41 protein-coding genes (1 of these 41 cut by a window edge) are annotated in these 57,671 nt (G+C 54.2%); 12 read left to right on the forward strand and 29 right to left on the reverse strand.

Annotated features, from left to right (window positions below; translation table 11 throughout):
• Positions 1 to 128 precede the first annotated feature (128 nt).
• The 4 genes from MKY86_RS20665 to MKY86_RS20680 all read right to left on the reverse strand — a co-directional run bounded on the left by MKY86_RS20665 (position 129) and on the right by MKY86_RS20680 (position 5,195).
• A complete protein-coding gene (locus MKY86_RS20665) occupies positions 129 to 557 on the reverse strand; it encodes a GreA/GreB family elongation factor (protein WP_036731739.1) in 429 nt (142 codons plus the stop codon).
• A gap of 173 nt (positions 558 to 730) precedes the next feature.
• Complete coding sequence (locus tag MKY86_RS20670; RefSeq protein ID WP_076081160.1) at positions 731 to 1,663, reverse strand: class I SAM-dependent methyltransferase; 933 nt, start codon at positions 1,661 to 1,663, stop codon at positions 731 to 733.
• Between the two features lie 183 nt (positions 1,664 to 1,846).
• Positions 1,847 to 2,248: an Rrf2 family transcriptional regulator gene (locus MKY86_RS20675; protein WP_076081162.1), complete on the reverse strand. Its 402-nt coding sequence runs from the start codon at positions 2,246 to 2,248 to the stop codon at positions 1,847 to 1,849.
• 274 nt (positions 2,249 to 2,522) lie between these two features.
• Entirely contained in the window at positions 2,523 to 5,195 is a 2,673-nt protein-coding gene (locus tag MKY86_RS20680) for a glycoside hydrolase family 78 protein (RefSeq protein WP_076081164.1), read from the reverse strand.
• Positions 5,196 to 5,352: 157 nt separating this feature from the next.
• On the opposite strand from MKY86_RS20680, the gene MKY86_RS20685 reads away from it, so the two are divergent.
• The gene (locus MKY86_RS20685; RefSeq protein WP_076081166.1) at positions 5,353 to 6,261 is read left to right on the forward strand and encodes a helix-turn-helix transcriptional regulator; all 909 of its coding nucleotides are present in this window, start codon (positions 5,353 to 5,355) and stop codon (positions 6,259 to 6,261) included.
• 82 nt (positions 6,262 to 6,343) lie between these two features.
• Positions 6,344 to 8,089: an ABC-F family ATP-binding cassette domain-containing protein gene (locus tag MKY86_RS20690; protein ID WP_076081168.1), complete on the forward strand. Its 1,746-nt coding sequence runs from the start codon at positions 6,344 to 6,346 to the stop codon at positions 8,087 to 8,089.
• A gap of 131 nt (positions 8,090 to 8,220) precedes the next feature.
• Here MKY86_RS20690 and MKY86_RS20695 read toward each other — a convergent pair whose 3' ends face one another.
• From MKY86_RS20695 to MKY86_RS20735, 9 genes are all read right to left on the reverse strand, one after another.
• Positions 8,221 to 11,505 (reverse strand): alpha-mannosidase, encoded by a 3,285-nt coding sequence (locus MKY86_RS20695; RefSeq protein WP_076081296.1) that lies wholly within the window; start codon positions 11,503 to 11,505, stop codon positions 8,221 to 8,223.
• Positions 11,506 to 11,757: 252 nt separating this feature from the next.
• Positions 11,758 to 12,798, reverse strand: coding sequence for a LacI family DNA-binding transcriptional regulator (locus MKY86_RS20700; protein WP_076081170.1), 1,041 nt, complete (start codon positions 12,796 to 12,798; stop codon positions 11,758 to 11,760).
• A 517-nt stretch (positions 12,799 to 13,315) separates the two neighbouring features.
• Positions 13,316 to 15,091 carry a glycoside hydrolase family 5 protein gene (locus MKY86_RS20705; protein WP_076081172.1) on the reverse strand — a complete coding sequence of 592 codons (1,776 nt, stop codon included), beginning with the start codon at positions 15,089 to 15,091 and terminating at the stop codon, positions 13,316 to 13,318.
• 16 nt (positions 15,092 to 15,107) lie between these two features.
• Positions 15,108 to 15,980, reverse strand: a complete 873-nt coding sequence (locus tag MKY86_RS20710) for a carbohydrate ABC transporter permease (protein ID WP_076081174.1) — start codon at positions 15,978 to 15,980, stop codon at positions 15,108 to 15,110.
• The gene (locus MKY86_RS20715) at positions 15,977 to 16,864 is read right to left on the reverse strand and encodes a carbohydrate ABC transporter permease (RefSeq protein ID WP_076081176.1); all 888 of its coding nucleotides are present in this window, start codon (positions 16,862 to 16,864) and stop codon (positions 15,977 to 15,979) included. The genes MKY86_RS20710 and MKY86_RS20715 overlap by 4 nt, the downstream gene beginning before the upstream one ends.
• Before the next feature lie 33 nt (positions 16,865 to 16,897).
• Entirely contained in the window at positions 16,898 to 18,217 is a 1,320-nt protein-coding gene (locus MKY86_RS20720) for an ABC transporter substrate-binding protein (protein WP_076081178.1), read from the reverse strand.
• Between the two features lie 132 nt (positions 18,218 to 18,349).
• Positions 18,350 to 19,411 (reverse strand): response regulator transcription factor, encoded by a 1,062-nt coding sequence (locus tag MKY86_RS20725; RefSeq protein WP_076081180.1) that lies wholly within the window; start codon positions 19,409 to 19,411, stop codon positions 18,350 to 18,352.
• Entirely contained in the window at positions 19,389 to 21,188 is a 1,800-nt protein-coding gene (locus MKY86_RS20730) for a sensor histidine kinase (protein ID WP_076081182.1), read from the reverse strand. Before MKY86_RS20730 ends, MKY86_RS20725 begins: the two co-directional genes overlap by 23 nt.
• A 256-nt stretch (positions 21,189 to 21,444) precedes the next feature.
• Positions 21,445 to 21,960 (reverse strand): hypothetical protein, encoded by a 516-nt coding sequence (locus MKY86_RS20735; RefSeq protein ID WP_076081184.1) that lies wholly within the window; start codon positions 21,958 to 21,960, stop codon positions 21,445 to 21,447.
• 260 nt (positions 21,961 to 22,220) lie between these two features.
• Here MKY86_RS20735 and MKY86_RS20740 point away from each other — a divergent pair, with 260 nt between their 5' ends.
• Together MKY86_RS20740 and MKY86_RS20745 are read left to right on the forward strand one after the other, a co-directional pair.
• On the forward strand, positions 22,221 to 23,642 hold the full coding sequence (locus MKY86_RS20740) for an alpha/beta hydrolase family protein (protein WP_340827395.1): 1,422 nt from the start codon (positions 22,221 to 22,223) through the stop codon (positions 23,640 to 23,642).
• A 387-nt stretch (positions 23,643 to 24,029) separates the two neighbouring features.
• The gene (locus MKY86_RS20745) at positions 24,030 to 25,025 is read left to right on the forward strand and encodes an ABC transporter substrate-binding protein (RefSeq protein WP_076081188.1); all 996 of its coding nucleotides are present in this window, start codon (positions 24,030 to 24,032) and stop codon (positions 25,023 to 25,025) included.
• 352 nt (positions 25,026 to 25,377) lie between these two features.
• On the opposite strand, the gene MKY86_RS20750 is transcribed toward MKY86_RS20745, so the two are convergent.
• The 6 genes from MKY86_RS20750 to MKY86_RS20775 all read right to left on the reverse strand — a co-directional run bounded on the left by MKY86_RS20750 (position 25,378) and on the right by MKY86_RS20775 (position 32,551).
• Entirely contained in the window at positions 25,378 to 26,724 is a 1,347-nt protein-coding gene (locus MKY86_RS20750) for a glycoside hydrolase family 30 protein (RefSeq protein WP_076081190.1), read from the reverse strand.
• Between the two features lie 61 nt (positions 26,725 to 26,785).
• Positions 26,786 to 28,426 carry a sugar ABC transporter substrate-binding protein gene (locus tag MKY86_RS20755; RefSeq protein WP_076081192.1) on the reverse strand — a complete coding sequence of 547 codons (1,641 nt, stop codon included), beginning with the start codon at positions 28,424 to 28,426 and terminating at the stop codon, positions 26,786 to 26,788.
• A gap of 33 nt (positions 28,427 to 28,459) precedes the next feature.
• Positions 28,460 to 29,347, reverse strand: a complete 888-nt coding sequence (locus tag MKY86_RS20760) for a carbohydrate ABC transporter permease (RefSeq protein ID WP_076081195.1) — start codon at positions 29,345 to 29,347, stop codon at positions 28,460 to 28,462.
• A gap of 13 nt (positions 29,348 to 29,360) precedes the next feature.
• Positions 29,361 to 30,356, reverse strand: a complete 996-nt coding sequence (locus tag MKY86_RS20765; protein WP_076081197.1) for an ABC transporter permease — start codon at positions 30,354 to 30,356, stop codon at positions 29,361 to 29,363.
• A 125-nt stretch (positions 30,357 to 30,481) separates the two neighbouring features.
• Positions 30,482 to 31,501: a LacI family DNA-binding transcriptional regulator gene (locus MKY86_RS20770; RefSeq protein ID WP_076081199.1), complete on the reverse strand. Its 1,020-nt coding sequence runs from the start codon at positions 31,499 to 31,501 to the stop codon at positions 30,482 to 30,484.
• 294 nt (positions 31,502 to 31,795) lie between these two features.
• On the reverse strand, positions 31,796 to 32,551 hold the full coding sequence (locus MKY86_RS20775; RefSeq protein WP_076081201.1) for a YheC/YheD family protein: 756 nt from the start codon (positions 32,549 to 32,551) through the stop codon (positions 31,796 to 31,798).
• Positions 32,552 to 32,768: 217 nt separating this feature from the next.
• On the opposite strand from MKY86_RS20775, the gene MKY86_RS20780 reads away from it, so the two are divergent.
• A complete protein-coding gene (locus MKY86_RS20780) occupies positions 32,769 to 33,584 on the forward strand; it encodes a DUF6492 family protein (RefSeq protein ID WP_076081203.1) in 816 nt (271 codons plus the stop codon).
• A 16-nt stretch (positions 33,585 to 33,600) separates the two neighbouring features.
• Complete coding sequence (locus MKY86_RS20785) at positions 33,601 to 34,614, forward strand: sugar phosphate nucleotidyltransferase (RefSeq protein ID WP_076081205.1); 1,014 nt, start codon at positions 33,601 to 33,603, stop codon at positions 34,612 to 34,614.
• 533 nt (positions 34,615 to 35,147) lie between these two features.
• On the opposite strand, the gene MKY86_RS20790 is transcribed toward MKY86_RS20785, so the two are convergent.
• On the reverse strand, positions 35,148 to 35,942 hold the full coding sequence (locus tag MKY86_RS20790; RefSeq protein WP_076081207.1) for a Nif3-like dinuclear metal center hexameric protein: 795 nt from the start codon (positions 35,940 to 35,942) through the stop codon (positions 35,148 to 35,150).
• Between the two features lie 86 nt (positions 35,943 to 36,028).
• Positions 36,029 to 38,113, reverse strand: a complete 2,085-nt coding sequence (locus MKY86_RS20795) for an alpha-glucuronidase family glycosyl hydrolase (RefSeq protein WP_076081209.1) — start codon at positions 38,111 to 38,113, stop codon at positions 36,029 to 36,031.
• A 302-nt stretch (positions 38,114 to 38,415) separates the two neighbouring features.
• Between MKY86_RS20795 and MKY86_RS20800 the strand changes: the two genes are divergently transcribed.
• Entirely contained in the window at positions 38,416 to 39,321 is a 906-nt protein-coding gene (locus MKY86_RS20800) for an AraC family transcriptional regulator (RefSeq protein ID WP_076081211.1), read from the forward strand.
• A 207-nt stretch (positions 39,322 to 39,528) separates the two neighbouring features.
• Here the strand turns inward: MKY86_RS20800 and MKY86_RS20805 are convergent, their stop codons facing one another.
• Complete coding sequence (locus tag MKY86_RS20805; protein ID WP_076081213.1) at positions 39,529 to 40,182, reverse strand: GntR family transcriptional regulator; 654 nt, start codon at positions 40,180 to 40,182, stop codon at positions 39,529 to 39,531.
• A gap of 228 nt (positions 40,183 to 40,410) precedes the next feature.
• On the opposite strand from MKY86_RS20805, the gene uxuA reads away from it, so the two are divergent.
• Together uxuA and MKY86_RS20815 are read left to right on the forward strand one after the other, a co-directional pair.
• A complete protein-coding gene (uxuA, locus tag MKY86_RS20810) occupies positions 40,411 to 41,487 on the forward strand; it encodes a mannonate dehydratase (protein WP_076081214.1) in 1,077 nt (358 codons plus the stop codon).
• Entirely contained in the window at positions 41,488 to 43,104 is a 1,617-nt protein-coding gene (locus MKY86_RS20815; RefSeq protein ID WP_076081216.1) for a mannitol dehydrogenase family protein, read from the forward strand.
• 390 nt (positions 43,105 to 43,494) lie between these two features.
• Here the strand turns inward: MKY86_RS20815 and MKY86_RS20820 are convergent, their stop codons facing one another.
• The 3 genes from MKY86_RS20820 to MKY86_RS20830 are packed head-to-tail and all read right to left on the reverse strand — an operon-like array spanning position 43,495 to position 47,854.
• Positions 43,495 to 45,078 carry a glycoside hydrolase family 43 protein gene (locus tag MKY86_RS20820; RefSeq protein WP_076081218.1) on the reverse strand — a complete coding sequence of 528 codons (1,584 nt, stop codon included), beginning with the start codon at positions 45,076 to 45,078 and terminating at the stop codon, positions 43,495 to 43,497.
• Entirely contained in the window at positions 45,075 to 47,054 is a 1,980-nt protein-coding gene (locus MKY86_RS20825) for a YjhG/YagF family D-xylonate dehydratase (RefSeq protein ID WP_083685421.1), read from the reverse strand. The genes MKY86_RS20820 and MKY86_RS20825 overlap by 4 nt, the downstream gene beginning before the upstream one ends.
• 41 nt (positions 47,055 to 47,095) lie before the next feature.
• On the reverse strand, positions 47,096 to 47,854 hold the full coding sequence (locus MKY86_RS20830) for an IclR family transcriptional regulator (protein WP_076081220.1): 759 nt from the start codon (positions 47,852 to 47,854) through the stop codon (positions 47,096 to 47,098).
• 96 nt (positions 47,855 to 47,950) lie between these two features.
• Here MKY86_RS20830 and MKY86_RS20835 point away from each other — a divergent pair, with 96 nt between their 5' ends.
• Both MKY86_RS20835 and MKY86_RS20840 read left to right on the forward strand, forming a co-directional pair.
• Complete coding sequence (locus MKY86_RS20835) at positions 47,951 to 48,865, forward strand: dihydrodipicolinate synthase family protein (RefSeq protein ID WP_076081222.1); 915 nt, start codon at positions 47,951 to 47,953, stop codon at positions 48,863 to 48,865.
• Positions 48,866 to 49,161: 296 nt separating this feature from the next.
• Positions 49,162 to 50,190, forward strand: coding sequence for a CdaR family transcriptional regulator (locus MKY86_RS20840; protein ID WP_076081224.1), 1,029 nt, complete (start codon positions 49,162 to 49,164; stop codon positions 50,188 to 50,190).
• Between the two features lie 529 nt (positions 50,191 to 50,719).
• On the opposite strand, the gene MKY86_RS20845 is transcribed toward MKY86_RS20840, so the two are convergent.
• The 4 genes from MKY86_RS20845 to MKY86_RS20860 all read right to left on the reverse strand — a co-directional run bounded on the left by MKY86_RS20845 (position 50,720) and on the right by MKY86_RS20860 (position 56,115).
• On the reverse strand, positions 50,720 to 51,862 hold the full coding sequence (locus MKY86_RS20845) for a glycerate kinase (protein ID WP_076081227.1): 1,143 nt from the start codon (positions 51,860 to 51,862) through the stop codon (positions 50,720 to 50,722).
• Between the two features lie 27 nt (positions 51,863 to 51,889).
• On the reverse strand, positions 51,890 to 53,191 hold the full coding sequence (locus MKY86_RS20850; protein WP_076081229.1) for a GntP family permease: 1,302 nt from the start codon (positions 53,189 to 53,191) through the stop codon (positions 51,890 to 51,892).
• A gap of 540 nt (positions 53,192 to 53,731) precedes the next feature.
• Positions 53,732 to 54,064 (reverse strand): hypothetical protein, encoded by a 333-nt coding sequence (locus tag MKY86_RS20855; RefSeq protein ID WP_076081231.1) that lies wholly within the window; start codon positions 54,062 to 54,064, stop codon positions 53,732 to 53,734.
• Positions 54,064 to 56,115 carry a hypothetical protein gene (locus MKY86_RS20860; protein ID WP_340827405.1) on the reverse strand — a complete coding sequence of 684 codons (2,052 nt, stop codon included), beginning with the start codon at positions 56,113 to 56,115 and terminating at the stop codon, positions 54,064 to 54,066. Before MKY86_RS20860 ends, MKY86_RS20855 begins: the two co-directional genes overlap by 1 nt.
• Before the next feature lie 593 nt (positions 56,116 to 56,708).
• Between MKY86_RS20860 and MKY86_RS20865 the strand changes: the two genes are divergently transcribed.
• Positions 56,709 to 57,671 carry the 5' portion of a histidine kinase gene (locus MKY86_RS20865; protein ID WP_083685423.1) on the forward strand. The gene runs 828 nt beyond the window's last position, so the window shows 963 of its 1,791 coding nt (coding positions 1-963); the start codon lies at positions 56,709 to 56,711; the stop codon falls past the right edge of the window.

Below are 57,671 nucleotides of genomic sequence, written 5' to 3' on the forward strand. Positions count from 1 at the left end.
ACCCAAGTGCTCACGTTGATCCTACTACAAAACAAAGGGCTGTCCCAAGCAGCCATTTCATGGCTTTTGGGACAGCCCCTTATCTGCAACAACCTTCATATTTTACCTATCAGAAGAGCCAATCTGCTTCACTCGTACCGATTATCAAGAATCAAGACTTCATCGCTGCCGAACGGAGTCTGAATCGTTACCGTCTCTCCCGGGCACGCCAGAATCAGCCCTCTGCCCATGGGCGACCAGAGTGAGATGCAGAATTCATCCAGCTCGGCTTCACCGGGGATGACAATCCGGTACGGCTCATCAAGCGTCTCCTGGCCGATCCGCAGCGACACCCGGGACCCGACCAGCACCATAGAACGCTCTAGCGCATCGTTGTCACCGGACAGAATCCGCTCCACCGTCTCCTGATAACGCTTGATCATCGCCTGTACCTCTGCCCGCTCAGCCGGGGACTCCCATGTTCCCCTGTCCAGAATGGAGAATTTATGCTCATCGAGATAGACCAGCTGCTGCACCAGCTCCTCGCGTAAGGAAACTGTTCTGAGACTATGGCTCATAGTAGATTTCACCTACCTTCTTCATCAGGTCATGCTCGAAAATACGCTTGTTCCTGCTCATAGCCCTCAGTCCTCCCATATAAGAAAATAGATCCCGCGCAGGGACCTATTCTCTATGATAGCATCTTTCCCGGGAAAGACAATCTCATGTGCAGGGGATGGCGCGCTCCGGTTCAACGCTTCACAGAATCGGCAGATTTCCCGGACGTTCCGGCAACGGCCCGACTGTACATATTCAGGTCCTGCAGCTTGATCAGCACCTTGCCGAACCGTCCGCCTTGGCGGACAACGACTTGCTGCTGCGGGTATGCCGTGTGCAGATAATCCGTAACTGCCTCGCGGGTAGCCTCTCCCCCGTCCAGATGATGCAGCGGCAGCATCTCCATCACCTCTGCGGCTGCTGCCTCCAGTGATAGCTCCTTGCTTTTCGCTTCGCGGGTAATGATCGTCTCATAGGAATAGCCCTTCAAATATAATAATTGAGTCAGATAAGCCATATCCGAGGACTCTGCATGAACCTCCCGGCCCGTCAGCAGCGGCAATACTTCATTCATCAGGCTATGCTCCTGCACACCTGCCGAGGTGCTGATATAACAGTATTTCCGGGCACAGCTGATCACCTTCTCCGTGCTCTCCCAGTCGAAGACCGCAGGACACATGGACACGAAGACCAGATCGAAGGCATTCAGCCAGCCCTGCGCGGCAATGTCGATATTCTCGAATGCTTCATGCACCAGCTCCACCTGTCCCGTAGCCGCTCCGGCCGTGTTCTTCAGGAACAGCTCCGCCAAGGGAACATTAGGCTCTACTGCTGTAACCTTGGCCCCCCGCTCGATAAAAGGAACCGTGAACCCGCCCGAAGCCGCCCCCACATCGAGAACAGTCAACCCGTTAAAATCCACACCCTGGCCTTCCATCCAGCCGATAATCCGCTCACTCCGGTCCCGCCCGGCACTGCTGAATACCTCTTCATTGAACACCTGCGCTTTATGATCGAAGCTCGTGTGCGGGTTCATGCCCATCGCCTTGAACTTGTTGGCCATTGCCTTGGGATCTTCCTTCCAGGCCTTCTCCCATACGCTTGCATCGAATAATCCGTTATTCATTACTAATTCATCCTCTCCTGAGTATCTTGATTGTCTTAACTGCAATACAATTACACAGACTTAAAAGATTTTGAATATCTATAATACCCGCTAAGTTGCAACGGCTATACCGCCCCTGAAGGGACGGTATCCGTTGCAGCGGGAAATAGCAGCATACAGTTTGACGCAGCAAGATGCCATAGCTTAATGCATGGACAGCATCTTCCCGGCAAGCTCGGACATCATTTTGTTACGAAAATAGTCTTCCATCTGCCCTTCGGCCTTGACCATCTCCTGCTGAATCAGACACTCGCTGGGATGGTCCAGGGCGCAGTCGAACAGCGACGCTGTGCCTTCAATGGCATGGATGATATCCAGGAACGAGATTTCGTTCCCCTTGCGCCGCAGACGATACCCGCCATTCGCACCGGATGCAGACTCGATAAGCCCGGCCTTGACCAGCTTGGTCAGAATCTTGGATAAATACGTTGGCGATACATTCTGCCGCTCGGCCAGCTGCTGCACGCCCATCGGCTTATCGGGAGTGTGCGCCACCAGGAACAGCATCGTGTGCAGGGCGTAGTTCGTTGCTTTGGAGTACTTCATGTCTTATTCCACCTTACCTATGGACTATGTCCGCAATTACAGACTTCACTTGTCTATGATAACCCTTATGTGTAAGGAATGCAAGGGGCAGGAGAGGGGAGTGGGCGGAGAGATTGGGAGAAGAAACACAAGTGAACACAGCTGCAGCCAACCTACGTCCGCACCGGCACAATGTATTCGCACTTTCCAGCACAACAAAAAAACAGAGCCCCATACTCCCGAAGGCTCTGCATCGCAGATTATCTATGGCTGATATGCCCCGTCTACACTCTGCTTACTTCCGCAAAGGGTACTGGAATCTGTATTCCCCGGAGCCGAGTGTTACCTTCACCACCTGTGCCAGCTGCTCAGCGGAATGAATGCCGGGGACCTGCTGAAGCGGCTGCCCAGCCGCCATTCCTGTCTCCGACACTTCGGCCAGCAAGGCATCCGGCAACAGCACCGTAGCTGAGGTATTCGGCGGAATCACGGCGATCAGCTCGATTGTCCCGGAATCTATCGTCCATTCGGAGCGGATCGTCCCGTACATGGATTCCAGACTGGCGGCAGCCGAGGTCAGTCCGCCTCCCGGATACGGCTGGATCAGGAACTGCTTATAGCCCGGCCCCTCCTCTGTCTGCTCGATCCCGGCCACATAGCGGTACAGGAAATCCCCTACCGCCCCATAAGCATAGTGGTTGAAGGAATTCATCGACGCACTCCAGAAGCTTCCGTCCTCCTTCATTCCGTCCCAGTGCTCCCAGATCGTAGTTGCGCCGCGGGTAATCGGATACAGCCAGGATGGATAGTCCGTCTGGAGCAGCAGCTTGTAGGCAGCCTCGTAATGTCCCGCATCCGCCAGCACCAGATTCAGATAAGGCGTGCCGACGAAGCCGGTCGTAAGGTGGTACCCGCTCGCTTCCAGCAGCTGTATAAGTCTCGCTACCGTGCGGTCCTTCGCACTCCCCTCCACTAGTCCGAACATTAACGCCAGCACACAGGCTGTTTGGGTAGCCGGACCTTTCTCCCCCGCTGGCAGGATATACGCTTGGTTGAACGCATCTTTGACCTGGTGATGAAGCTGTGAGTATTTCTCTACATCTTCTGTCCTGCCCAGCACCTTCGCCGTCTTCTCCATCAGCTGGACCGAATAGGCATAGAAGGCCGTTGCGATATAATTCCGGTCCGTTGCACCCACATGACTGTCAGCCTTGGCATCCAGACCCAGCCAATCTCCGAAGTGGTCGCCGGTATTCCACAGGAACTCATCCGTACCCTGGCGGCGGATATACTCCACCCAGCCCTTCATGCTGCTGTACTGCTGCTCCAGAATCCGCTTATCCCCGTAACACTGGTAGACCGTCCACGGACAGATGACCGCCGCATCGCCCCAGGCTGCAGAGGAATGCGCCTCCTCCCCAAGCACATGCGGAATCACGTAGGGAACGCCGCCATCCTCCCGCTGATCCGCAGCCAGATCCCCCAGCCATTTGCTGAAAAAAGGTGCCACATTCATCAGATACGCCGCCGTGCGGATGAACATCTGTGCGTCGCCGGTCCACCCCAGCCGTTCATCCCGCTGCGGGCAGTCGGTCGGCACATCGACGAAATTGCCCTTTTGCCCCCAGAGGATGTTGTGCTGGAGCTGATTCAGCAGAGCATTGGAGCAAATGAAGGTGCCAGTCGGCTCCATATCGGAATGCAGCACCACGCCTGTGAAGTCCTGCAGGTCCAGCGGGTCCGGGAAGCCGATCAACTGGACATACCGGAAGCCCTGGAAGGTAAAATGCGGCTGGAAGCTCTCCCGGCCCCCGCCTCCGGCGATATAAGTAACGGTCTGCCGGGCTGTCCGCAGGTTCTCGGTATATACATTGCCCTGTTGATCCAGCACCTCGAAATGCCGCAGCTGATATTCCTGACCCGCCGCGCCATCTACGGTGAACCGCAGCCAGCCGACCATATTCTGGCCCATATCGAGCACCGTCTCCCCCGCCGGAGTGCGTATGAGAGCAACAGGTGCCAATTCCTGGACCGCCCGGACCGGATCATTCTCCTGTGCAAGCAGAATATTCTTGGCATACGGAAGAATCTCGGCCGGTGCCCACAGTGTGTCGTCATACCCCGGCGTGCTGAAGCCGTGCTGCGCCAGGCGGGCGTCATAGGTCTCCCCGTGATACAGCTCCGACATCAGCAGCGGGCCGGGCAACACCTTCCACTGCGGGCCGCTCCCTATGATCTGCTCCGTGCCGTCCTCATAGGTGAGATGAAGCTGCAACAGCAGCGCTGTGCGGCTGCCATAGATATGCTTCCTGTGCTCCCAGCCGAGATTCCCTTTGTACCAGCCGTTTCCGAGCCAAGCTCCGGCCACATTGTCCCCAACCACCAGTTGTTCCGTTACATCATACGTCTGATATTGCAGGCGGTGGCTGTAACTGGTCCACCCGGGATTGAGATAAGTATCTCCGACCCGCACGCCGTTCAGCTCCAGCTCGTACAGCCCGAGACTGGTCACATAGATCCGGGCCCGGGCGAGCGGACGGTCCACCTGGAAGCTTCCGCGCAGCAGCGGACTTTGCTCCGCCTCTTCCGCAAGGCAGGCCAAGGGAGCCGTAATCCATTCTGCGGTCCACTCCTCCGGCGAGAGCAGCCCCATCTCCCACCAGGCCGCCTGTGACCACTCCGTAGGGCGGTTGTGCTGATCCCATATTTTCACCCGGTAATAATAAATCTGCCTGGACTGCAGCTCCAGCCCCTTCAGCTCGATATGGAGAGATTCACCAGACTCCACTCTGCCCGAATCCCACCATACGCTCCCGAAATCCGCCGCACCTGACACCTGTAATTGATACGCCTGCTGTCTCACATCGCGCTCATCCGTATGCAGCTGCCAGCTGAATCTCGGTAAGCGGATATCCAGTCCCAGCGGATTCTCCTGGTACTCCACTCGCGGTTTTTGGATAGCTATCATTGAATACACCTCACCTTTTATAGGATTAATCCTGTATACCTGTATATATGATGCGCTTTCTATTACAATTATAGGATTCCGCATGGTCTGCATGACCTGCAATATGGACATTTCACCGGGGTAAAAAGGACTTTATACCATCTGGAGGAGGGAACTGATGGATTCGGCCAACCATACGCTAAAAGGGGAGTATTTCTTCCGGGGCAATCTCCTGTTATATGTGAACCGCGCTACCGAGACCTATGATCTTCCGCTTCACTCCCATGACTTCATGGAGCTGACCTTCGTGGCCGAGGGCAAAGGATTTCATTATATCGGCCAGAAGGCTCACCCGACCGGCAAGGGCCAGCTGCACTTTATTCCTGTCGGCGTGTCCCATGTCTTCCGTCCGTCTTCACCCAGCTCTCTGCACGAGCCGCTCGTCGTGTACAATTGTTTGTTTAAGCCGGAGCTGCTGGACCGTCTTTCCTGCGTGATTCAAGACCCGCCGATTGCCTCCTACCTGGAGCAGATCAGAGAACAACGGCTGCCTTCCTTCTCCCTGACGGATCTGATTGGTTCCATAGAGAACCTGTTTCTGGCGCTTCACCGTGAGCTTCACCTGCCGCAGAGCGGCTCGGACAGCTATTTGCTGACCCTGTTCATTCAGCTTCTGATCAGTATCTACAGGCTGGAGCATGATGAGATTCAGTTTCCGTTGGGCAAGCAGACGCAATTTTTGCAGATTCTGAATTATGTCCACCTGAACTATGTGCAGGAGATTACCCTGACGCATCTCTCACGCAGCTTCGACTGGAGTGAACGGCATCTTCAGCGGCTATTCAAGGCGCATACCGGGCAAACCTTCTACCGGTACCTGCAGAACGTCCGGATTCAGAAAAGCTGTCTGCTGCTGGTCCAGCAGCCCAATTCGCCCGTTCACCTCATTGCAGAGCAGGTAGGCTACCGCGATCCGTCAACGTTCAATCTGGTGTTCAAGCGGATTATCGGTACCACACCGGGGATCTACCGGCAAACACCGGGAAGGAAACAGATGGAAGCGGTGAACCCGGAGGAACAACTTTAACGCGGAATCATTGATGTTATCAGGAAATAGTGTTAGGCTATCAACGGTAAACTCCATTCCAGCTACACAGAAAGGTAGTCCTATGATTAAAGTTCAACACCTGTCCTTCTCCTTCCCGCAAAAAGAGCTCTACACTGACATTTCGTTTACGCTCGACGAGGCGCAGCATTGCGCTTTTATCGGAACCAGCGGCAGCGGAAAAAGCACCCTGATCGATATCCTCATCGACCGGAACAGATATTTGTTCGACGGTACAATAGAGATGGAGCCTGATTGCAGCATCGGGTATGTGAGCCAGTTCGCCAAGCCTGACCAGTCTCTAGACACCACCGTGTTTGAATATATAGCCGGACCTTTCATTAAGCTACAGGAGGAAATACAGCTCATCTGCACTGAGATGGAGACCTCGGCGGATATTGAGCCGCTGCTGGAGAAGTATCAACTGGCTCTGGACGCTTTTGAGGCTTTGGGCGGAGATGATTACGAGAGTCTTATTCATAAAAAGCTGAATCTGGCAGACCTCATGAAGCGCAGGGATCTCAAGGTATCCGAGCTGAGCGGCGGGGAATTCAAGCTTGTTCAGGTCATGAAGGAAATGCTGAACCGCCCCGACTTCCTGATTATGGATGAGCCGGATGTCTTCCTGGACTTCGAGAACCTGAATGCGCTCCGGCAGCTGATTAACTCTCATAAGGGAATTCTGCTGGTGGTTACGCACAACCGTTATTTGCTTAACCATTGTTTTAACAAAATCATTCACCTTGAGAATAAGGAGCTCCAAGAGTTTGACGGCCGCTACCTGGAATACAACCTCTCCCTCCTTCAGACCAAAATAGAGCTGCAGGAGCTGGCCCTCGCTGAACAGGAAGAGATTGAGCGCAACGATGTGATCATCGACAACCTCCGGGCGATCGCCACGTATAATTCAGAAGCCTCCAGAGGGAGGGCGCTGAAAGCGAGAGTGAAGTTCCAGGAAAGACTGGAGGCCCGCAGAATCAAAGCGCCGTTCGTGGACATTAAGCAGCCGCAGATTCATTTGGGGATGGTGCATGAGCCGCAGGACACTGACACTCCTGTAGTGACAGTCCAGGATTACCGGGCGGCCTTCGATGAGCTGCTGCTGGACAAGGTTAGCTTCGAGCTGAATGCTGGTGATAAAGTCGCCCTGATCGGTCCGAACGGTACCGGCAAAACAACCCTGCTGCGCGATATTGCGCGGGGCCAACACGACTCTATAACCCTCAGCCCGGAGGCTGCGGTAGCTTATCTGTCCCAGCTTCAAGGCGAAGTGCTGAACGATTCCAACACCCTGCTGGAAGAATTCATCGAGGCCGGGATGGCTACGTATGATGAGATCCGCTCCCATCTGGCAGGCTACGGCTTTGAAGGCGAGATCGTGAACCAGAGAATAGCAGCCCTGTCCGGCGGCGAAAAGAATTTGTTACAGCTGGCCAAGGTGTCTGCCCTGAAGGCCAACGTCCTGCTGCTAGACGAGCCGACTAGCCATCTGGACACCTACACGCAAATCGCTCTGGACCAAGCCATCCAGGAGTACAAGGGCGCGATTCTCATGATCTCCCATGACTTCTATTCCGTAGTCAACGGGATGGACTATGTGCTGATCATTGACGATAAGACGGTCCGCAAGATGACGATCAAGAAATTCAAGAAGATGATTTATGCCCGGCATTTCGATAAAGATTATCTGGAGCTGGAGCAGAAGAAGAAAGCAGCCGAAACCCGGGTAGAACTGGCGCTGAAGGATAATAATTTTGAGCTTGCCAAAAGTCTGGTTGCTGAGCTTGAAGAGCTGATTAAACAGATGTAAGCGGACAAGAACAGTTATATGTTCAAAAAAGGCCGCCAATTTCGGCAGGGTGTAGTGAAAACTCCCCTGCCGAAATGGCGGCCTTTTAAATGTATATTAACCTGCTTGGACGGGCAGCCCCGGCTTAAGTATTAGGCAAAAGCCACATGAACCGTATGGATTTCATAGGGCTTGAAATCAAGCCGTATCGCGGGTCCGTCCACTGTCTCAGTCTCCAGCGGCCGCTCCATCAGATCGCGCAGCTGCCAGGAGGAGACGGCATAATCGCTGCTGACATCCGCTGTGCAGCGCGTTCCGGTGAACTCATGCAGCCGGACGATACAGCCGCTGCCGTCTTCGGCCAGCTTCACGGCATCAATGGCAATGTTCGGGGCATCGCAGGTAATCAAGGATTTGCCGCTTCCGGTGGTGTAGGCTCCTTCCACGGCCAGGAGCGGCTGGTTCAGCGCCCATGCTTCCTGCACCGTGCCCGCAGCCACCCAATCCCCTTCATGCGGAAGCAGCGCATACGTAAAGTGATGCTCACCCTGATCCGCCAGCCGGTCTGGGCTGGTCGCCGATTTGATCAGCGATAGCCGCATCGTATGATCCTTGATGTCATAGCCATATTTGCAATCGTTCAGCAGACTGACCCCGTAGCCCCGCTCCGACAGATCCGCCCACTGATGGCCCACGCTCTCGAACCGCGCGTAATCCCAGCTTGTATTCCAGTGAGTCGGCCGTTTCACATTACCGAATTGGATATCGTATGTGGCTTCCGTAGCCCGCACGGCCACAGAGAAGGCCGCTTTGAGTAGCTGGTGCTGCTCATGCCAGTCTACGTAGGTCTCGAAATCAATCCGCGCGCTTCCGGCATAGACCTTGACCTTCTGGATGATGGTGGAATCCATATAACTCCAGACGAATTCCAGCACAGCCTGGAGCGGGCCGCATTCGGTCAGCTTGACGGAGCGCAGATCGCTGATGGTCCGCATCTTCTCCTGGTAGTACAGATCAATATCCCAGGCATCGAACATCTTTGGCTTATCCTCGAAGACCTGAAGCACATTGCCGCATTCGCCCGGTGCCAGTACCTCGCGTTCTGCGCTGCGGTCGAAGATCCGGCTAAGCTGTCCTGATGCATTCCACTCCAGAATATAATAAGGAGTGGTTAGTGTGGAATCCTGCCAGTGGAAAGGAACGGTAGGTTCCGGCTGAGCGGCTTCGGAACCGCCAGGCTCAGCGGCCACAATCACTGCGCTCCCCATTGCCGGGACCGCCGACGTCTCCACCAGCCACTGCCCGCCTGAGCGCTGTGCAGTCAGCCGGTTACCTTCAGCATCTGTCCAGACAGCATTCTCTGCATCATGAGGCACAGTTGCCAGCCGGGGAGCGGTGAAGAATGCGCTGTTAAACAGCGTATATTCTGTCTGCACCGGGGCTTCCGCCGGAGGGAGGTCAGTTTGCGCCGCAAGCGAACCCCTGGCAGACGCCGGAGAGAGAACAGCAGATGCTGCAGGCGAACCCTCGGCAGACGCCGTAGGAAGACCAACATGCGCTGCAGGCGAACCCGCAGACGTCAGGCCGACAAGCCCTGCTGCCGCAGCCTCCCGCGCTGCCAGGCCAAGCTGCTCCGCTTCGGCATATTCCACCCGGGAATCCTGGTACACCTCATGAATGGAGGAGCCGGGAATAATATCGTGGAACTGGTTGCGCAGAATGATCTGCCAGCCTTCCAGGAGCGCGTCCGCAGGATACTGGCCGAATCCGCCGCTCTCCGCCGCCCAGAGCATCTGCAGCCATTCCGCTTCGCGGTATAGCAGCTCCAGCTTGCGGTTCATTTTTTTATTATAGGCCTGGCTGGTATAAGTTCCCCGGTGGTACTCCAGGTATAGCTCCCCGTCCCAGGTATGCACATACTCCTCCGTAGCATCTATCGTCTCATGGAGACGCTCGAAGTACTCCGCTGCCCGGCCCGTCTTCACCTGCGGAAGACCCGGCATCGTATCCAGCCGCCGCCGCATCTCCAGCATCTCACGGTTCACACCGCCGCCCCCGTCCCCGTAACCATAGGACAACAGCAGCTCACGGTTCAGGTTCTTGTCCCGGTACTGCTCCCAGATGCCCTGCACAGAGAAAGGCTCGATCAGGCCGTTATAGGTGTAATACCAGGCCCCCGAATCCGGTCCCTCCGGTGTGGTGATGAAGTGGGTCAGCACCTCGCTGCCGTCAATCCCTCTCCATTGGAACGTATCATGCGGCATCCGGTTGTACTGGCTCCAGCTGATCTTGGTGGTCATGAAGGTATCAATACCCGACTTGCGCAGAATCTGCGGCAGCGCCCAGCTATAGCCGAACACATCCGGCAGCCATAGGTATTTGCAGTCCACCCCGAACTCCTCGCGGAAAAACTTTGTCCCGTACAGAATCTGCCGCACCAGCGACTCACCGCTCGTCAGATTGCAGTCCGCTTCCAGCCACATCGCCCCTCCGGCTTCCCAGCGTCCCTCTTCCACACGCTCCTTAATCTCCTGATAGATCTCCGGGTAATCCTGCTTGATATAAGCATAGAGCTGAGGTTGAGTCTGCAGAAAAATATACTCCGGGAACTCCTTCATCAGCCGCAGTACGGTGGAAAAGGAGCGGGCGGCTTTCTCGCGGGTGTGGGTCAGGCGCCATAACCAGGCCACATCGATGTGTGTATGGCCGATGGCGGTTACCGTTACGGGATGCTCCTGCTCCAGCCGGGACAGGTCTGCGAGCAGGCTTGACTCGGCCTCCTGAACTGAAGCATAGAACGCCGCGCTTCCGGGTCTGGACCAGTCCAGCTTGTTGAAGGCCTTATTCAAGGCCGCTAAGAGCTCATGCTTCTCGATCTGGCTGTCCGGAAGCTGCTTGATGGTTCCAAGCGCAGCCCGGCCGGTATAATAGAGATTGTCGGCAGACTCATCCAGATAGGCCAGCTCTGCCCGCTTGATCTTGTGCTCCTGCGGAATCAGCTGACCGTCTCCGTTCAGGCCCGACCATAAGCGAAAGGTGAAATCCAGCTCCCGGCCGGCCGCGTCGTCTTCCAGGAACACTTCCTGATGGTTAGAGTCCACGCCCTGATAAGGCTTCCCGTCCAGGTACAGCAGCGATTCGAACCCGCTGTTATTGCCCCCGCCGGTCCGGCCGAAGTCGAACAGCCCGACAACACGTTTACCCTGCCACTCGGCTGGAACGGTTACCTTGCGGTGCAGCCACAGATAAGCATCATAGCCGGTCCAATGCTCCCCGGTTCGCAGCTTCCTGTCACCATCAAGTACAGGCGGATAGGCACCATTAGCCCCCTCCAGATCCTCAGTAACCTGCCACTCCTCAAGCGTAATCCCCTCACGGTACCTGTAACTCTCCAGCTCTCTCAACCGCGCGCCAAGCTTCTCTTCTGTCCAGAACATCTTCATTTCCGTTCTCCTCCCTTATATAACACGTGTTATTAAACAAACATTATGGCGGCCGGCCACCAATTGACGGTGCCGCTCCCCGGCCTGCACCTGGTGAGTTGAGGTGCACTTTTGCTCCTCATTTCCTTCTGTGGTCCGCATCTGGCGGATTCAGAGGGATTTATCCCTCTGATCCCTCAGCTCCAAAGAACCCAATCCTAGTTTTCACACATCATTTCAACAGAGAAAGAACATCAAAACAAGCACTTACGCGCTTTCTCCCGCACGCAATATCGCAGGCAGCCAAATCTTGTCCGCCTGTTCCTTCTCCATGACCCCGTTCATCTGCTTCAGAAGGCAGCAGACTGCCTCCTCGCCCATGCTGACGTAGGGGATTTCCACGCAGCTTAGGGATGGCAAGCTAAGCCGGTGGCCCTGAATCGTATTGTCTGCCGCCATGATCCGTACCTCTTCGCCGATGCGCAGGCCAAGCTTGTGCGCTGCCCGGTACAGATCGGGTATGGCGCTCGACCAGTTGACCAGCAGCGGCGCATAGGGCCGGCCGTTATCCGCCGCCAGCTGCTGCAGGCACCCGGCCCAGTCTCCCTGCTGCTCATCCAGTTGAATTATCACGGGCTGCAGTCCATGTGCCTTGCACCAGCCGGTATAGGCATCGCGGCGGTTCCGCTCCGCCCAGTTATCCGCGCTATCCCCATGGTATATCTCAGCGTAGGCCGGACCAGGCTGCTGCGCTGAACCTTCCCGCAGCAAATAATTCAGCGCGGTCTCCACGCTGCCTGAATAATCGGCTAATACCGAATATACACCCGGCACCTCTGCGTACCCTTCCACTGAAACATACGGAATCCCGGCAGCTTCGATCTTGGCTGCCCATTCCAGATCACCATAACTCGTGTGATCAAGCGTCACAATCCCGTCAATCTTCCGCTGATGATAGAGCTCCAGCAGCTCGGCCCGACCATTGGCGTTTCCCTTATGACGCGGAGAGCAGAGCAATATATGATACCCGCTGAGCTCACACTCCCGCTGCATGCCCTCTAGCAGCCGGGTAAACAACGGATGGCGCGTATCTCCAAAGGCGGCAAGCGTCATGCTCTTTCCTGTCTTCATACTGCGTGCACCGGCATCCACATGGTAATTCAGCTCGCGGATGGCTTCCAGTACGGCTTCGCGCGTCTCCGCGCCAACCCCGATGCCGGGAGTATCATTCAGTACCGCAGAAACCACACTGCGGGACACGCCAGCCCGCTTGGCTACGTCAAAGCTGGTTACTCTTTTTTTACCCATATCAGCACCTCACCGAGAGTATAACACGTGTTATTAAAAGATGTATAGCGTTTTCTCAAATCCTTGTGCCAGTCAAATTAGTCCTCTGAATTCCAGTCTCCTGAATTTTAATATCCGGCTTCTTCCCTTGCTGCCCTGCTCCATACGTCAAACGCAGTTCGCACTAAGCTATTCATCAATCCACATCCTGTTTGCGTTATCGTGGAGACTTACATGAAGCACTGTAGACGTAAATGTTGAACATTTTGTATTATGGGCAGAATTTCATATTAATCATCTTCAACATAGATGAATATCTACTACAGGAAACAGGCCCGTAAACTGCAAAAACGCAATCTACGGGCCCGGTAACTATTACAATCATTGATGCTAGTAGAGCATCAGTCTTTAAATTGTGGATGGGCAAGATGAGGCCTCAAGGATTAAAAGAGTGAAGTCATCGGTGCTATATTAGCTTCTTCATTAGTCCGGTCCGGAAAGCTTGACCACTGCTCCAACACTCTGCTGCATATTCGCACTACCGCAAATCCAGCCACTCGATAGTCGCAGAGCCAGCCGCAGTGCTGACAGTCAGCTCATGGCTTCCTGCCTCCAGCCGTCCGCCGCTTATGATCCGCCTCGTCTGCCAATCCTGCCCGCAGCCGTTCACCCGGCCGATCTCCTGACCGTCCAGCTTCACCAGCAGCTCATTCTCCGGCCCGCCCATCAGCACCCGCAACTCCAGAGCCAGCGAGTCCTGCGAGCCCCGCGACTCTCGCCAGTCCTTCGATCCCTCCGGCTCCCGCCAATCCTGCGGTCCCACCGGCTCCCGCCAGTCCTTCGATCCCTCCGGCTCCAGTGACTCCCGCCAATCCTGCGGACTCAGCCGCTCCGAATCCCGAACAGTGAAGGTATACGCCACCCAGTCCCCCTCCGCCAGCTCCACGCACAGCCTCTCCTCAGGCTGCCAGGATTCGCCGCGTCCATGCTGGAAATTGGGGGCCGTACGATTTCCCTCCACAAAGCGGAAATCCATGCCGTCCCCTTCACGGTAGCTGATACCTGCCGCCGCCTGCCTGCCGGGAGCGCGCCCGAAGCTGACACCACTCCCCTTGTAACCATAAAAAATAGTGGGAATCCGCACCGGCAGCCGCCGGAACAGCGAGCGGACCACATCAGCATGGTATATGCAGTGCTCCAGGCTCAGATTGAGCAAATATTCGTCCAGTATCGCTTGAGCCTCCACGCGCTCCGGCTTCGCGCCTCCCTCCAGTAAGCTGACCAGCTTGTGCCAGCCTTGCGGAAGGACGATGGAGCAGGGGGAGTTATCCGTGTCGAGTTTTTTCCAGGTCCAGAAGTTCCAGGAGATCCCGTGATCCTCAAACAACCGGAATGCACCGGCGTACCAGTCCTTGTTGTTCTCTCCGCCCTCCCCCATGAACAGCGGAACATTCAGCTGCTCTCTGGCGTCCAGATACTTCTGAATGCTCTCGGTATCAGGGTTGTTCCAGTACTTATGAAACTGCAGCATCAGATTCTGGTCCGGCAGTTCATTGCCCGGCTTCTCTTCGAAGATCGACCAGTCCGTCGCCCAGTGCACACCTTCGAGAATAATCATATGCCGGGCATCCACTTCCCTGATGGCTGCAATAATCTCGCGGTACAGCGGCATCACCTGATCGTTATGCTCAGCGAACCACTCCGGCAGCGGCTCGTTCAGCAGGTCGTAGCCTGCGACGATCCATTCGTCCTTGTACCGCTCCGCAAGCATCCGCCAGATGGCGACGGTCAGCTGCTTGTTGCGCTCATCCGTGAACAGCTCCGGCAGATCCTGTGCAGAGTCGTCAATATTCGTTCCCGTCTGGCCGCCGGGTGCTCCGTGCAGATCCAGAATCGCATAGATTCTATAGCTCCTGCACCAGCTGATGACCCGGTCCAGCCGCGCGAGATGCTCCTCGTGCCAGCAGGCCCCGTCCTCTTCTCCCCCCAGGATATACCGCGCATTGATCGGAATCCGCACGGAGTTGAAGCCTTCTTCCGCAATCCGCGCGATATCCGCTTCGGTCACATAACGGTCATAGTAGGTCTCCCAGAATACCTCCGCGTCCTCCGGACCGATCAGCTCGGTAATCATCGCCTCGATCCGGCGCGGACGGTCTCCCCGCTCCGGGAAACGCCACATGTAGCCTTCCGGAAGCAGCCAGCTGCCAAGCCCTACACCGCGCAGCAGCAGCTCGCGTCCTTCCCCGTTTCGGATTCGGTGTCCGTCTGCGTACAGGAACCCGCTTACTTCATGGTCTTCCCGGTGAATCATCTGTATTTCCTCCTCTTTACCCTTTGACGGCGCCATCAGCGATGCCATTCAGAATATATTTTTGCAGCAGCAGATATAGCACAACAACGGGCAGCATGGTCAGCACCAGCGAGGACAGAATCGCTGACCAGTCATTATTGCCGTACTGCCCGAACAGCATATTGGTGGACAGCAGCAGTGTATATTGATCGGCATCCGTGAGCATCAAGAGCGGCAGCAGGAAGTCATTCCACATCCACAGGAGGTTGAGAATCGCCACAGTTGTCGTAATCGGCAGCAGAAGCGGAAAAATAATCGTAGTGAACAGCCTAAGCTCCCCGCACCCGTCGATCACCGCCGCTTCATCCAGATCCCGGGGGATCGATTTGACGAACCCGTGGTACAGGAAGATGGCCATCGACACCCCAAGCCCGATGTAGATCAGGCCGAGACCGACCGTTGAGCCCTGAACTGCCAGCTTCATGGAGATCCGGTTCAGCGAGATCATGATGGAATGAAACGGAATCAGCATCGACAGGACGAACAGATTGAACAGGAACGTGCTCAGTCTGCCGGGTGTTCTGGACAGCTTGTAGCCGGCCATAGACGAGAAGAGAATGATGCCGGTAAGGCCGATAACCGCTACCACCACGGTGTTGCCGAGACTGCGCAGGAAGTTGGTTTTCTCAAAAGCATCGCTATAGTTGCCGAATTCCAGCTGACGCGGAATGGCAAGAATATTGTTCATCATATCGCCTTCCGTCTTCAGAGAGTTCAGCACTCCCATATAGATCGGAAAGAGCGTAATTACTGCCCCGGCCAGCAGGACCAGAATAATGATTACCGAAGAGATTCTGCGCCGTGCCGCCGTACCCGGCTTGAGTGTGGAATTCACCCGGACCGTGCTCATGCCTCCACCTCTCTTCGTTTCATGAGGCTCAGCTGGATCAGCGTGATTACCAGAACTACCAGGAACAGGATCATTGCCTTGGCACTGGCGTAGCCGTAGCGGCTGCTCATCTTGAACGCTTCTTCAAAAATATTCAGGGCAATAACCTGTGTCGCCCGCCCCGGTCCGCCCCCCGTGAGCGCGAACACGGCATCAAATGCCTTGAAGGAGCTGTTCAGCGTCACGAATATTCCGATCGTTACCGCAGGATAGACCATGGGCAGCGTAATGCTGCGGAAGGTCTGCCAGCTGTTCGCACCGTCGATTGCTGCCGCCTCCTTAAGCGCGTCCGGCACCCCTTGCAGCGCTGCAATATAGATCACCATCAGATAGCCAACGCCGCCCCACAGGGAGACAATGACAATCGCCAGAAAAGAATATTTCGGATCGCCGATCCACGACTGGTCCAGAAAGGCGAGTCCTGCATGCTCAGCGATATAAGGCAAAGCTTTGGTGAAGATGAACAGCCACATGAAGCCGCCGATAATCATACTGATCATGTTGGGCATGAAGAAGATCGTCCGGAACCAGGCCTTGCTCCGGCTGCGCGATTCGATCAGGACCGCCAGCAGGACCGCCAGCACATTCTGCATTACAACCATTACCACTACAAATTTCAGGGTAAACCAGACTGAATCAATGAAAAAGGCATCATCCGTCAGCGCTTCGATATAATTGGAGAATCCCACCAGATGGTAGGCGGGATTCAGTCCGTTCCAGTCCGTGAAGCTGTACCATGCCCCGCCGAAGGCGGGAGCGAGCATGAATACGGCGTAGAACAGCAGCGCGGGAAACACGAAGGCCAGCAGGATGAAGGAACGTCTTCTTGCACGGCTTCCACTCATCTCTATCACTCCTATGCTGTTTCTGGGAATCCCTTAATTGCCTGCTTTTACCGCATTGGCCCAGGTCTTATCGAGTGTCTTGATGAATTCATCCTGGGTTACCCCCTGGGTGTAGTAGCTCTGCAGCAGCTTAGCTGTCTCATCGGTTACACCATTCGGGAGCGACAGATCCAGATAAGCCTTGCCTTCAGAGACATAGGAGCTGGCTTCGGTTACCCACGGGTAGGTATTGTAGGTATGCTGCTTCGCTACCGGATTAAATTTCAGTTCCTCGAACAGCGCCGAAGAATCCTTGTCATCAAGCACATAATTTAACAGATCCAGCGCCACTTCCTTATTCTTGCTGTTAGGGGATACGGCCAGTGAGGTGGAGGTCGCCAGATTAATCTGTGTAGCAGCAGGATCATTGCTTACAGGAAGCGGAGCTACACCAAATTCCATGTCAGGATTAGCCTTCAGGATGGATTCCGCCTGCCAGGGTCCCTGCACCCACATCGCTGCTTTGCCATTTGCAAAATCTGTAGAACCGGCCGCACTGCCCACCTCAAACGGTTTATCCGTGCCGTTAGCCATTATCAGATCAATTATGTTGAAGACATCCTTCACATCCGCGTAAGAGGCTTCGCCTTTGTTCATTTTCTCCACCCAGTCCGGATGCTCGGAGGAGACGATGCCGCCAAGAGACAGCGCCATCATCAGCTGCGGAATCCACGATTCCTGGAAGCTCAGCTCGAACGGCTTAATCCCGGCTGCATTCAGCTTGTCTATCGCCGCCTTCATCTCATCCAGCGTCTGCGGCGGCTGAATGCCGAGCTCGCTGAAGATCTGCTTATTGTACAGATAGCCCCAGGACAGGCTCTCCAGCGGCAGAGCTACGACTTTATCATCATAAGTAACGGTATCCCGGACACTGTCATACAGCTTCGGCACGAAGGCCTGATCCGACAGATCGCTCAGATAGCCGGCCTTGTAATACCGTGGCACATCCGCAATGGCATGGAGGGTGAATACATCCGGCGCATCATTCGAAGCCATGCGGGTCTCCAGAATCTGCTTGGCCTGATCCGGGTTCGGCATCTCCAGCTTCACGGTGACATCAATATTTTTCTCCGCCAGCTCCTTGGCCTTGAATTGCTCGAAGTACTTATCGAACTGATCCTTAAAGCGCGGGAAGCTCATAAATACCTTCAGCTCTACTTGCCGGGCCGGGCCTTCTGTCGCCGCAGCCGCACTCCCCGCCGGCGTGGAATCCGGGCTGTCACTTGCCGTATTTCCATTCGAACCGGAGCTGCACCCCGATACAATTCCCAGAACAAGCAGCAGTGTCATTGCCGTATTAAGCGCTTTCTTCATCTCTGTTACCCCCTTCTGTTATCTTTGCCTCTTTAGTGTAGGGGATATAAGGGGCAGCGTCTTTTGAGGATATTAACATCGGGAGTTGTATTATATTGATACGCTTTCATTTTTATTTATCATCCGCAAAATTCACTTCTCGCTCCGCAGCTCACCGGGAGTAATGCCGAAGTGCTTCTTGAAGACACGGTAAAAGTAAGCCAGATCCTCATAACCGCAGAGTGCGGCGGCATCCTTGATCGGCATATCGCGCGCAGCAATCAGCTCCCTTGCCTGTTCCATCCGCAAGGAGGTGATATGCTCGATTACAGTGTCTCCGGTTGCGGCCTTGAAGGCCCGGCTCAGATGCTCCTTCGTCACCAGGAAATGTGCCGCGATTCCTTCCAGAGACAGCGGCTCATGAAAGTGGCCGCGGATATAATCCTCAACCTCCGCCAAATCCAGCCTGATGCGGTTCCTGCGCTGCTCCAGAGCCGTGTTGACGAGCTCTGTGAAGTGAGCTCCCAGCCCCGTCACCATGGCCTGGACCGACGGCCACGGCTTATCTGTCGTTCCCGCATCGGCTCCCGGGTCCATCCCGCTGTTCTTCGCAGCTTCCCCGGCAAGCAGCAGCAGATCACGGGAGGTCCGCTCAAGCATCGCTTCGAGTTGATGCTGCGGCACCGAGTGTTCCAGCTCCCGTCCCAGCTTCTCCAGCTCCTCCCTCACTGCCGGCTTGTTCAGCGCCAGCAGCTGGTCATAGATCCGCTGGCGGTAGGCGAGATAATGCTCCATCAGCGCTTGCTCCATGAGCATTAAGGGCGACCCGGTTAAGCGCTGCCGTTCCCGTTCCTTCGCGCATTCTGAGAGAACATGATTCAGCTCCGTCCGGTCCACAGGCTTCAGCAAATATTCAGCCGCCTTCGAGCGGATGGCCTGCTTGAGATAGACGAAGTCATCATACCCGCTCATTACAATAATCTGTACCTCCGGGTACTGGCGGTTCAGCCTTTCCAGCAGCTCCACCCCGTCCAGTCCGGGCATCCGCATATCGGTGATGACAAGCCCGGGATGCAATGCCTCGATCAGCTCAAGCCCTTCAATTCCGTCCTCCGCCTCGCCGATCACCTGCATTCCGTGCTCCTCCCAGGCACCCAGCGATTTCACCACCTGTCTGGACCAGGGCTCATCGTCAATTATCAGCACCTTCAGCATTTCGTTCATCCCCCTCTGCGGCCGCAGGCCACCGGATCACAACCAGTGTTCCCGCTCCGGCCTTGCTGTATATGTTCATTCCATAGTTCTCTCCAAATTGAAGCACAAGCCGCGAATGGACATTGCTCAGTCCGATCCCCATTCTCCGCTTCGGAGGCTCCCCCGCCTGTGCAGCGGGATCGGCCGCCATCGTGACATTGCCCCTAAGCGCAGCACGGATCTCCCCGAGCCGCTCCGGCGCCATGCCGACCCCTTCGTCCTTCACCATGAACACGGTGCGGCTGCCGATGGTCCTGATCCGGATGATCAGCTTCCAGTGCCCCCGCTGCGGCTGCAGGCCATGCTCAAAGGCATTCTCGACCAGCGGCTGCAGCGTAAAGCGCGGCAGCAGGCTGGCCCGGGAGAACTCGTCCGCCTCCATCACTACGGTGCAGCGTCCGAGGAAACGGTTCTCCTGAATGAATACATAATTGCGCACATGCTTAAGCTCTTCCTCCAGCTTCACCAGCCCGCCTTCATGGCTGATGGAATACCGCAGCAGATCGCCAATCACCCGGGTAATGCTATAGATATCATCAGCATTCCTCGACAGCGCCATCCCCCCGATCAGCTGAAGCGTGTTATTCAGGAAATGCGGATTGATCTGCGCCTGAAGGGCAAGCAGCTGGGCATTCTTGACCTCAATTTCCTGGCGGTACTCTACCTCAATCAGCTCCCTGATCCGCTCCATCATCGAGTTGTAGCCGCGTTCCAGCAGCCCGATCTCATCGCGACTCTGCACAGAATGCTGTTCGAAGTTGCTGACATGCGCCTTGCGCATCGACATCGCCAGACCGACAATGGGGCGGGTAATCCGCAGCGAGAACAGGATGGACAGCAGAATAGAGGCGATGACGAATAACCCGCCGGTCAGGAAGCCGGCAGCAATCGTAGGCCTTGCGCTGCTGGCGACAGTAGTCAACGGTATGGCCTTCACAAGGGTGAGCTGGCCATCCGCCACTGTCTTCATGAAGAAGAAGTAACCGTCCTTCTGCCGGAATTCCAGTCCATGCTCAGAGATATTCAGCTCTTGCAGCCGCCTGCCGATATCACCGGAGCTCTCGGACATCGTCGAACCTGAGAGCAGCTCCCCTTCATCATTCAGCAGGAAGACCGAGCTCTCGGCCTCGGACTGGAGAATATGGCTGACCTCTTCCCATACCTCTGTATTAATCCGCACTCCTATGCCTCCGAGTAACCGGTGATCCTCAAACCTGTTGATTCCGTGATACGCGTAGATCCCGCTGCCGTTCTGTTTGAAATACATATTGACCGGCTCACGCGACAGCCGGCTCCAGGGACCCGTGTGAATATTTAGCGGGGAAACGCTTCCACTATTGACAAAGTCAACGGAAATGGCTTTCAGCTTCTCGTGCATGTATAGCGTCAGCTCATCTATCTTCCGTGAGTTTGTATAGAATTGCGAGGTTATGGCTTCACGGATATTGTTCAGCGAGCGGTACTGGTTACCCGCGTCCGTACTGTCTGTATCCGTAAGTCCGGCCATAAGCTGCGGATTAATCTGCAGGGTGTAGAACAGGGTATCCAGCTGTTCGATCAGCTCCTCCAGATACTGGTCGGCCCACTGCATCCGGGAATCATTCGCATTGATCATTTCCTTCTCAACGGATTGCCGCGTGTTGTAGCTGGCAATGGTGGTGACAGTGAGCACCGGCAATGTGGTCAGGCACATCATAATGACCAGGAGCCGGATTCGGAGACTGGTCCCCTTCATCATAGGCTGCTTCCTTTCCGCGAAGCTGGATTCCTTTTACCGTCAAAATATAGCATGCGGCATCCGGACAGACAATACGGTGCTGAGAATATTGCCGTCGGATCAGAATTTCCGTGAAGTATCCGGCTTCCTTCCGCTACGTGTACGGTCTGTTCTTAAGCCCATGGACGCCAAAAAGGGTACCCGCCGGCCATGATCAACTTCCTTCACGGCTGTTTGGCACCCTGTTCCTGCTTCTTTTCTTACACTCGGCTTCCGTTTATTTCTGCAGCTCCAGATCCTTCTGCTTCAGCAGGTCAGCGTATTCCGCTTTGTGTTGCTCAAGCTTCAGCTTCAGCTCGGCGCTGCCGGGATTTGATTTCAGCTCGCTGCTGGTCGTCAGAATATTGTTGACTGCAATATCAATTTTAGCGTCTATAACTTCCAGCTTGCTCTTGGTCAAGGTCAAAGCAGGATCCGGCGTTGCAACCGGCACAGGAGTCGCAGTGGGAAGTCTATCGCTGGATGAGAACAAATCCGTCCCCGTCTTCTCTACCAGGCTGATCGTTTTGCCCTCTACAGTAACTTTGAACCCGGCTAATTCTCCGATTGCGCGAACGGGAGCATAGCTTTTGCCGTCAATTACGATGGCCGGATCAGCCAGCTTCTTCCCGTACACCTTCACGCTATACTCCGCCTGAATAGCCTTTCCTACTAGTGTTGCAGAAGCGCCCAGCGCCTGCGCCCCCATCATCAATATCGCTCCGGCGATGACTCCGGCAGCAATCTTTTTCATAAGAAATTCACTCCCTGTATTTAAGACTATGACTATTATTCTATCATTTTATAGCCGTCCGTGCCTCTTTGCCGATGATTCTATTTGGCTATACCTGATCGGAAATCTACTGTATTAGAATCTGCCGGCTCCTCCATGTTAAACTAGAGAAGTAACCGTTAGAACGTAAGTTGGCGTACTACATTTTTATTATGCTTTTAGATAGGCTGAATGTAAGAAACGTACGGTCTTATTACGAGTGTAATGATAGGAGCTATATTATGAGAGTATTAGAGATTATATTAACCGTGTCAACCCTATTATTTATGCTAAGCTTTGTGTTTCGCAAATTACCTCTCAAGGTACAAATGGGATTAACTGCGGTTAGTATTACATTATGTGCTGCACAGCTCTGGTTCGAAGGGTACCGTTGGCAAATGGCGGGCGTGTATGTAATTGTACTTCTTGGCATGTTCATCCGCATTTCAGGAATCATTAGAGGCCGTTCGCAGGAACTGTTGTCTAGTGGAAAAACCTCCGGAACATCTATTTTCCGCTTGCTGAAACGCTGCTCTGTAGCTGCAGGTCTACTCATGGTGATCGGCTCGGCAGTGCTGTCTTCCATTCTCCCGGTTGTGGAGCTTCCCGCTCCGGAAGGGCCCTATGCCGTTGGTGTGCAGACTCTTCATCTCACCGACAGCAGCCGGCCAGAACCTCAGACGCCAGATCCGGGGGATTCAAGAGAGCTGATGGTTTATGTCTGGTATCCAGCCGCTGTGAAGCACGGGATGCATACTGCTCCCTGGCTCCCTGGTGACCGTCAAAGCAACCGGAAGCTGATGTCCGCTTTTGCCGGATCATTGAGAGTCCCCTCCTTCGCCCTGGATTATTGGCGTTACATTCATACGAATGCTTATCCTGATGCGGACTGGCTTCGCTCTGAAGGACCTTATCCGCTGATCCTAATCAATCATGGCCTCGGTTCCTCCAGCCTTCTGCATACCTCGCTTGCAGAGAATCTGGCATCAAACGGTTATATTGTAGCAGCTGTAGATCATACCTACAGTTCAACAGCGACCTTGTTTCCAGACGGCACAGTTACCGGGTTTAATGACTCTTTAAGCGCCGATAATTTCACAGGAACCGGCACCCAACTGGGCAACATATGGAACGGCGATAACCGCTTTGTCCTCGGCCAACTGAAGCAGCAATTCGCAGATTACATAAATGCTGAACAAATCGGGGTGATAGGGCACTCCTTCGGGGGAGCGGCTGCGTACGAGGCGATGTTCTCAGTTCCAGCAATGAAGGCCGGGATTGACATGGATGGATCCTTGTATACCCTTACCGGGCCGGAAATGAGCAAACCGTTTTTGTTCATAGAGTCAGAGGAATACTACAACGTTAAGAAGCAGAATACAGATCCTGACATCGATGCCGAGGAGAAAATAATGAATAATGCCTCGCTGAACGGGGGCGGCAGGCTCTATATCAAAGGCACAGCACACTACAACTTTACAGATCTGCAGCTCTATTCAAGCCTGCTGAAGTTCACCGGAATGACGGGCAGCATTGATAGTGCGCGAAGCAACGAAATTGTAAACCGGCTGGTACTGGATTTCTTCAACGAACATTTGAAGGGAATCCCTCAAAATGCAGGGGAACCTGGAACTGCCGGGTATGATGAGGTGGTTAGGCCTTAATCTTCTTGGAATACTTCCTACTAAGTTAGCCTTCCGAATGAATATAAGAAAGATCAGTATCCGCATCCGGTACTCTAGGTACACTTATATAAAAGGACGCCTTTACACCATATGGATAGTGTAGAGGCGTCTTTGTGCTGTAAGCCGATTGTGCGCGGTGGCTGTTGATGAGTCATATTGAGGATTGACAACTCTCTTATTCCTCACTATTATAATTAAATGATAATGATTATCATAATCATTATCAAGAATAGATTCTTTATTGCCTCTCCAGCAGGCATTTACCTGTTTAATCTCCGTACATAAGGTACATAAGTACACTGGTGTCCATTTGTCTGCGAAAACAGGTTGTTTTATGGAAAAATTCATCATAAAGGAGCATCACCTATGCTGAGCACAAAAAAGATATTTCTTCCGTTAACCCTTCTGATCCTCACCTTAATCCTCGCAGCCTGCGGCCAGTCAGACAACACGAATAACGCCGCCTCATCTACGGCTGCTGCAACTGAGTCCCCTGCGGCCAGTCCGGCGGCAACCGAAGCTGCGGCTACAACAAGATTGTACACGGATTACAAAAAAAGAGAGGTTGAAATCCCAACTGATCCGCAGCACATTGTATATGTCGGCAGTAATCCGGGTGACCTGCTGGCGCTGGGGATTAAGCCTGCGGGAGCTTCGCTAAGCGTCATCGGCACTCAGGTGGCTTACCCCGATCTGCTCGAAGGGATTGAAGATATCGGCTACCCTTTCTCCCCTGAGAAAATCCTTGCCTTGTCACCGGACCTGATTATCTTCGACGACTGGGATGAGACCGGGATTGAAGCGTTAAGCCAAATCGCACCAACCGTAGTAGTTGGCCTTGACGGCACCTTCCCGACCGAAGAACGTGTCCGGCAGCTGGCCGAATTGTTCGGACGGACTGAACAAGCCGATAAATGGTTCAACAATTATAAGACGAAGGTTGCCTCCGTGAAGAAGCAGCTCAATCTGACTGAAGGCGATACAGCTACCTCCCTACTGGTGCTTGGCTCCGAGCTGTACATTATGGGCGGCAAGGGTCTGAATGAAACGCTGTACGGACAGCTTGGCTTCAAACCGGCAGAAGGCGTACAGAAGCTGGTCGATGCCGGAGAACGGTTCGTAACCATCTCTGACGAGGTGCTGCCACAGTATATTGGAAAGCATATGTTCCTCCTTACCGACACCAGCAGCAAGACGGCTGCAAGACAGAGCGCGCTGATGGACAGCGGCTTATGGAAAGCGATCCCTGCCGTCAAGGAAGGCCGTGTATACACCTTCGACAGCAAGTATAACTTCGATGACCCGATTACCCTCGACCGGCTGCTGGATGAGATCGCGGGTGTTTTCAAAGGTAAACAGTAATTAGAAAAATCGCGTTGACCGCATGTATTCGGTTTTCCGAATACATTTGGACCACGTACCCCCTGTGCTCATTGTAATCGGTTTTTCGATTACATTCGGCCCATGTGCCTCGCGACAGCGCATTGTAATCGGTTTTCCGATTATATTTGGACCACGTCCTCCGTGTGTGCTCATTGTAATCGGTTTTTTGATTACATTCGGTCCATGTACCTCGCGACAGTGCATTGTAATCGGTTTTCCGATTACATTCCGCCAGGGCGATATTTCCCTGCTTCTCTCCAAAAAAGACTAAGGCTGCCTGGGAAAATCCCGGCAGCCTTAGTCTTCTTCTACACTAAACCGCTACTTCCTCTTACCTGCCCCCTCTAACAGAAACCGCACCCTTCGCAGCGATATCTAGGGTCAATAATTCTTCCCCCTCCAGCCGCACAGCCACGGTCTCCGGGGTCTCTCCGTCGTTGAACAGGACGACCGCTAGCGAGCCGTCCGCGTTGCGGAACGCAACGGAGCGCACCTGCTCATTGCTGGCCGCAGACTCCAGGCGCAATGCCCCGGGGCGGATCACTTTGCTGAAATGTGCCAGTGCATAATAGTCCAGGGTGTACGTCAGCTCCCGGGTCTGCTGGTTGACCGTAACTACCCCACGGCAGGTGCTCTCCCCGAAGCCCGGCACCGTAGGGCCGTTCTGTTCATCCAAGGCCATATTCCATAACACGAACGATTTGCTGTGATTCCGCAGAATCTCAATTCCCGTACGCATCACATTGGAGAAAGCCTGCTCGAACGGGGGAATCCATTCCCCGCCGGAGCCTTCGGTGAAATGGACCTCATGATCCGGGTAGGCCGCCTGCACCACCGACTGTGCAGATGCCGCTCCGCCGTACCAGTGCCAGGCTACGCCGTCCACCTCTGCCCCGGCTTCCTCCAGAACAGACAGCGGATAATCCGGCCGGTCCCAGTTATGGTCATAGCAGAAGATTTTGGCGGCCAGCCCGTGCTGCCTGAACGCAGGCTTCAGATAGTCCCGGATGAACTCCCGCTGCTCCTCCGGCAGCATCAGCATACTGGGGTAATGCTGCGGCTCATAGAGCGGCTCGTTCTGCACAGTGACAGCATAGATAGGTAAGCTATGAGCGGCATAGGCCTGAATATAGCGAACAAAATAATCCGCATACACCCGGTAATACTCCGGCTTCAGTTGCCCGGCGATCATCGAGCCGCTGGTCTTCATCCAGCCCGGCGCACTCCAGGGGGAGGCCATCAGCTTCAGCTCAGGATTAAGCCTGAGTGCCTCCTGCACCAAAGGAATGATGTCTGCTTCATCGTGGGCGACGGAGAATCCGGCCAACTCCGGATCGCTCCCGCCTTCAGGCAGGTCGTTATAGCTATAAACCGTTCTGGCATAATCCGAGGCTCCCATGGGATTACGCAGGAAGGACAAGCCGATCCCCGCCTGCGGATCGAACAGCTTCCGCATCACCTCCGTCCGCTGCTCTGCGCCTAGCACCTGATGGATCAGGTAGGCGGCCGAGTCGGTGAAGGAAGCCCCGAAGCCATCCATCTCCTGATAGGTCTTACTCGCATCAATGTCAACGGTGACCGTAACTCTACCAGCAGGAGTCTGCGGCAGCGCCGCAGCAGGCTGTTCCACGAACAGCCGGTCCTCTCCGCTGGACTGGTACATGATCATTTCCCGCATGTGTTATCCCTCCATCTTCTTATATAAAAGGGCCCAAAACGGGCCCTCCCTTGCGCCTTGCCTACTTAATGCCCAGCTTTTCCTTATTGGCCTTCATCTTCTCGCTGCGCACCTCTACGATTTTGCTCCAGTTGTTCTTGTCCAGGAAGGCCTTATGCTCCGCCAAAATGCTGTCAAAGGTTGCCTCGTCCTTGGCACGGATCATGCTGACCAGCGTGGTGTTCCAGTTCGTATTAATGGCCGTCTGGCCGCGGGCCTCCGCCGTCCCCTGATCGGGGTTAATATTCTCCAGGATGAAATGCGGCTTCAGCTTGCCTTTACCCCATTCCTGCATCTGCTTGATCGACTCGGGGAAGGCGTCCTTGCTCAGCGCTTTGTGGCGGTCATGTCCGAAGAACATGAATTCGCCCATCCGGTAGTCCTTCTTGAACTTATCCGCATTATTAAGCTGCAGGTCCTTCACTTCCGGCAGCAGCTCAACCGTACCGTCCGGATTGGATTTATAAGTTACGCCTTCAATCCCGTAGTTCATCAGCTTCTGTCCTTCTTCGCTCAGCAGATACGTGAAGATCTGAATCGCTTTGGCCGGGTCCTTGCAGTTCTTGGTGATGTAATTAATCATCCAGCCGGTAATCCCGGATTGATTGAGGGTTGGCTGATGTCCGACGGTGCTCTGCGGCCCGTCAACAGCCATATACTCCTTACCTGGATTGGCACTCATGAAAATCTGCAAATTGCCGCCCTGCTGTGGAGTACCGTCAAGCAACATCGTTGCGTATTTGCCGGACTTCACCTTTTCCTCAAAGCCGGTTCCGTCATCTGCGAAGCTGTCATCACTGATCGCCCCGTCCCGGTACACGGCATTCAGCGTCCGTAGCCAGGTCAGATAATCCTCATCCAGATTGCGGTTGTAGAACTTGCCGTCCTCCGTCTCCAGCGGAACGCCGATGAAATCCTGCAGCGCATCCCCGAGCGAGCCGCTCCCTTCCCCGATGGCATTGAACCCGAAGGGGATCATGTCCGGGAATTTGCTCTTAATTTCATTCATTGTCTTCTGGAAGGCCTCCGGGGTCCCGAAGTCAGGGCTGCCCAGCGCTTCATACACATCCTTGCGGATGACAAAAGCCGTCTTCGCCGGAATATTGCCACTGTCATAATCCGCCTGTGTATTGGAATAGTTCGGATAACCGTAGGTTTTGCCGTCCTTCAGCTGGAACCAGTTCAGCGTGTCGGCAGCGGCCACCTTGTTGAAATACGGGTCATACTTCTCCGCCAGCTCATTGAGCGGAAGCGCCCAGGTGGCGGCTTTTTGCACAACCGGGGAATTGGAGTCGAAGATCGTCAGCAGATCTGGCATATCGCCGCCCGCGAAGAACGTATTCAGCTTCGTATCGTCCCCGGTAATGAACTTGATGTTGATATTCAGATCCTCTTTGATCTTCTTGGTGACTACATCCTTGCCGAAGTCCGTATTCCACCAGTCTGCGTTCACATACCAGGTTAAGTCCGTAGTCTCGCTCTTCTTATCCAGCTGCCAGGCCGGAGTCTCCGGGTCTACCGTATACCGGCCTTCAAGCGACACCTCTACTTCCTTAGTCGAACCGCCGCCGGAGCTGCACCCTGCCGCCACCAGCATAGCCGCCATCAGGAGCAGCGCGGATTTTAGCGTTTTTGTGCCGAGAACCTTAGTCATCTTGATCATCTTCTTGACCTCCTATAATGTAGTGAACCTCTTCTACTCCTTGACCGCTCCCAGCATCATGCCCGAGATGAAGTACCGCTGAAGAATGGGATACATCGCAACAATCGGCAGTGTGGTAATGACAATGGTGGCCAGCTGAACGCCTTTGGTGGTGGTCTCAATCACGACGGAGCCTCCGATATTCTGCATGGACTGGGTCTGCGACTGCACAATAATCTCATACAGCTTCATCTGCAGCGGGTAGAGCGCCTGATCGGTAATGTACAGCTTCGTGGTCATGAAGTCGTTCCATTGTCCCACCCCGTTGAACAGGGCGATGGTAGCCATCGCAGGCATGGACAGCGGAATGAAGATTTTGAGGAAAATATGCCAGTCGCCTGCGCCGTCAATCTTGGCCGACTCCTCCAGCGAATCCGGCACGTTGCGGAAAAAGTTCATCAGAATCACCACATCGTAATAACTGAATAATGCCGGGATAATGTAGACCCAGAAGCTGTTCAGCAGCCCGAGCGATTTGATCAGCAGATACGTCGGAATCATTCCGCCGGAGAAAAACATCGTGATGACGCCCATCGCCACATACAGCTTGCGGCCGCGGATGTATCTTTTGCTGAGACCGTAGCCGATCATCGCGCAAAAGAATACGTGGGTGATCACCCCGAGGAACGTCTTGGCGACCGAGACAACGAAGGATTGACCGATCGTGCTGTCATTGAAGACCGCCCGGTAATTCTCGAGCGAGAATTCTTTGGACCAGAAGATGAATCCGCCCTCGGCCAGCGCCCTGCCCGAACTAAGGGAGGAGATAATTACGTTCCATAGGGGAACGAGGATAATAACCATGAAGCAGACCAACAGCACCTTATTCACCGCATCAAAGATCCGGCTGTCGAGATCTTCCCGTATGACCTTCCGATTCACTCTAACGCCCCCTCTACAACACGGATTGATTATCGTTCAATTTACTGGTGACCTTGTTGGCCATAAGCAGCAGGATTACCGACACAATGGAGACACCGAGACCGACAGCCGTAGCATAAGAGAAATCGCCCTGCGTCATCCCCATGCGGTAGACATAAGAGTTGATGACCTCTGCTTTCTCCCGGTTCTGCGAGTTCATCAAGACCAGCGTCTGATCCAGATTCGAGCCGAGTAGGCCGCTTACCGTCAAAATCAGATTCAGGCTGATGATCGCCTTCATGTTCGGAAGGGTGATATTCCAGATCTGACGCAGCCGGCCGGCTCCATCAATCCGGGCCGCTTCGTAGTAGGTGGGGTCAATCTTAGCCATAATCGCCAGATACAGAATGGTGCCCCAGCCGGCTTCCTTCCAGATATCGGACAACGTGGCAATCCACCAGTACTTCCCGGCATCCAGCAGGATGTTGGACGGCTTCGAGATCAGCCCGAGATTCAGCAGCAGCTCATTGAACAGCCCCGAGGTGGAGAACCAGGTGATCAGCATCCCGCCCAGGACGATCCACGACAGGAAATGCGGCAGATAGGAGATCGTTTGGACGAATTTTTTGAAGCGGCCCATGTTCAGCTCGTAGATCATAATGGCGAGGATAATCGGGATGATGAACCCGATCCCAAGCTTTAGGAAGCTGATGCCCAGCGTATTGATGACCGCATCCCAGAAGTATTCGTCCGACAGAATGATCCGGAAGTTGTCCAGCCCCACCCAGGGTGCAGTGGACAAGGTATCAATGACCGTGTAGTTCTTGAAGGCAATCGTCAGCCCGTAGATCGGTATGTAGCAGAAAATAATCATAAAAATAATGCCCGGCAGCACCATCGACTGAATCTCCCACTGCCTCTTGTAATCGGTTACAAATTCTTTGATCCGCTGCCCCACAGGCTTCTTGGCGGACGGCGGAACAGCTGGCGGGATGGAAGCTGATGTTGTAGACGCTGATGGTTTATTCATGATCTTGTCCCCCTCTCCATTGAGATATCACGTTGGTGCTCAAATGGTTGCTCAAGGCAATAAAAACGTTTTTATTTTGGCGCAAAAAATCCCCCTCCTGTAAAATCAGTTTCACCCGCTGCCCTCTATCTGCGGTCCTTCCGCTCCAGCTTCACATGACTTGAGCCTCTTACGACAAGCTCGCCCTGCAGCTTCTGTGCTGCGCCCTGCTCCTTGTCTTGAATCATGCGGACCAGATGATCAATCGCCAGCATGCCCTGTCTTGCAATCTGATTCCTTACCGTCGTGAGCGGCGGCGAATAATAAGGAGCGATATCAATATCATCGAAGCCCATCACACTGACATCCTGCGGCACTTCATACCCATAGCTCTTGAGCGCTTGAATACAGCCCATGGCACTGATATCATTGCCGGCCAGGAAGGCGTCAGGGACGCTCGCGGGATGCAGACGGAGGTAAGACTTCACGGCATTATAGGTGCTGTCCTCCTCGAAATACCCCTGAAGGATAAAATCCTCCTCCACCGGAAGCTGGTATTCACGCAGCGCGGCCAGATAGCCTTCCTTCCGCTGCACACTGTCGAACATCGTATCCACGCCGGAGATATAGGCAATCCGCTTATGCCCCAGGCTGATTAAATACTTCGTAGCCTCATAGCCTGATTCGTAGGAATCAAAGATAATGCTGCCCATCCCTTCATCCTCCAGCACCCGGTCCAGAAACACCGCCTTGATCTTGTCTTTCTTCATAGCGGCAATGTCCTGCTCGTCGATGCCCAGCTCCTCATAGATAATGACGCCATCCACCCGCCGTCCGAGGATATTGCTCATAATGACTTGTTTGTCCTTGGTGACGAATACATTCAGGCCATAGCCCAGGCGGTCGCACTGACGGGACATGGATTCTACCAGCTTGTAGAAGTACGGACCGGACACACTTGTCGTGAAGAACCCCAGCATCTTCGTGGTCCCTGATTTCAGCAGCTTACCGTTCAGATTCGGCACGTAATTCAGGCGCTGGGCCACCTTCAGAATATGGGCTTTGGTCTCCGGGCTCAGCACATCCACATCATTCAGGGCGTTGGAGACCGTGGAGATGGAGACCCCGGCTTCCCGTGCGACATCTTTGATCGTTATCTTAGCCATATCAATGTTCCTTTTTGATAAAAACGTTTTTATTGACTATAAAGTAACATGAAACCGCTTTAAATACAACACTTTTTCTCATTAGCTATATTCAGCCGCCTTTTCTGCTCATTATTGCCCGCCGGACGCAAGCATAAGCTGGTTCAGCATACAATAACTTCTATGTATTTGAATTTATCTTATTTTACTATAAGACAGCGGGATTTAGCTATGCCGGAGTAAGATTACACATCACAGCCTTATGCCGAAGAAAGGCCTTGCACAGCTTGGCAGGCCTTCCTTTGGCATATCGTATTATTTGGTCAAGCCCAAACGCCGGTACCGCATTACTCTGCGGTACATGGATTTATCCTTCAGCTGATTAAAAATATAGGGATCGGGATTCATATTCACTTCAATGATCCACGGCTTCAGTGAGTGGTCTAGTCCGACATCTACACCGAATTGCCGGTGGTGCGGATAAGTCTTTTTCAGTTGCCGCGCTATGCGTGTGCCCAGCCGGTTCATTTCCCCCTTAAGCTGCACAAGCTGCTGCGCAGACAGATGGGTGGAGAGCAAATGCTCCACTGCGGTCGGTTTGCCGCCGCTGTGATAATTGGTCACAATTTTGCGCGGGTGCCCGAGCCGGCCGATAATCCCCGTAGCTTCCCATACGCCCTTGGGACTGAGCTGCACCATCACCCGGATATCGAAACGGCGCCCGTGATGCTTCAGCAGGTGGATACCTTTTTGCAGCAGATAGCTCCTCTTCCCGATTCTTGTCGCCAGACTGTGATGAAAAGCCTCAAACGTAGCGAACCGGCGCACGGTCTCCTCATACTGATACATATATCCCTGCCGGTCCTTCCGCTCCGCGCGGATCACACCCATGCCATACGTTCCCCGTTCCGGCTTGATATAGATCATTCCATAGCCATGTATCATCTGCTCCAGATTACGCCGGTTAAATCTCCGGGTATCGGGGATGAAAGCCTTGATTGTCTCGTTCTTAAGCAGTAGTTGTGTCTTATACCATTTGCTCTGACCTGACTGAACCTTTTTGGCTGTCACTTATGCACTCTCCTGTCCGGGATGGGAGCCACCGCTCCGTTTTAACATAAAATTACATATTCACTGCATCCTATGCCGCCGGAGGTGCCGTGGAATATATCATTTGCCCCGTATAGAAAGATTAACTTGTGCAGGATAATTGCCCTCTCCATAGCAGCTCAGCAGGCATACGCTAGTGAAGACGATCAAATGTCAATATATGTATGGAGATGAATCTATGTCCCTTGCTGCTGTAAGTGTAACCTCAAGCGCTCCACCGATTGATGTCCTGATTCCTGCTATCGAAAAGGATCTCGCCACCCTCCCTTATGTGATTGATAGTCTTCGCCGTTATGTCCAGCATTCTATCAGCAATATCTATATTGTCTCGCCGGAGAATAGTAGAATCAGACAGCTGTGCTCCCGGAAAGCTTGCGTCTTCGTCAATGAAACCACCGTCCTCCCGTTCACCAAAAAAGCGATCCGCTATTCCTCCTCCCGCTGGAACCGGTCAGGCTGGCTGTATCAGCAGCTGCTCAAGATGAATGGGGATCAGGTGTGCCGTGAGAAGTATTTCCTGGTCATTGATGCAGATACGGTGCTCATCCGTCCCCATCGCTTCCGTGCCGGCGGGAAAAGCATCTTCTATTGCCGCAACTGGAGCCAGCCTGAATATTTCCGCACCTACCGCAAGCTGCTCGGTGCCCCTGCCCCTTCGCCCAAGTCGTTCGTGACCCACTACATGCTGTTTGATTCTGCGAAGCTGGCCAGTCTCAAACGAAAAATAGCAGCCCGCCACGGCATGTCCTGGCACGCGGCTATTCTACACTCTATCAACAAGAAGCGGCAGTTCGGCTTCTCCGAATTCGAGACTTATGCCAACTACGTGTACAGCGCAAACCGTACCTCTGTGCTGCTCAAGAATGCCAATAATAAAGCGCTGAAGACCCCGGCGGGCTCGCTGACTGAGGCGCAAATCCGGAAGTACGCCGGGTCTTACCGTTCGCTCTCCTTCCACCAGCGCAAGGGATACTCCACTCCGGGCAAGCCTTAAGGAGGCAAGAAACGTGATGCATACTATTCTTCTGTGCGGCGGCTCCGGCCAGCGGCTGTGGCCCCTGTCCGGCAGCATCCGCTCCAAGATGTTCCTGCAGCTCCTGCCTGCACCGGGCGGGGGCACAGAATCCATGATCGGGCGGGTATGCCGTCAGCTCAGTCAGGCCGGACTGGATGAATCCCTGTTGCTTGTGGCCCATCAGGAGCAGGTAGCCCTCCTACAGCGGTACACCGGGAGTAAATATCCGGTAATCGGTGAGCCGTGCAAGCGCGGCACCTTTACTGCTGCCGCGTTCGGCGCGCTGCACTTGCTTGCCACCGGAAAGGCACAGCCGGAGGACGTCATCTGTATCGCTCCGGCCGACATGTATGCGGATGATGATTTCTTCCGCCAGTTCCATCAATTCGAGGCACTTCTGGCCGATTCTGAGGCCGAACTCCTCCTGCTTGGAACGAGGCCCTCGTATCCCTCAGAGCAATACGGCTATATCGTCCCGGCACAGGAGGACGATGGCGGGTATGCTCCGGTACTATCTTTTGCAGAGAAGCCGGATAAAGTTAAAGCCCTGGAGTTGATGCAGGAGAAGGCCTTATGGAATTGCGGGGTGTTCGCTGCGCGGCTCGGCTTCCTGCTGGAGCATCTGGAACGGCTGGGGCTGCCTGTGGAAATCACAGCATTAACCGCGCAGTATCCAGGGCTTGCGGTCCGCAGCTTCGACAAGGAAGTGGCAGAACGCAGCACCAAAGCGGTTGTCGTAAGGCATGAAGGGGAATGGTCCGACCTGGGAAGCTGGGATACGCTGACAGCCCGGCTGCCCTCACAGGTCATTGGAGTAGGCGGGCTATGGGGAGAATGCGGGAACAGTCATATTATTAACGAGCTGGAGGTGCCGCTGCATGTCATTGGTGTCTCCGGCATAGTAGCCATAGCCGGTCCCGAAGGTATCCTGATTGCCGATAAGAAGGACGCTAACACCATCAAGGATATTCTGGCGGAGAATGAGCGGCGGAGGCAGGACTGCCCCTGATGAAATAACCCCACAAAGTGAGGATTTAGCTTCGATGATAACTCAGGTACTTTGCGGGGACCCCAAAACATATAAAAAACGCTACTGACAACGTTATGTCAGTAGCGTTATTATATTAGTCGCGTTTATAGAACCCTGTGCTGTATACTGTTTTCCACATACATTCGGTCCGTGTGCCTGCTTGCGAGCAAATGTATACTGTTTTCCACATACATTCGGTCCGTGTGCCTGCTTGCGAACATAATGTATACTGTTTTCCACATACATTCGGTCCGTGTGCCTGCTTGCGAGCAAATGTATGCTGTTTTCCACATACATTCGGTCCGTGTGTCGCTGTACCAGCCAATTGCTATTCAGTTCTAAGCATACCTTCAGCACCAAAGTCATTCTACAATTTATTCAAAGAATACTTATCCCCAAATCTATACATATCTTATCTACAATAGGAGGAAATCATAGTTTCCGAAACAAGTACAAAGAGATATCCCAAACAGCCGTGGCGGGCGGTTCGGGATATCTCTAAGCTATGCTAATTATAGGATTTGAAACACGGGCTGATCCTGAATGTAATGCACCGGCACCTCCGGGAATTGCAGGCTCAGCCGCTCTGCCAGCAGCTTCATTCCCGGCGCTTCACTCTCGGCATGGCCCAGCATGATGAGCGCCCTGTCCTTGCCCTGCCGGACCGCATCGCGGATATACTCAGGCACCTCCCATTCGGGGCCTTCACCGGCGATGACCAGATCAAGCGACTCCTGCTCATACATCGGGATGACCGAATGGCCATTTCCCCGGTAGCCGACCAGTACTCCCGCTCTGGAGCAGGTGGCGGAGAGGTTCCCGGCAACGCGGACATAAGGGATATTCAGCTTCTGCTTCAGATACTCTGCAACCCCGGAAACGGTCATCTCAGGAATGGAGAGGATCGACACCTCAGGTAGATGCCGCTCCACATACGCTTCCCATTCCAGCTCCTTCAACAGTCCTTCCACGATTCCGTCCAGCGTATAACGGTGTATCGTGTCATGGAAGCGGTAGATGCCTACCCCGCTGCTTGTAATCAGTGCAGACTTCTCCTGGTAGACGGAATCCTGCTCCAGCGCACTCTCTTGTCCTTGGTGGCTATAAAATACACCTTCATGCGTGATCACCAGATTGGCGCCAAGCCGGGCCGCCTGCTCCACCACATATTGCGAAGCGGCGAAGGCAGTCACGATTCCCTGCACTTCTGTTCCCGCAGCGTCCGGCGTAAGCTTATCCACCGTATTCACGGGCAGCTGTACCCCTGCATTCAAGTGCTCCATCACATCACTGAAAGTCAGTGTCATGAGATCTACTCCTCCTCGATGTTAGCCAAATGAGTTCCTGGCCTGTCAAAAGACAGGCCAGGGCCGTCCGGAATGCAGACGCTCCCTTAGTAGATGGTCCGGCCTAATGCATCTGCAATTCCGCTCTTGCGATAGAAATACGTATTAATCTGGTCACGCCATTCCTTGGCATGAGCCGCCTGCCCCTTAAGGCGTTCCTCCACCTGAGTGTACAGGCCTTCTGCGATGCTGCCCTTCAGTCCGCCCCATGCGTCCAGAAGCCCTTCGGCACGCTCTGCCCCTTCGAAATGCGTATCGTAAATATGCTGGATCACGGTTTTGCCGGAATGCAGCACATGAGTGTACGGCACATGATGGAAGAACAGCAGCAGCTCATCCGGGCATTCCTCCAGGGAATCATAACGTACGGCGTTGCTGCCCATATACTGGGCGCTGTACCCTGTGCCTGTCGCCACGGTCCGGTCTACGCCGATTCCCTGATGATCGGCATAGTGGTAGGTGCCCCACATTGAATATTCATAGCCGTCCACATTCGGGCCGTAGTGATGCTCGGGATTGATCATCCAGCCTACGCCAAGCGGCGATGTATAAGACTCATAGATCTCCCAGGAGTCCAGCAAAATCCGGCTGATCACTCCGGCAACCGCTGTGTCCGTGCCGAATGTCAAGGCGATCCATTCGGCCGCAATTTCCTCCGCACTCAGCTCAGGATTCCAGGCCAGCCGGCCGAAGCCGTAGAGATTCGCCTGGGACAGCAGATGGCCGGTCCAGTTCTTGTCATTGCCCACATTGGATACCGCCGCAATTCCGCTCAGGCGGTTGCCCCACAGCGATCCGTCAACGATCCGCTTAACAGGGGCCGGACCGCCCTTGGCCTGCGTATCGAATTCCATAATCTCCTTCCACTGCGGAACGAGATAGCAGACATGGCGCTGCTGTCCGGTATATTCCTGGGCGATCTGGAATTCGATCACATGGTTTGTCCGTTCCAGGGCACCGAAGAGCGGAGATACCGGCTCTCTGACCTGGAAATCCATCGGGCCGTTCTTGATCTGCAGAATGACGTTATCATGGAACTGGCCGTCAAGCGGCTTGAAATGATCGTAGGCCGCTCTGGCCCGATCCGTCTTGCGGTCACGCCAGTCCTGCTTGCAGTTGTATACAAAGCAGCGCCAGATCACGATGCCGCCGTAAGGCTCCAGGGCTTCCGCCAGCATGTTGGCCCCGTCTGCATGGTTCCGTCCATAAGTGAACGGGCCGGGACGGTTCTCCGAATCGGCCTTGACCACGAAGCCGCCGAAATCGGGAATAGCAGCATAGATGTCTGCGGCTCTCGACTTCCACCATTCCCTCACGCCGGCATCCAGCGGATCAGCGGTGCCTACTTCCCCTTCATGCATAGGTCCGGCGAAGTTCACGCACAGGTACAGGCGGATGCCATAGATGCGGAAGATATCAGCGATTCTGGCCACATCCGGCAGATAAGTAGAGATAAACAGCGTCTCCAGCGCATGAACGTTCACGTTGTTGATCGCTATAGCGTTAATGCCGGCGGTAGACATCAGCCGCGCATAGTCTGTAATTCTGTCCATATCCTTCGTGAACTGGTTATTCTCATACAGGAAGGATCTGCCGGAATAGCCGCGCTCCACACTGCCGTCGAAATTATCCCAGTGATTAATCATCCGCAGCGAATTCACAGGATTCACTATTTCATCCAGATTCTCAATGTCCTTGCCGCTGGCAATCAGGCGCAAAAGATGGAAGACGCCGTATAACACACCTGCCTGGGAGGAAGCCCCTACAGCGATGCATTTAAGGGACTGGCTGGTTCGGATGGCGAACCCTTCTGCTCCTACAGCTTGGACGGTCTTGTCCTCGAACACACCCTGGATCAGTGGATGATCACCCGTGAAGGTGCCGAAGGCCACACCGAAATCTTCCGGCTGCGGCTTGGAGACAGCCTCAAGGTCCAATAGCGAGGCAATGCCTCTTGTCCATTCCTGAAGTGCAGCCTGGATGGTCTCCCCGGCTTCTGTAACGGATACCGCCCCGCACCATTTCGCATATTGCTTATATAGGGGGCCTTGCTGAAGCTTAGGATAGCTTAGCCACGCATTGTATCCGCTGTCATATTGTGCAGCATACTCATTCCCGGATTGTTGTCTCATGTCCACATCTCCTCTGCATACATCTTGTATACTAGATTTCATTCAGGTTCATCCTACCACGCAGCCGCAGCCCCGGAACATTGTCAAATCACGCTAATATTTACCCAAATCAAGCAGAATCCTGTATACTAATAACAAGTGGAAACGGCTTTGCCGTCCTTTTAAAGGACGGTACTGTTTCAGCGAGAAATAGAAGGATAAGTTATCGTGTGCAACATATAAATTCTTATATTTCGGATAAAACAGGCACACAGCCTGAACATCCCTATCATGAGAACGCAAAGTATCAGGGGGCGATCCTATTGGTTGCAGCTTTTGAACCGCCGGTCCCGGGGCAAAGCCTTAGTGAAACTATCATCCCGGATGTGAAAACCACGCTCAACCTGTTCGGCATGCATCTGCGCAAGGTGAGCGGGGAATGGGATTATCCGCAGCACGCCCATCCCCAATATGAATTCAATTATGTGCTTGAAGGAGAGCAGCTGCTCACCGTCAACAACCACAGCTACCTTCAACACGCCGGGGATCTGGTCCTCTTGAGGCCGGGCGACATCCACTCCAGCCGCAGCGGAAACGGCGGGGCCTTCACCTATTTCTGCATCCATTTCGATATTGATGACAAGCTGTTCATTTCACTTCTCAGCCGGCTGAATCATGTATTATTCACCTCAGAGAGCAATGTTGCCCACAGATTGGGACCGCTCCTCAGCAGGCTGGTGGAGATTTCCACCTCCGGCTCCGGCAGCATCACGATCTCCCAGCGCATGAGGCTGCAGTCTGCCGTCTTCGAGCTGTTCGCCCAGCTCTGGGAGGTCTTCTCCCTGGAGGCTGACAATTCCTCCCCGGGCACTTATGAGCGGATCGAGCTGGCCCACCAGATCCGCAGCCGCCTCCAGAGCCTGGTCTATCAGCAGTTCACGCAGGAGGTGCCCTATGACAGCCATTATGGCGTTGACGACATCGCCGCTGAGCTGGGGATCAGCCCCTCGCACTGCTACCGTGTCTTCCGTCAGGTATTCGGCCTCTCCCCCCGCGTCTACCTGTCGGAGCAGATGCTGCATGAAGCCAAGGTGCTGCTGGGTGACCACAGCCTGAGCGTCAGCCAGATCTCCGGCTTGCTCGGCTACCGCGATATCGCCCATTTCAGCAGACAGTTCAAGCGCTGGAGCGGCCAGTCACCGCGGGAATACCGCGAGGGCAGGAGCTAGGCAGAGCGCGGAGCCTGTACGGCTTTATATCAAGTAGAAGCGGCTTCGCCGTCCTTTTAAAGGACGGTACCGTTTCAGCGAGAAATAGAAGGATAAGTTATCGTGTGCAACCTATAAGTTCTTATATTTTTAGTAAAAGCCTGCCTTCATCGTTGATGAGGGCGGGCTTTATGCGCTATTGCGGGCGGTGCTTGATGAAGGCCAGCCCTATTTTTTGATATACGTGGCGAAATGCTCCTGGAGGTTCTTGGAGTCGATATCCGCCCGCAGATGGTGGTGCAGCAGCTCGTCGATCCCGGCGGTGTCCCCCTTCACAATATAATCCAGCAGCTGCTGATGCTCCTGCTGAATCGCCGCCAGCTTCTCGTCCTTCAGCATATGCAGCTTGCGATAGCGGATGTAGTGCACATTGAACTGCTGGAGCACCCCCCACAGGAACTCACGCCCGGCCAGACCGAACATCGTGCGGTGGAACTGGTCATCGAGCTGCAGGAACACCTCCGCTCCCTCCGCCTGCTCAATACACTTCTGCTGCTGCGCAAGGTTGTCCCTCAGCTCATGCAGCCCTTTTAGCGGGATATTCCCGGCCAGCGACTTCATAATCTCCTTCTCCAGCACATTGCGCAGATAGATAATCTGTTCCACGGACTCCAGGTCTATGTAGGATACGAGATTGCCTTTTTTGGGATAAATATCGACATATTGCTCCAGGGACAGCTGCTTCAGCACATCACGGATCGGCGTCCGCGACAGCTGGAAGCGCTCGGACAGAGCCGTCTCACTGATCATCGCCCCCGGCTTCAGCTCAAGGGAGAGAATCTCCTGCTTGAGGTAGGCCATTATTTCTTTTTTGGAAGTCATGGAATAGACCAACTTTCTGTTCGGGATTGTTCTTCCCCCCCATTATATAGAAAAGGGATATGAATTTCATTGACAAAGATGAACGCATATTCTATGATCATTACGAATTGAGTCTTGTATACAAGATTATGCCACATGTAACGCAGGTTCTGTAAGGTCAATTGTCACAAGGCTTCGGAAGGTTATCATTTGTATTTATGCTTATCTTACTTAAGGAGGAAAATAACAATGAATATGACTTGGAGATGGTACGGCGAGGGCAATGACAACATCACTCTTGACCACATCCGTCAAATCCCGGGCGTTATGGGCATCGTCTGGTCGCTGCACCACAAGGTGGCCGGTGAGGTCTGGGAGATGGAAGACATCCAGAAGGTGGCCGATCAGATCACAGCCAAGGGCTTCAGCACAGCGGTTGTTGAAAGCGTCAACGTTCATGATGATATCAAAATCGGACTGCCGTCCCGCGACAAATACATTGACATCTATATCGATACGATCCGCAAGCTGGCCAAGGTTGGCGTCAAGGTCATCTGCTACAACTTCATGCCGGTGTTCGACTGGACCCGCACTGAGCTGTATAAGGAGCTGCCGGACGGCTCGAATGCCCTCTTTTATGAAAAGGCTGCCATTACCGACAATCCGCGCGAGATGGTAGACCGCATCCTGAAGGGTGCCGGACAATTCACGATGCCGGGCTGGGAGCCGGAGCGGCTGGCCAAGCTGGATGAGCTGTTCGCGGCGTATGCTGACGTTACCGAGGATAAGCTGTTCGACAACCTGAAGTATTTCCTGGAGCGTATCATTCCGGTGTGTGAAGAAGTGGATATCAAAATGGCAATTCACCCGGATGATCCGGCCTGGCCGATCTTCGGACTGCCGCGCATTATCCGCAGCCGCGATACGATCCGCCGCTTCCTGGACATGGTGGACAGCCCGTATAACGGCTTGACCTTCTGTACCGGATCGCTTGGAACGAACCCGGAGAACGATCTTCCGGCGATGATCCGCGAGTTCCACGACCGGATTTATTTTGCCCATATCCGTAATGTGAAGGTGTTCGAGAACGGCGACTTCATTGAGGTATCCCACCGGGGCCGTGACGGCAGCGTAGATGTTGCAGAGGTTGTTAAGGCGTATCATGAGAGCGGCTTCACCGGTTATGTGCGTCCGGACCATGGCAGACATCTCTGGGGCGAGGAAAAGAACTGCCGTCCGGGGTATGGCCTCTACGACAGAGCGATGGGCATCATGTATCTGCTCGGCGTATGGGACAGCCTGGAGAATGTCAAGGGGGCCAAGTAAATGCTGAGTCTGAGCAGAAGCAGCATCGCGGACCGGGAAGCCTGGGAAGCCGCAGGGGTAGAGCTGCCGCAGTTCGATTTCGCAGCGGTAGCGCAGAATACGCTTGCGAAGCCGGAGTGGGTTCACTTCGGGGCGGGGAATATTTTCAGAGGCTTTGTGGCGAATGCGCACCAGAAGCTGCTGGACAGCGGCAAGGCTGACACCGGCATTATCGCCGCCGAGACTTTTGACTTCGAGATGATCGACAAGGTCTACAAGCCTTATGACAATCTGACTCTATTGGTGCTGATGAATGCGGCCGGCGACTTCCAGAAGCGGATCGTCAGCAGCATTGTCGAAGGCATCACCGCAGATAAGACGAGGGAAGCGGATTACAGCCGCCTCACTGAGATTTTCGAGAATCCCAGCCTGCAGATGGCGAGCTTCACGATTACAGAGAAGGGATATTCCCTGACCGGTCCTGATGGGCAGTATCTTGGCATTGTGCAGAAAGACATTGCCGGCGGGCCGGAGCATCCGGTTCATGCCATGAGCATCGTGGCTTCCTTCGCCTACAAGCGTTACCTGAAGGGCCAGTACCCGATGACCTTCGTCAGCATGGACAATTGCTCGCATAACGGCGACAAGCTGAAGAACGGCATGGTTACCATCGCCAAGGAATGGGCCGCTAAGAGTCTTGTAGAGGAAGGGTTTGTAGCCTACCTTGAGGATGAGCAGAAGATTACCTTCCCGCTGTCGATGATTGACAAAATCACTCCGCGCCCGTCCGAATCCGTTCAGGCGGCGCTGCTGGAGCAGGGAATCGGCGGCATGGATGTGATCGTTACCTCCAAGAATACGTACACCGCTCCCTTCGTTAATGCGGAGATCAGCGAGTACCTGGTCATTGAGGATAAGTTCACGAACGGGCGTCCGGTGCTTGAGGAAGCGGGCATTATCTTCACAGACCGCGACACGGTTAATAACGTGGAGACGATGAAGGTAACCACCTGCCTCAACCCGCTGCATACGGCGCTGGCAGTTACCGGCTGTCTGCTCGGCTACACGCTGATTGCCGATGAGATGAAGGACGCCACACTTCGCAAGCTCGTGGAGACCATCGGCTACAAGGAAGGCCTGCCGGTTGTGGTTGATCCCGGCATCCTGAGTCCGAAGCAATTCCTGGACGAGGTGCTGCAGGAACGGTTCGCCAACCCGTTCATCCCTGACACTCCGCAGCGGATCGCCACCGATACTTCACAGAAGGTCGGCATCCGCTTCGGCGAGACGATCAAGTCGTATATCCGCCGCGAGGAGCTTGACCCGGCGCAGTTAACGGCCATCCCGCTGGCGATTGCCGCGTGGTGCCGGTATCTGCTGGGCGTGAACGATGAAGGCGCTGCGTTCACGCTCAGTTCCGACCCGCTGCTGGAATCACTGCAAGCGCGGCTTGCGGGAATTACACTGGGCGCGGATGCTGCGAAGGCCGCTGGCGTACGCGCGGTGCTGGAGGATCAGGCTATCTTCGGCGTGGACCTGTACGCCGCCGGACTCGGCGGGACTATCGAGGGCATGTTCACCGAGATGCTGGCTGGTCCGGGTGCGGTAAGGGCTACGCTGGAGAAGTACACGGCCTGAGTGTGGGCGGTGGCGGCCCGGCGGCTGGATGGTTGGGCCGGCGGGGCGTTTGGAGGCCGGGTTGTTTGGAGGGCAGGCCGTCAGGGATTCAAGTGCATAAATACACCTCATTTTCGCGGATGAGCTCGATTCGGAGAATTCAAGTGCATTAATACACCTCATTTCCGCGGATGGGCTCATTTCGGAGAATTCAAGGGTATTTATGCTCTTCATCTCCCCGATTCGGCTAAATTTGCGGAATTCAAGGGTATTAATGCACTACATTTCCACAGTTTGCACGGTTTGGCTGCCCGCCCGGCCCATCGGACTACACCTATATCACACCAAAAAGACCAGGAGAAAGCTCCTGGTCTTTTTGGTGTTTGAAAGCAACTGGGGGAAGGGTCTGTTCTACTCCTGCTCCAGATACTCAAAGTAATCAAAATCCGCCGGATGCAGCGTGCCGCTGAGGTCCTGGGCACACATGCCGATGAACGTGCCGGTGAAGCGAATGTAGGCCGGGAAGTCATCGGACAGATGATAGATTTCCAGGGCCGGCCCGATCTTCTTCCAGGAGGATTCACCAACCTTGTAGTAGAACTGGGCGAGCTCGCCGTCGATGACGACCTTAAGCGCTACGCTTACTCCGGGAGGCAGCGGCACTTCAGGCGTCAGAGTGTCTTCATAGACTCCATCCTTGGAGCGGATGAGTCCCAGAGTTCGGCCAAGGACTTCATCATGAGTGATCCGCAGATAGAGGTAATCCTTCGTATCGTAATAGACGATCAGGCCGGCCATCTGCTGGAAATGCTCCGGCTCAAAGTCGACCGAGGTCTCGGCGCTGCAACGGAAGGCCTGCTGGCGCAGGGCCACCAGGCTCTGGCGGTGCATGGAGCTCATGGATTCTCTGCCTCGCAGGCGCAGATAGCCCGGACGCTCCTGAAGCGAGAGCCAGGATTCATCAGCCGGCACGCGGAGCGTGCTCCAGCGGACATCCAGCTGCGGAGCCTCGAAGTCGTCACGCGGAGCGGCTGCGGCAAAAGGATGCGCCGGAAGATCCGGTCCCTCCACCGTCTGCGATGGAGCGTTTCCGCCCCCGGACAAGGCCAGCCAGCCGTCGGCGGTGAATTCGACGCGCTGAATCGCAGTCTCCCGGCCCAGATTGCAGTACTTGTCCTTGACCGGACGGCCGCACAGATGGACCATGTACCATTCGCCGGTCTGGGTCTCGACCAGACTGGCATGGCCTGCTTTTTGCAGCGCAAGCTCGGGATTACCGGCAGAGGTCAGCAGCGGATTAACCGGAGCGGTCACATAGGGACCTTCAATCTGCTTGGCGCGGGCTACGGTCACCGCATGATCATACTGCGTACCGCCCTCAGCCGTAATCAGATAATACCAGCCGTCCTTGCGGTACAGATGCGGGCCTTCGGTTAGGGCCAGCTCCGTTCCCTTATAGATCGGAGTAACCGGTCCGACCAGGCACTGCTCTTCCACCGAATATTCCTGGAGCACAATACCTGCGAAGCTGTTGCGGCCGGTGCGGTGATCCCACAGCATATTGACCAGCCATTTGCGCCCGTCTTCATCATGGAATAGTGAAGGGTCGAAGCCGCTGCTGTTCAGGTATACAGGCTCAGACCAGGGGCCTTCGATATTCTCCGCAGTCACCAGATAGTTAGGTGTATCCTTGAAGGCACCCTGGCGGCTTTTGACATCGGTATAGATTAGATAAAAGAGTCCATTGTCGTACGTGAGGCAAGGTGCCCAGATACCGCCGGAATCGGGGTCCCCCTCCATATTGAGCTGCGAGCTGCGGGTCAGCGCATAGGTCAGCGGCCGCCAGTTCACCAGATCGCGCGAATGATGAATCCGCACGCCGGGGAACCACTCAAAGGTTGAAGTAGCAATGTAATAGTCATCTCCAGCCCGGCAGATCGACGGGTCGGGATGAAATCCGCGCAGAATCGGATTATGAATCAGATTTCGGCTCATAGTTTCTCCTCCAATGCTTGCCGTCCTGCTTCCAGTAAGGCAATGATTTTGTCGGTATCGTAGATACAGCCCTTCCAGGTTCCGCCGCTGGCCGCTTGAAGCGCAGCCCACAGCCGGGTGTCCTCCGGCAGACCCGGGTCTACCGCCAGGCCCGGATGCGGTGTCCGCGAAGCAAGAATCAGCGTTCCCGCTTCCTTGGTCAGCGGCTCATCTCCCTCGCCCACCAGATTCACGCTTCCTTCCAGAGTCACCGTATCGATCCGCACTTCCACCCAGTCATTATCGCGCAGCTTGCCGAGCGGGCCGCCAGCCAGCGCTTCCGGACCCATGTGGCCGATACAGGCACCGGTGGATACGCCGGAGAAACGGGCATCCGTGATCAGCGTGACATATTTGCCGTAGGGCAGATGCTTGAGCGCCGAGGTGAGCTGGTAGGTCTCCTCCATCCCGGTCCCGCTCGGCCCGCGGCCGATGACAGCCAGAATATCCCCGGCATGGACCATGCCCAGCTTGATGCTGCGGATAGCGGCCCGCTCAGTGGTGAACACCTTCACTCGTCCGGTATGGCGATATACACCCTCGCTGTCCAGAACGGCAGGATCGATCGCGGCCGATTTGATGACTGCGCCTTCCGGGCAGAGATTGCCGACCGGGAAGGTCATGGTGGACGCCATGCCCTGGCGCTTGGCCTCTTCCGGGCTCATGATCACGGAATCCGGGTCTACGCCGTCCGCTTCCAGCAGCCGCTGGCGCAGCTCCGTCCGGCGCTGTGAGCTCTCCCACCAGTCCAGATTCTCGCCCAGTGTCCGGCCCGTAACCGTGAGTACAGATTCGTCAAGCAGTCCCAGCTTCCGCAGATGCAGCATGACCTCAGGAACGCCCCCGGCCAGGAACACCCGGATGGTCGGATGCGGCACCGGACCATTCGGCAGCACGCTGACGAGACGCGGAACCATCCGGTTCACCCGGTTCCAGTCTTCGACAGTCGGAACCTTCAGCCCGGCGGCATGGGCGATGGCCGGCAGATGCAGCAGCAGATTCGTGGAGCCGCCGAAGGCAGCGTGCAGCACCATCGCATTCTGGATCGACTGATCTGTCAGAATGTCGCTCATGACGATTCCGTTCTGGTCCAGATGCTGAAGAGCCCGGGCCGACTGGCGGCCGATATTCTTCCAGATCGGCTGGCCCGAAGGGGACAGTGCCGAGTGCGGCAGCGCCATACCCAGCGCCTCTGCAATGACCTGGGCGGTAGCCGCCGTACCGAGGAACTGACAACCGCCGCCCGGCGTCGCGCAGGCCCGGCAGCCGAGATCCGCCGCTTCTTCAAGGGACAGCTCCCCGTTGCTGTACCGTGCCCCGATGCTCTGCACCTTGCCTGCGTCCTCTCCCTCTATCGGGGGCAAAGTCACGCCGCCGGGAACGATAATTCCCGGCAGCTTATGCATACCGGCAAGGGCCAGCAGCATGGCGGGCAGGCCTTTGTCACAGGTAGCTACGCCAAGCACACCCTTGCGGGTAGGGAGTGAACGAATCAGCCGCCGCAGCACGATGGCCGCATCATTACGGTAAGGCAAGGAATCGAACATGCCTGTGGTTCCCTGGGAACGGCCGTCACAGGGATCGCTGACATAACCGGCGAACGGAATCCCCTCATTCGCGGTAAGCTCCTCCGCAATCTCCTCCATCATCACGCCGATCTCCCAGTGACCGGTATGATATCCGAGTGCCAGCGGAGTGCCGTCCTCACGCCGGATACCGCCCATCGTTCCGAGAATCAGGTACTGGGGCCGGTTCATCAGCAGCGGATTCCAGCCCATCCCGGCATTCTGTGTCATCCCAAAAATCTCTCCGCTCGGTGCATTCCGCAGCACCTCCCCGGTGATCGGCAGCTGGCCTGCCGGACCTTCCGCAGCGGTATGTACCGGAACAGCTTCAATGATGTCTTCCTTCATAATCTCTTGTACGGTCAATTTCATATGAATCCCTTCTCTCCCTCAGAATGAATGTGCCCAGATGTCTATGACAGTGAGAGCTTCCCCGCCAGCGCCTTCACCTCACGCAGCGCAATCTCCCGCTTCGCATCGAATGCGTGCTGAAGCATCGAGGTGCTCACCGCAGCAACCGCCCTTCCTGCGGCATCCAGAACCGGCGCAGCGGCGCAGCTGATGCCCTGGATAATCTCCTCCTGATCCAGCGCATAGCCGGTCTTGCGGATCTCAGCCAGGGCTGCGGTGAACTCAGACCAGTCTGTCAGCGTGCGGGAAGTGACCGCAGGCAGCATTTTACCCGGATAACGCCGCTCCAGTTCCTCCTCCGGCAGCAGTGCCAGCATCATCTTGCCCATTGCAGTCGCATGGGCCGGAAACCGCATCCCAGGGCTGGACTCCAGCCTTACCAGGGACTGCCCCTCCTGCTTGGCCAGGTAAATAATCTCATCGCGGTCCAGCACCGACAGCTGAAAGGTCTCCCCTACCCCTCTGACACTCTGCACCGACTCTGCCAGGAACCGCTCTACCAGATTCATATTCTGCTTAAGCGAATCATTATAGACGGTATTATAATAGGAGATTCCGGCACCAAGCACGTACCTCTCGCCCGCATCCTTCACCACCCACCCCAGAGTCTCCATGGTGCGCAGCAGCGAGAACATCGAGCTTTTGTTAATGCCGGTCTCCTCGCAGAGGTCTGTCATCTTAAGCGCTCCGGTCTGTCTTGAGATGGCCTTAAGAATCAGATCAGCCCGTTCCAATGCCGGAACCCAGTACTTCTGGTCCACACCTTCATTCCCCTCTCATAAATCCATTGATTAAGCCTTCCAAGTTCACTATAATAATCATATGTTTATAATACCAAACCAGGAGGCAAAAATAAAATGAAACTTAGCCACCCGAATGCAGGTGTCATTCCTCCCGTCCCGACCATTCTGGATTCCGCCGGGAAATTCGACCGTGACGGAATGAAGCTGCTGATCGACAGCCTGATCGCCAAAGGGGTTCACGGTCTGTTCTTCCTTGGAACGGCCGGAGAATTCACCCTGTTCACCGCAGAGCAGCGTGAAGAGATCGCAGAGCTATGCCTGGAGTATACGAATGGCCGTCTTCCTGCCTGGATCGGCACCGGCAGCAACACGGCCCCTGAGACCCTCCGGCTCTCCCGCCATGCTGCTGAGCATGGAGCTACCGGCATCGTCATTATGAATCCGTATTACTACAAGCTGAACGGGGACGCCCTGTTCGCGCATTATGCCGCTGTTCTGGAAGCGGTCGATGTACCGCTCATGCTGTACAACTTCCCGGCCATGACCGGCCAGGATCTGACTCCGGCCTTCGTGGCCCGTCTGGCCGCACATTATCCGAATGTACTCGGCATCAAGGATACCGTGGATCAGCTTAGCCATATCCGCCAGATGATTATGCAGGTTAAGGCGGTTAGTCCGGACTTCTCCGTCTTTTGCGGCTTCGACGAATATTTGCTGCCCACGCTGGCTGCCGGAGGAGACGGGGCGATCGCTGCCAGTGCGAACTTTGCTCCAGAGCTGATGCTCGGCGTGTATGACAGCTTCAAGCAGGGGGACTTAGCCGGAGTGCTGTCCTTCCAGCAGCGGCTGATTGAGATTCCGGCGCTGTATGCCATCGATGACCCGTTCATCGCTTCGATCAAGGAAGCTGTCCGCTTGTCGGGTGTTCCGGTATCCACCTTCAGCCTGGCTTCGCCTGGGGTATGGAGTACGGAGCATGAGGAAAAGCTGAAGCTGATTTTCAGCCAGGCGGGTATTGCCCAAGGGTAAGCGATATTTATAGTGCGGACTCATCCATTCTTATTTTTCACAATCCCCCCTTCTATTAAGGTCAGCCCGCATTGGGGCTGGCTTTTTTGGTGCTGGGCGGTGCTTTGTGCTTTTCCTAGTGCGGCTGCTTGTACGTTTCCCTCGTAAAATTTCGCGTGAGGTTCCTTGCAAGGCTCTTAGTGCGGTTCCTCCTTTCTTCGCGGTGAAGGTTGGTCTATAATTTTGTTCAGATGCACAATGAGTGATTGAGAGGCAATATAGGCGGTTACCCGCTCAAGACGAGGAGGGCGTTCCGGTTGTTTCAGCTATCGGAGAAGCAGGCGCAGGAGATTGTAGACAAGATGATGATGGACATCCCCTATAACATCAACATCATGAACGATCAGGGGATCATCATCGGCAGTGGGCATAAGGCAAGGGTCGGCACCGTTCATCAGGGGGCTGTCGAGGCGCTGTCCACCGGGCAGAGGGTCGAAGTCATGGAGGACGGGCGATATGAGAAAAAGGGCACCAACGAACCGATTGTCATCGGCAACACCCGCGTAGGTGTAATCGGCATCTCCGGCAGCCCGGAAGAGGTCCGGCCCTTCTGCAATATCGTGAGGACCACGGTATCGCTGCTCATTGAGCAAAGAAATACGCTGGAGCATCTGGCCAGCGAAGCCAATCGCAAGAAGGCTCTGTTGGAGATGCTTCTTGACCATCAGGGAGCGTACTCCCAGAAGCTGCGAAAAGAAGCCGCGGCCTATCAGATCGATCTTCTGCTGAAGACCACCGTACTCTATCTCAAGCATGTGCAGCCGGAGCTGGATGAGGCAAAGCTCTTGTTCCTGCATCCGTCCTTCCAGCTCGACGGGGATACGTGGGTAATCCTGGTCCAGAACCGGCCGGACTGCAGCCCGCTGATTGCGCAGTTGCTGTATAACCAGCCTCAGCTCCTGCTGGCCTCAAGCCGGCTGGAGACCAGCATCGCGGAGGGCTACCGCCAAGCCAAAGCTGCTCTCGGCGTTCTTCTGGCACTCCGCCCTGCTGCGCAATCGATCCGCTACGAGGATGCGGAATTCCTGGTGAAGCTCAGTCAGGCGAAGCTGTCAGACAAGCCCGGCACGGTGATCAAGCTGGAGGATACCGCCGATCTGCTGGAGACGCTCCGCAGCTTCATCAATCACAATTGCAGCGTCTCGCAGACGGCTGAGCAGTTGAACATCCACCGCAATACGCTGCAATACCGCCTAAAGCGGATCGAGAGCATCACCGGCAAGGACCCGAGGAACCTGCTGCAGCTCTTCGAGCTTACGCATGAGCTGCTGGCGCTGTATAAGTAGATACTATAAAAGAAGCACTTGCGATTAGAACTCAAAGCCTGGTCGTCGCTGCGGTGAACATTTGGACTTCCGGCCGCTCTTGTGTTTGGATTTCCTGATTTCAAACGCTCCTCGCGGTAGAAATCCAAACACAAAGGCGGTCGCTAACGCTCCTCCAGTTCCAAATTTCCCCTCCGCTTCTTTTTGCTTTTTGTTAATTTCTTAAGTGCTTCTTCTATAAGCTAAAATTTCAGCACGATCATAGGTGGATTAAGTACATCTATTTTCCGGCTGAATTGTACACTAAGAAATTTAATTGGAAAAAAGGCATTTAATTCAGCCCAGCCCCCCACCGAACGCAGGTTTCGGGCACAGCAGTTGTACTTTTTCCATCTAAAATCCTCCAATGTGCGGATTAGTGAGAATTAGATGCTCTTTTTCCACTTGTTCCAATCAAGAGGCCAATGCAACAACTAGGCAGCCTTCAGCCGCTCCACCACAAAACAGTGGCCCCGGGGAAATTTTATTCCCGGGGCACTGTTCTCACATTCTATTCGGCTAGCTTCAGCAGCCTGGCGATATTCTCACAGGTCCGCTCGACATTGGCGGGGCCGTCAGCCAGCAGCTTCTCCAGGCTCGAAGCGCCGGGAACGATGCCGAAGACGGCGTCGATCCCTTCGGCGTAGAGCGTCTCGATTCCCTCGCCGATATACCCGGCCAGAGCGATGACTTTTTTGCCGCTGGCCTTGGCGGTGCGGGCTACGCCGTACGGCGTTTTGCCGAATTTGGTCTGGAAGTCAATCCCGCCTTCTCCGGTGAAGACGAAGTCCGCCTGCTCCAGCTTCTGCTGAAGCTCTGTGTATTCAATTACAATCTCGATCCCCTTCTGCAGCGTTGCCTGCGTGAAGATCATTAGACCCGCGCCCAGCCCCCCCGCTGCACCAGCTCCGGGAAGGTCGCGGACATCCTTGTGAAGCTGCTGCTTCACCACCGCCGCATAATGGGCCAGATTGGCGTCAAGCTGCTGCACCATATCGGGCGTGGCCCCCTTTTGTGGACCAAATACGGCTGAAGCCCCCTGCTCTCCGCAGAGCGGATTGGTCACATCACAGGCAACGATGAGCTGAACCTGCTGCAGTCTCGCATCAAGTCCGCTAACGTCAACACTCGCCAGTTGCCCCAAGCTGCCGCCGCCGCGCGGAAGTACGCTCCCAGCTTCATCGAGGAATCTGGCGCCAAGCGCTTCGGCCATTCCGGCACCGCCGTCATTGGTGGCGCTGCCGCCGATGCCAATGATGATTTTGCGGATACCACGGTTCAGACATTCCAGAATCAGCTCGCCTGTTCCGTAGGTGGTGGTGATCAGCGGATTCCGCTCCGCCTTATCCACCCGCTGAATGCCGCTGGCCGAAGCCATCTCGATGGCCGCCGTCCGGCCGTCACCGAGAATGCCGAATTGTGCCGTCACCGGCTGTCCCAGCGGTCCTGCAACTTCTAAATCATGAAGCTCTCCGCCCGAAGCGTCGACAAGGGACTGCACGGTCCCCTCCCCGCCGTCAGCCATCGGAACATGGATGTAGGTTGCTTCAGGGTATATTTTGCGTAGTCCGGCCTCCATCGCTGTACATACTTCTTTCGCGGTCATGCTCTCCTTGAAGGAATCCGGCGCCAGCACAAAGGTTCTCTCTCTCATTTCCACACCTCATCTATAATATTGATCTTAGAGTAAAAATCCGTAAACCAGCGTAGCCACAATCGTCATCGTGCCGCCAACCATGGCCTCATACGGGATGAGCCCCATGCGCTGCTTGATTGACATTTTCATACTGTCCGCCGTGACATGGAAGTAAGTGCCCTGCGGCAGCGAGTCGATGACCGTAGCTCCGGTATGAACCATCACAGCGGCAGCCAGCGGAGCGGTGCCCATATTCAGAATGGCCTGCCCGAAGGAGCCGGTAGCGACTATAACACCCGTGGATGTTGAAGCGGTAGCCGCAGCCATCAATATCCCTGAGATCGGTGCCAGGAACGTCCCGGAAATCCCGGACAGCTCAATCAGATGCACCACCTGGGCGGACAGATCGGAAGCGGAGATCAGACCGGCGATGCCGCCTGCTCCGATCAGGATCAGGATGGTTGCAGTCATTTTGCTAAGGCCGGAGGATGTATATTGCAGCACCTTGTTGCCTTGTCCCATCGCCAGCATCCCGATAATCCCCGCCAGCGGCAGAATATAGAGCGCATCCACCTTAAGCTTGGTTAACGCTTCGATCCCGGAGATGGAGCCGATCGGATTAATCATAAGCAGAACGATGGCTACAAGCGGAGCCACAATAGCTCTGCTGAGCGGCGGGTAAGCGTCCGTATTCGCGTTGTCTGCACCGTTTGCAGCTTCTGCCGTGGTAACCATGACGCCTTTTTTCTTCAGCAGGGTTGCTAAGATAACGGTTACAATTAATCCGCAGATTGCAGGAATCACGCCTGCCAGCATGACATTACTCAGATCAAGATCAAAGCCGCGCGCAGCAGCAATCGTATTCGGATTCGGTGAGATAATGTTACCTGCCTTCCCCCCGCCCGACAAGGCCAGCAGCAGCGCCAGCTTCGAGATCTCCATTTTGTTGCCTACGGATAAAGCAATCGGAGCCACAATCAGCACCGCTACCGGGATGAATACGCCCATTGCCGTAATGACCATAGTTGCCAGCGCGAGGGCCAGAATGGCCTTGCTTCCGCCGAACTTTCGGACAATAGCCTGGGCTATGGCTTCAGCCGCACCCGACTCCATCATCACACCAGCGAGCACACCGGCGGCCAGCACCCGCAGCACCGTGCCCATTACACTTTGTGTACCGCTTACAAGAACACTCACGGTCTGTTCGAGATTGGCTCCGCCGATCAGCGCCCCTGCAATGGCACCCAGGAATAGAGCGTAGACCGGATTCAATTTTCTAAGGATCAGAATAATGGCTATTGCCAGCCCTGCAAGCGCCCCATACCAACCAATGATTAATCCTTCCATTTCAAAGTTCCCCCTAACAACTTGTTGAACACGCTCTCATTATAAGGTCTGGGGGGAGGAAAAGAATATTGATGAACGGACGAAATGCATTGTGCATGTGACCAACGGAATCGGGGGGGGGGATATCTCAATTTTGGAATAAGTGCTCAGCAAAGAAATACGAACGGTTCTCTTTAATGATGTCATCAACCGTATCCTGATAGAAATCAGAAAACCCTCTTTTCAACTTCCCCGCCGAGCTCCTGGTGCTGGCCATCTCCTGCCCTCTGCTCCTCCAATTGTTCTAATATCATCATTATATTTCATTGCTTCCCTCATCATAAGGCTTTAAAGTTCAGTCAGGGTTGCAGGATTTTAGGTATATTGCTTATACAAACTGAGTGAGAATGATTACTTAAGAAGGTACAGCCAATATATACTCTAGACATATAGTTCAAAATCTAAAGAAAAGTATTCAGTTCTTCTTCAGTTACGAGACCTTGAACATGCAAAAAAAGCTCATTCCTACTCATTGTTCAAGTGGAAGAGAGCTTTTAAAGTTTACCCAATAAAAATTATTATTCCATCTCGATGGCTAAAAGCAATAGGCACTTCAGTCTCAATCAATTCGATTCTTTCAATAATTTTTATCTTCTTTTCGTCAGGTAAGTTCTCCTTCGCCCATTCTTTTATTTTTGATAATTCTTCTAAAACAAATGGAAAATCTTCTTCAACTAAATCGATCCCAACGGAAAATACTTTAGTCCACTTTAATCCTAATTGTTCGATTGCTGGTTCCCAACATTCATTGAAGAAAGACTCAGCAGCAACAGGAATAAGAAATTTCTCTTCAAACTCATCTTTTGCATCTAAAACCATAACACTAATTGACATTACTTTTTCCCTCCAAACAATGCATCAAAAGTGTAACCAGGAAATTCTTTTCTTAATTGTTCCAAGCTATTCTCAACAGCTTGCCTTAAATCAGGAGTATCTCCATCTAATCTGAAGATGAATTTCCGGATGTCTTTTATTTGATCTAACAAAGGCACATCTGGAGTCCCATTCTTAGTAGCTCGTGTAGCTGTAGCTTCTGCAATATTATTTATTCTTTTTCTAGTTTTATCCAGTATTTGTTTATCTGTAAATTGCTGAGGTGTTTGAGCAGGTAATCCAGTTTTTGGATTGATGACATCAAGCCCCTTCGCTGCTTTATCCTCATAGAAAACACCATTTTTCAAGTCAATCTCGTCAAATTCGCCAATCGGTTTTCCAGTGCGATCAACAATTTCAACTTCTTTTATTGGTCCAGCTTTACCCGTCCCCTCAACCCCACCACCCTCCAACCCATCCATATACCGCTGCTGCACCGACGTCTTCGGCAAGGCTGGAGTATCGGGGAGCTCTCCTATCTTGAAAACAAACCCTTCCGGCGTCTGCACTGCCCGTCCCAGATCCGGGAGCTTTTGCTTGATCCTTTGCAGAGCATCCTTCGTCGCTTGGCTGACGACATCTTCCACTTCAGCGAAGACTTTACCCGCTTTGCCTGCTTTGGTGACCTGGAGTCCGGGAACTAAAATCGAAGCGACCGAGCCCAGCATTTTCGCCTTCTCTTCCGGGGTGCCTTCGTCAAACTGATGATACGCCATCTTCGCCGCTTCCACCAGCACTTCGGGATGCTCGATGAGATATTGCGCTTGCTGCTTCATTTCTGTGGTAGTTTTGACTGGGTCTACCACTAGTTTGAAGGCAAGGGTTGCCGTATCCGCCACGCCCATGACGACCTCTTTCACCAATCCTTCGGCAAAAGCCAGTACCACATCTCCCGACCGACGGACCTTGCTCTCCCATTTCGTGAGACCGTACATGTTATCCAGCCACCCTAGATAACTGGTGTACATCGGGGTCAGATATTCATTTGGCACATAGACTTTCGTCTGATAAAAGTCCCAGGTGGTCTCATTTTCCTTGTTGTCTGCGGTAATTGGCGTGCCGTCCGGCAGGGTAAGCGGCGGCCCGCTCAACCGCCGCTCTGCTTCGATCTGCTCTTGAACCTGCTTAAGCGCCGCTGCGATCTGAATTTCCTGCCGCTTCGCCGCAAGCTGACTCCGCGCATACGCTCCAGCAGCAGTCTTCTCCATCGCCAGCCGCAGCAGCAGTAAATAGTCTTCGTTATGTAATAATGGAACCTTGTCCGCCGTAATTGACGGATCATACTCACAGGCGGTGACCGCTGGTTGCTTATAATGGGCGCTTAGATCCTTGCCGGGTTCATAGTAGATCTTGGCTACGCCTAGAGAAGCCAGCTTCTGCCGGGACTCTTCGGCCTTTGCATGAACTGTCTTCATCTGCGCCTGATTGCCGAACGCCTGATACACCTTGAAGGCCATCTGGGCCTTAGCGATCTCATTCCGCGCTGCGAAGATATCGTTCAGCTTACTTTGTGCAGCGATACTTTCTACGGTCAGCAAGCCGGAGGTTTGAATGACATTCCTGAGCTGCTGCACCACCGGGTCCCTGCTGAGCTCATCTTTTCCCGATAGAGCGACAATTGAAGTGATGAGATTCGTCGCACTTCGCTGCACAAAATCGGGGATGGAGAGCCGTCCGGTTGCCGGTTGCAGCCCCAAGCTTCCGAAAGCCGCGAGCAACAGATTAAATTGGCCTGTCAGCTTGTCCGCCTGCCGCTTATTCTCTTCCTGTAGCTCCGATACGCCTCTCAAGGCGACACGGATGATATCCTCTAATTTCTCCGCTTCTACGGTTAATTCATTGATCAGAACCTGGGCCTTGACCAGATGATCGCCCATGGGAATACCGCCCCAGCTACTGGACTGGCCCTTCAATTGAAGATATAGCCGATTGGTGTCCTGACTCACTTGGCCGATCTTCGTTTGCAGGCGCCGGACTTCATCTTCGTTAAATACTAGCTTTGTTGATGCCATAGCCACCCTCCCGTCATACACCATACTTACCTGTAAGTTATGTACACAAATTCATAGAATCATGGACTTATAACTCCTTGCAAACATACGGAGTTCTAAGATGATTAATTAACTCGCTTGAAAGATACTTTTTCTGGTATTGATCCAAGGTTGTATTTATGATTACGTTACCATCCAAGTAGAAGTCACCGGGCCAAATGTATGTGGAAAACCGAATACAATGTGCTTCCACCAAGGGATTCGGGCCAATGTATGCCAAAAACAGCATACATTGCGCTGTTGAGCAGGTGTGTGGTCCGAATGTATGCCAAATACAGCATACATTGTACCGGTGCGCAGGTGCATAGGCCAAATGTATGCGATAAACCGAACACAATAGATGGTCCCGCGTACTTCTTCAGAATAGAGTTCCAGTATTCCATCTAAGTATTCAATATTTATCCAATATTGATGTACATATCCCTTTATTATCGGAATTCGTTTCCATAAAGTTTATCAAAAAAATATTTTCATGACATATATTGGCTGCCTGTTTCGCGCTATACTCTATTGTAAGCGTTATTACAAATGTGCCTACGGAGGTGATTTCATTCGTGTATACCCGTATCATCACCTTCATGAACAACCTGAGGCTCAGGACCAAGCTCTTTCTCTCTTTCGGCAGCGTCGTCCTGATTCCGGTACTCATTGTGGGGGTGTTCCTGACCAGTGAGCTGCGGAATATGGCGATGAACAATGCACTGAAGCAGATTACGGCGAATGTCGACCGTGTGAAAAAACGGACCAGCGAGATGCTGAACGTTCCGGTGGATATCGTCTACCGCCTGTCCAATGACAGCCGGCTGGAGGAGGCCGCGAATCACCGTTACGAATCGGTCTATGATGTGGTGCAGGCCTATTGGGATTACCCCGACTTCCGGGATTTCGTCCGCCTGTACAAGGAAGTCTCCAGCATCCGGCTATATATCGACAATCCGACGGTGCTTAACAACTGGGAATTCCTCCAGGCCGATGAAGCGGTTACCCGGGAGCCGTGGTACCAGCTCGCCCTGGCCCAGAAGGGACTGGCGTTCTGGAGTTACATTCCTGACAGCCGGAACGGCCAGTATTATCTCAGCCTGATCCGCAAGGTCGACTTCCTCAAGCAGCGCACAACCGGTGTGCTGGTCGTGAATGTCAATTCGGATCAGCTCAGCAGCATCCTGAAGCAGGAGAGCTTCGAGACCTTTATCGTCGATGAGAACGATAATATTGTCGCCTCCAACCGTGCAGGCACCCTCGGCAAGTCGCTGCACGAAATCAACCTGAAGCCGCTGTCCACCCTTGCCGGGCATGGGCCTGCAGATATCACGATTGACGGGCAGTCCTTCAAAATGCTGATCGACGACTGGCATCCCCAGGGCAGCCTGAACAGTCTGCGGATTATCTCTATTTTCTCCGTTGAGAGCATTGTAAATGAACCTAACCGGATTATTTCCCTGGCTTCTTCCGTCATTATCTCCTCCCTATTTCTTGCAATTATCCTAATCTACTACTTCTCACGCCTGCTAACCGGA

Origin of the sequence: Paenibacillus sp. FSL R7-0333, assembly GCF_038000365.1 — a bacterium.
GTDB classification, from domain to species: Bacteria; Bacillota; Bacilli; order Paenibacillales; family Paenibacillaceae; genus Paenibacillus_AQ; species Paenibacillus_AQ silagei.

Excerpts from the sequence above, each read along its gene's own strand:
- MKY86_RS20665 (WP_036731739.1), bottom strand. The coding sequence starts at position 557 with ATGAGCCATAGTCTCAGAACAGTTTCCTTACGCGAGGAGCTGGTGCAG.
- MKY86_RS20670 (WP_076081160.1), bottom strand. The coding sequence starts at position 1,663 with ATGAATAACGGATTATTCGATGCAAGCGTATGGGAGAAGGCCTGGAAG.
- MKY86_RS20675 (WP_076081162.1), bottom strand. The coding sequence starts at position 2,248 with ATGAAGTACTCCAAAGCAACGAACTACGCCCTGCACACGATGCTGTTC.
- MKY86_RS20680 (WP_076081164.1), bottom strand. The coding sequence starts at position 5,195 with ATGATAGCTATCCAAAAACCGCGAGTGGAGTACCAGGAGAATCCGCTG.
- MKY86_RS20685 (WP_076081166.1), top strand. The coding sequence starts at position 5,353 with ATGGATTCGGCCAACCATACGCTAAAAGGGGAGTATTTCTTCCGGGGC.
- MKY86_RS20690 (WP_076081168.1), top strand. The coding sequence starts at position 6,344 with ATGATTAAAGTTCAACACCTGTCCTTCTCCTTCCCGCAAAAAGAGCTC.
- MKY86_RS20695 (WP_076081296.1), bottom strand. The coding sequence starts at position 11,505 with ATGTTCTGGACAGAAGAGAAGCTTGGCGCGCGGTTGAGAGAGCTGGAG.
- MKY86_RS20700 (WP_076081170.1), bottom strand. The coding sequence starts at position 12,798 with ATGGGTAAAAAAAGAGTAACCAGCTTTGACGTAGCCAAGCGGGCTGGC.
- MKY86_RS20705 (WP_076081172.1), bottom strand. The coding sequence starts at position 15,091 with ATGATTCACCGGGAAGACCATGAAGTAAGCGGGTTCCTGTACGCAGAC.
- MKY86_RS20710 (WP_076081174.1), bottom strand. The coding sequence starts at position 15,980 with ATGAGCACGGTCCGGGTGAATTCCACACTCAAGCCGGGTACGGCGGCA.
- MKY86_RS20715 (WP_076081176.1), bottom strand. The coding sequence starts at position 16,864 with ATGAGTGGAAGCCGTGCAAGAAGACGTTCCTTCATCCTGCTGGCCTTC.
- MKY86_RS20720 (WP_076081178.1), bottom strand. The coding sequence starts at position 18,217 with ATGAAGAAAGCGCTTAATACGGCAATGACACTGCTGCTTGTTCTGGGA.
- MKY86_RS20725 (WP_076081180.1), bottom strand. The coding sequence starts at position 19,411 with ATGCTGAAGGTGCTGATAATTGACGATGAGCCCTGGTCCAGACAGGTG.
- MKY86_RS20730 (WP_076081182.1), bottom strand. The coding sequence starts at position 21,188 with ATGATGAAGGGGACCAGTCTCCGAATCCGGCTCCTGGTCATTATGATG.
- MKY86_RS20735 (WP_076081184.1), bottom strand. The coding sequence starts at position 21,960 with ATGAAAAAGATTGCTGCCGGAGTCATCGCCGGAGCGATATTGATGATG.
- MKY86_RS20740 (WP_340827395.1), top strand. The coding sequence starts at position 22,221 with ATGAGAGTATTAGAGATTATATTAACCGTGTCAACCCTATTATTTATG.
- MKY86_RS20745 (WP_076081188.1), top strand. The coding sequence starts at position 24,030 with ATGCTGAGCACAAAAAAGATATTTCTTCCGTTAACCCTTCTGATCCTC.
- MKY86_RS20750 (WP_076081190.1), bottom strand. The coding sequence starts at position 26,724 with ATGCGGGAAATGATCATGTACCAGTCCAGCGGAGAGGACCGGCTGTTC.
- MKY86_RS20755 (WP_076081192.1), bottom strand. The coding sequence starts at position 28,426 with ATGATCAAGATGACTAAGGTTCTCGGCACAAAAACGCTAAAATCCGCG.
- MKY86_RS20765 (WP_076081197.1), bottom strand. The coding sequence starts at position 30,356 with ATGAATAAACCATCAGCGTCTACAACATCAGCTTCCATCCCGCCAGCT.
- MKY86_RS20770 (WP_076081199.1), bottom strand. The coding sequence starts at position 31,501 with ATGGCTAAGATAACGATCAAAGATGTCGCACGGGAAGCCGGGGTCTCC.
- MKY86_RS20780 (WP_076081203.1), top strand. The coding sequence starts at position 32,769 with ATGTCCCTTGCTGCTGTAAGTGTAACCTCAAGCGCTCCACCGATTGAT.
- MKY86_RS20785 (WP_076081205.1), top strand. The coding sequence starts at position 33,601 with ATGCATACTATTCTTCTGTGCGGCGGCTCCGGCCAGCGGCTGTGGCCC.
- MKY86_RS20790 (WP_076081207.1), bottom strand. The coding sequence starts at position 35,942 with ATGACACTGACTTTCAGTGATGTGATGGAGCACTTGAATGCAGGGGTA.
- MKY86_RS20795 (WP_076081209.1), bottom strand. The coding sequence starts at position 38,113 with ATGAGACAACAATCCGGGAATGAGTATGCTGCACAATATGACAGCGGA.
- MKY86_RS20805 (WP_076081213.1), bottom strand. The coding sequence starts at position 40,182 with ATGACTTCCAAAAAAGAAATAATGGCCTACCTCAAGCAGGAGATTCTC.
- uxuA (WP_076081214.1), top strand. The coding sequence starts at position 40,411 with ATGAATATGACTTGGAGATGGTACGGCGAGGGCAATGACAACATCACT.
- MKY86_RS20815 (WP_076081216.1), top strand. The coding sequence starts at position 41,488 with ATGCTGAGTCTGAGCAGAAGCAGCATCGCGGACCGGGAAGCCTGGGAA.
- MKY86_RS20820 (WP_076081218.1), bottom strand. The coding sequence starts at position 45,078 with ATGAGCCGAAATCTGATTCATAATCCGATTCTGCGCGGATTTCATCCC.
- MKY86_RS20825 (WP_083685421.1), bottom strand. The coding sequence starts at position 47,054 with ATGAAATTGACCGTACAAGAGATTATGAAGGAAGACATCATTGAAGCT.
- MKY86_RS20835 (WP_076081222.1), top strand. The coding sequence starts at position 47,951 with ATGAAACTTAGCCACCCGAATGCAGGTGTCATTCCTCCCGTCCCGACC.
- MKY86_RS20845 (WP_076081227.1), bottom strand. The coding sequence starts at position 51,862 with ATGAGAGAGAGAACCTTTGTGCTGGCGCCGGATTCCTTCAAGGAGAGC.
- MKY86_RS20850 (WP_076081229.1), bottom strand. The coding sequence starts at position 53,191 with ATGGAAGGATTAATCATTGGTTGGTATGGGGCGCTTGCAGGGCTGGCA.
- MKY86_RS20855 (WP_076081231.1), bottom strand. The coding sequence starts at position 54,064 with ATGTCAATTAGTGTTATGGTTTTAGATGCAAAAGATGAGTTTGAAGAG.
- MKY86_RS20860 (WP_340827405.1), bottom strand. The coding sequence starts at position 56,115 with ATGGCATCAACAAAGCTAGTATTTAACGAAGATGAAGTCCGGCGCCTG.